Below are 56412 nucleotides of genomic sequence, written 5' to 3' on the forward strand. Positions count from 1 at the left end.
GTACCCTGGACCTCTCTAAACTGAGCGGTCTGGTACTGGATGAAGCAGATGAAATGCTGCGTATGGGCTTCATCGAAGACGTTGAAACCATTATGGCGCAGATCCCGGACGGTCATCAGACCGCGCTGTTCTCTGCAACCATGCCGGAAGCTATCCGTCGCATTACCCGCCGCTTCATGAAAGAGCCGCAGGAAGTGCGTATTCAGTCCAGCGTAACCACTCGCCCGGACATCAGCCAGAGCTACTGGTCTGTGTACGGCATGCGTAAAAACGAAGCGCTGGTACGTTTCCTGGAAGCGGAAGATTTTGATGCGGCGATTATCTTCGTTCGTACCAAAAACGCGACCCTGGAAGTGGCTGAAGCCCTGGAGCGTAGCGGCTACAACAGCGCAGCGCTGAACGGCGATATGAACCAGGCCCTGCGTGAGCAGACTCTGGAGCGTCTGAAAGACGGTCGTCTGGATATCCTGATTGCAACCGACGTGGCAGCACGTGGTCTGGACGTTGAGCGTATCAGCCTGGTTGTTAACTACGACATCCCGATGGATTCCGAGTCTTACGTTCACCGTATCGGCCGTACCGGTCGTGCGGGTCGTGCTGGCCGTGCGCTGCTGTTCGTTGAGAACCGCGAGCGTCGTCTGCTGCGTAACATCGAACGTACCATGAAACTGACCATTCCAGAAGCGGACCTGCCAAACGCAGAGCTGCTGGGCAAACGCCGTCTGGAAAAATTCGCCGCCAAAGTACAGCAGCAGCTGGAAAGCAGCGATCTGGATCAGTACCGCGCGCTGCTGTCGCAGATTCAGCCTGTTGCTGAAGGCGAAGAGCTGGACATGGAAACCCTGGCTGCAGCACTGCTGAAAATGGCTCAGGGCGAACGTAGCCTGATCGTGCCGCCAGATGCGCCGATGCGTCCTAAGCGTGAATTCCGTGACCGTGACGATCGTTTCGAACGTCGTGGCGACCGTAACGATCGTGGCCCACGTGGTGACCGTCCAGAGCGTGGTGGTGAAGACCGTCCACGTCGTGAACGCCGTGACGCGGGTGACATGGAACTGTACCGCATTGAAGTGGGCCGTGATGATGGCGTTGAAGTTCGTCACATCGTTGGCGCGATCGCTAACGAAGGCGACATCAGCAGCCGTTACATTGGTAACATCAAGCTGTTCGCTTCCCACTCTACCATCGAACTGCCAAAAGGCATGCCGGGCGAAGTGCTGCAGCACTTTACGCGTACCCGCATCCTGAACAAGCCGATGAACATGCAGCTGCTGGGCGATGCACAGCCACGTCCTGACCGTGGCGGCGAACGTCGTGGCGGTGGTCGCAGCTTCGGCGGCGAGCGTCGTGAAGGCGGTCGCAGCGAAGGTCGCGGTGGTGAAGGTCGTCGTTTCTCCGGCGAGCGCCGCGAAAGCCGTGGCCCGCGTCGTGAAGAAGGCACCAGCCGTCGTCGTTTCGGTGACGCATAAGCCTTACGCTTCTGACGTAAAGTAAAATATACAGCCCCGATACATGCTATCGGGGCTTTTTTTATTCCCTTTGTACTCTTGTACTGGTACAGTGCGTCACATTAAAATGCAGAACCGCATGATTGACTGGAGAAAAGGCTGTATGGCGACACTAACCACCACCCAAACGTCACCTTCGCTGCTTGGCGGCGTGGTGATCATCGGCGGAACCATTATAGGTGCCGGGATGTTCTCCCTGCCCGTGGTTATGTCCGGTGCGTGGTTCTTCTGGTCGCTGGCTGCGCTGGTCTTTACCTGGTTCTGTATGCTCCATTCCGGGCTGATGATCCTCGAAGCCAACCTGAACTACCGCATTGGCTCCAGCTTCGACACCATCACCAAGGATCTGCTGGGCAAAGGCTGGAACCTGGTTAACGGGCTGTCCATCGCCTTTGTGCTCTATATCCTGACCTACGCGTATATCTCGGCGAGCGGTTCGATTCTGCATCACACCTTCTCTGAGATGTCGCTGAACGTTCCGGCGCGTCTGGCCGGGCTGTGCTTTGCGCTGGGCGTGGCGTTTATCGTCTGGATGAGTACCAAAGCGGTAAGCCGGATGACGGCGATCGTACTGGGTGCGAAGGTCATCACCTTCTTCCTGACCTTCGGCAGCCTGCTGGGGCACGTGACGCCCGCCACGCTGTTTAACGTTGCCGAAGTGAATACCTCCTACACGCCGTACCTGCTGATGACGCTACCGTTCTGTCTGGCGTCGTTCGGCTACCACGGCAACGTGCCGAGCCTGATGAAGTACTACGGCAAAGATCCGCGCACGATTGTGAAGTGTCTGGTCTACGGCACGCTGCTGGCGCTGGGGCTGTATGTGATCTGGCTGCTGGGGACGATGGGCAACATCCCGCGTCCGGAGTTTATCGGCATTGCCCAGAAGGGCGGTAACATTGATGTGCTGGTACAGGCCCTGAGCGGCGTGCTGAACAGCCGCAGCCTGGATCTGTTGCTGGTTATCTTCTCTAACTTCGCAGTGGCGAGCTCTTTCCTCGGCGTAACCTTGGGCCTGTTTGACTACCTGGCGGATCTGTTTGGCTTTGATGATTCTGCGATGGGGCGTTTCAAAACCGCGCTGCTGACCTTCCTGCCGCCGATTGTGGGTGGCCTGCTGTGGCCGAACGGCTTCCTGTACGCCATCGGCTATGCCGGACTGGCGGCAACAATCTGGGCGGCGATTGTGCCAGCGCTGCTGGCACGTAAATCACGTAAACGCTTCGGCAGCCCGAAATTCCGCGTCTGGGGCGGCAAGCCGATGATTGCGCTGATTCTGGTGTTCGGTGCTGGCAATGCGCTGGTCCACGTGCTGTCGAGTTTTAACCTGCTGCCTGTGTATCAATAAACAGAAAGCCCGGTGGCGCTGCGCTTACCGGGCCTACAGGGATCGCGTAGGCCGGATAAGGCGAAGCCGCCATCCGGCAAAAAACTACCCCACTAGCTCCTCTTTCACCTGCATCGCCAGCTCAAACGAATGCAATCGCGCCTGGTGATCGAAAATCTGGCCGTTAACCATAATTTCATCCGCCTGCGTTTCGCGCAGCACCGCCTCCAGCCCGTGACGCACTTTCGCCTTATCGCCTACCAGCGACATGCTCAGCGCCTGCTGAACGCCATACTGCTCTGACGCTGACCACAGCTGATGCATATTCTCCACCGGCGGCGGAAGCTGGCCCGTCTCACCGCGGCGCAGCTTCACAAACGCCTGCTGCATAGAGGTGAACAGGAATTCCGCGTCGCGATTGCTGTCGGCGGCAATTATGTTGATGCACACCATCGCGTACGGCTTCTCCAGACGCTCGGACGGTTTGAAGTGCGTGCGGTAAAGATGCAGCGCCTGATGCAGCATATCCGGCGCGAAGTGCGAGGCAAACGCAAACGGCAGCCCCAGCTGTGCGGCCAGCTGTGCGCTGTAGAGGCTTGAGCCCAACAGCCATACCGGGATCTTCTCACCGTAGCCCGGTACCGGGCGCACGTGCGGGTTCGGATCGCGCGCGTCGAACCAGTCCACCAGCTCTGCCACGTCGCGCGGGAAGTTATCGATATCGCCGCTCATATGGCGGCGCAGGGCGCGCATGGTCGGCTGGTCGCTGCCGGGCGCACGGCCAAGCCCCAAATCGATACGGCCCGGATAGAGGTTATTCAGCGTGCCGAACTGCTCGGCGATCACCAGCGGGGCGTGGTTCGGCAGCATCACGCCGCCGGAGCCCAGGTGCAGAGTGGTGGTATTTGCCGCCAGATAACCAATCAGTACCGAGGTGGCGGCGCTGGCAATGCCCACCATGTTGTGGTGCTCGGCCAGCCAGTAGCGGTGATAGCCACGCTTTTCGGCCAGCTGAGCGAGATCGAGGGAGTGCGAAAAGGCTTCTCTTGCCGAGGAGCCTTGTGGGATCGGCGCCAGATCCAGCACCGAAAACGGAAGGGTTTTGTCAGTCATAACAGCTCACTTTGTCGACGGTCAATCTTTAATACTGCATTAAAAAATGATAACCGTTGTTAACAAAGTGAGCCTTTTTTAGGCCTGCAGTTCCAGCCCGGCCAGACGCTTCCAGTAGCCGTTACAGTCGCTGTTTGCCGTCAGCGGCAGCGGAGCGGCGCCGTTTTCGTTGGCGCGGAAGGCATCCAGCATCGCAAACACGCCGGTATCCAGCGGCGACAAACGCACCATATCCACCAGCCCGTCCATCGACGCCAGCTCGTTGCCGAGGTTATAGACATAGCCGCTCATGGTCTGAATGCCGTTGAGGACAAACACCTGCTGATTCTCCTGCGACAGCATGCTGCGCCCGTTCGGATACTTAATGCAGCAGGTTTCGCACTCGTCTTTCGGACGGTCTTCCGAGCGCGCGGTAAAGCAGCGGGCAGAATAGGCCAGCGGCAGATGCCCATAGCTCAGCACTTCCACTTCAAACTGATTGCGAATGCCCAGCTCGTCGCACTGGTTAAGCAGGTTAGCCAGCCAGTCGCGGGAGAGCTCCACCGGCATGCACCAGCGCGTCATCCCCTGTTTGAGCAGCAGGCGCAGGGTCACGGCGTTATAGCAGTTCAGAGCATGGCCCGCGACAAACGGTAGCTTGCGTTCGGCGCACATATTCACCACGCCGAGATCGCTCGCTTCCAGCAGGAACTCGCCGTTTTCGACATAGCGCTTCAGCTCGCCCAGTTCAGAAGAGGCCTGCACCAGCGCAAGCGTGGAGAGCACCACCTGCTTGCCGCTGCCGGCCAGGCTTTTCGCCATGTCCAGCCAGTCGCCCACTTTGGTGGCGCGGCGCTTGCTGCACACCGCCTCGCCGAGATAAATCACATCGGCGCTGCTCGTGGCGGCCTGTTGGTAAAAATCTTCCAGCGTCTCTTTTGGCCAGTAGTAGAGCACCGGTCCTAATGAATATTTCATGGTTATCTCACTGCCATTTACGGTGATACGCGCCAAGCGTGGTTTGCGCGCCTTCGGACATCGATCCGAGCGTCTCCATCCAGGCCTGCTGCGGAGCATAGTTCTGCGGGTCCGCCATGCAGCGGTCGATGGCCTGACGCCACACTTTCGCCACCTGGCTCACATAGGCCGGGCTGCGCTGACGACCTTCGATTTTCACCGAGGCAATATTGGCCGCCAGCAATTCCGGCAGCAGCTCCAGCGTGTTGAGGCTGGTCGGCTCCTCCAGCGCGTGGTAGCGCTCGCCGTCGACCAGATAGCGGCCTTTACACAGGGTTGGATAACCGGCGTTTTCACCGTCCTGATAGCGGTCAATCAGCACCTCATTCAGGCGGGATTCCAGCCCCTGAGGGGTCTGCTGCCAGCGGACAAAGCGGGCAGGGGAGCAGGCTCCGACGGTATTCGGCGATTCACCGGTTAAATAAGAGGAAAGATAGCAACGGCCTTCGGCCATGATGCACAGGCTGCCAAAGGCAAAAACTTCCAGCGGCACTGGCGTGACGCGCGCGAGTTGCTTAACCTGATGAATAGAGAGCACGCGCGGCAGCACCACGCGAGCCACGTCAAAGTGTTGATGGTAAAAACGCACAGCTTCTTCGTTGGTGGCAGATGCCTGAACAGAGACGTGGCGCTCAATATGGGGATAGCGTTCTGCCGCATACTCAAGCATGGCGAGGTCGGCCAGGATCAGCGCATCGGCACCCAGCTGTGCCGCCATATCCACCGCGCGCTGCCAGCGGGCGTAGCCGTCAGGATGAGCAAAGGTATTGATGGCGATATGCAATTTGCGGCGGTGCTGGTGAACGAAGTTAACGGCTTCCTGAAGCTTTTTCTCCGTAAAGTTGAGGCCAGCAAAATGGCGGGCGTTGGTGTCATCTTTTAGCCCGATATAGACCGCATCGGCCCCATTTTCGATGGCCGCCTTAAGCGCCGGAAGATTTCCGGCAGGGCAGAGCAGCTCCATAATTTATCCTGATGTAGTCGATCGCAAAATTGTTAACGAGCTGGGATTTTAATTAACCCATAGGCGACAATTTTTGATTTAAGGCAGCTAATGGCGTATTGATGACACCAATAATGAGGTACGGCGGACGACGGTTTGTTGATTTACGCCGCTATGTTGCGCTTCGGATATGGCAAAATAGCAGGACTATAGATATCAGGGAGTAAAGCTCGTGCTGGATAAACTGCGTTCACGTCTCGTACAATTTGGTCCATCAATGCTGAGCGTGCCGGTAAAGCTGGCGCCGTTCGCGCTTAAACGTCAGGTGCTGGAGCAGGTCCTGAGCTGGCAGTTCCGCCAGGCGCTGCAGGATGGCGAGCTGGAATTCCTGGAAGGGCGCTGGTTGAGCATTGAGGTGCGTGATATCGGGCTGCGCTGGTTTACCTCCGTTGAGAATGACCAGCTGATCGTTCGCGAAACCGCCGAGGCGGATGTGAGCTTTAGCGCCAACGCCAGCGATCTGCTGATGATCGCCGCGCGTAAGCAGGATCCGGATACGCTCTTCTTCCAGCGCCGTCTGGTGATTGAAGGCGACACGGAGCTCGGTCTGTACGTGAAGAATTTAATGGATGCCATTGAGCTGGAGCAGATGCCGAAAGCGCTGCGCGTGATGTTAATGCAAATGGCAGATTTCGTTGAGGCCGGGCTGAAAACCCCGCCGGACGGTAAACACACTTCAGTAGGTGAGCCATGCTGATTCGAGTCGAAATTGGGATTGATGCGCCGGGGATCGATGCGTTGTTACGCCGCGCCTTTGCGAGCGATGCCGAAGCCCAACTGGTCCACGACCTTCGCGAAGACGGCCTGATTACGCTGGGGCTGGTTGCCACCGATGACGAAGGTCAGGTGGTGGGCTATGTTGCCTTCAGTCCGGTCATCGTTCAGGGCGAAGAGCTGCAGTGGGTAGGCATGGCACCGCTGGCGGTAGATGAAAGCTATCGCGGGCAGGGGGTGGCACGCCAGCTGGTCTATGAAGGGCTGGATTCGCTCAATGAGTTCGGTTATGCGGCCGTTGTCACGCTGGGCGATCCGGCGTTCTATGGCCGTTTAGGCTTTGAGCAGGCCGCGCATTACGATCTGCGCTGCCGCTGGCCGGGTACGGAATCCGCTTTCCAGGTGCACCGTCTGGCGGATGACGCGCTCAACGGCGTCAATGGCCTGGTCGAGTACCACGACCATTTCAATCGCTTTTAATCAGGCTCTCGCGTAGCGCCTCAAAGGAGCCGTCTCCGGTCACGAGGCGCTCTTTCTGGCGCTTCGTCAGCTGCTTGATGCGGTATTCCAGCCTGAGCGCCAGCGATCGGTCACCGACGGGCGCCGAAAAGGCGAGCTGTAATTCCCCTTTCCCCCGCAGCGCCTTTGCCCCTTTTCCCGTTTGATGTTGTAAAAAACGCCGCGCCACATCGGTGGTGATCCCGGTGTAGAGTGCGTTATCGGCGGTTCGGACAAGATAGAGAAACCAGCACACGGTAAACAGATTCAGTATGTTAAGGTGAACGCACCATAGCATGAGAGAGAACGAAAATGGAAACACTGGCCACCATTAACCGCTGGCTGGCGAAGCAGCATGTTGTCACCTGGTGCGTCTATGACGAGGGGGAGATGTGGTGCGCTAACGCGTTTTACTACTACGATCCGGAGCGCGTCGCGTTTTATGTCATGAGCGAAGACAAAACGCGTCATGCGCAGATGACCGGCCTGCAGGCGAAGGTCGCAGGCACGGTGAATGGCCAGCCGAAAACGGTCGCGCTGATCCGCGGCGTGCAGTTCAAAGGGGAGATCCGTCGTCTGGATGGCGAAGAGAGCGACGCGCGCCGTAAGCTCTACACGCGCCGCTTTCCCGTTGCCGCTGCGCTAAAAGCCCCGGTGTGGGAAATCCGCCTCGATGAGCTGAAATTTACCGACAACACCCTGGGCTTTGGCAAGAAGCTGCACTGGTTACGCGCCGAGCAGGCGTAGCGCTTCGCGGTTAAACGCCGGGAGATCGTCCGGAGTACGGCTGGTGATCAGCTGATCTTTGTCGTTGACCACTTCCTGATCGTAAAACTCGGCGCCCGCATTTTTCAGATCGATAACGATCGGTTTCACCGCCGTGAGCTTACGCCCGCGTACAACCTCCGCGCTGATAAGGAGCTGCGGACCGTGACAGATGGCAAAGACCGGTTTGCCGGTAGAGACAAAGTCCCGGGTAAAGGTCACGAAGCGTTCGTCCCCGCGCAGGGAATCCGGGGAATGGCCACCGGGTAACAGCAGGGCGTCGAAATCTGAGGGGCTAACGTTATCGATAGTCTCATCAATGGTTACGGTCGCCTCGCCCTTATGACCTGTCACCGTTTTGCCCGCCTCTTTCTCAATGGTGATGACCTCATGTCCTGCCTTGCGGAACGCCTCTGCAGGCGAGGTGAATTCTGAATCTTCAAACTCGTCGGTAATCAAGACTGCGATTTTCTTGCCCATGCTTCCTCCGTTGTTTTGGCTTCAGACTGATTTTTCTCCGCTTGTGGTAAATACTTACCTGTAACAGACTTCTAAGTGTGGTCGACGACGCTGAGTTCGCAAACGGACAATTCTGTAAAGGGGATACGATGAGTCAGGTATTGATTACCGGGGCTACCGGGTTAGTGGGCGATCATCTGCTGCGGCTGCTGATTCAGGATCGCCGCGTGAACTATATCGCCGCCCCGACGCGTCGACCGCTGGCAGATTTATCTGGCGTCTTTAATCCGCACGATCCTCAGCTGACGGACGCGCTGGCGCAGGTCCAGGATCCTATTGATATCGCCTTTTGCTGTCTGGGCACCACGCGACGGGAGGCGGGCAGCAAAGAGGCATTTATCCACGCCGACTATACGCTGGTGGTGGACACCGCGCTTACGGCGAAAAAGCTGGGGGCCAAACATTTTCTGGTGGTCAGCGCGCTGGGCGCTAATGCCGGATCGCCTTTCTTCTACAACAAGGTGAAGGGCAAGATGGAGGATGCGCTGATTGCGCAGAAATGGGAGCAGCTGACGATTGTGCGCCCTTCGATGCTGATCGGCCACCGGGACGAACGCCGCTTTAACGAGTCGATACTGGCCCCGCTGTTTCGCATCCTTCCCGGCAACTGGAAGGCCATCGAGGCGCGGGACGTCGCGCGGGCGATGTTAAAAGAGGGACTGGCCCCGTCGAAAGCGGGCGTAAACATTATCCCTTCGGCAAAACTGCGTGAAATCGCGCAGGGCGAGGCGTAAACTCCCCCGGCTAATAACCTAATACTCTCCGGGGAATGCTATGACTGGTCAGTCTTCATCTCAGGCGGCAACACCTGTTCAATGGTGGAAGCCCGCACTCTTCTTTCTCGTGGTCATTGTTGGCCTCTGGTACGTGAAATGGCAGCCGTACTACGGCAAAGCCTTCACCGCCGCCGAAACGCACAGCATCGGTAAATCTATTCTCGCTCAGGCTGAGTCCAGCCCGCTGCAGGCGGCGTGGGACTATGCCATGGTCTACTTCCTTGCCGTCTGGAAAGCCGCCGTTTTAGGCGTCATTCTGGGGTCGCTGATTCAGGTGCTTATCCCGCGTAACTGGCTGGTGAAAACCCTGGGCCAGCCGCGCTTTCAGGGCACGCTGCTGGGGACGATTTTCTCCCTGCCGGGCATGATGTGCTCCTGCTGTGCCGCGCCCGTGGCGGCAGGGATGCGCCGCCAGCGCGTGTCAATGGGCGGCGCGCTGGCGTTCTGGATGGGCAACCCGCTGCTCAACCCGGCGACGCTGGTGTTTATGGGCTTTGTCCTGGGCTGGCATTTCGCGTTCATCCGTCTGGTCGCCGGACTGCTGACCGTGCTGGTGGTGGCGACGCTGGTGCAAAAACTGGTGAAGGATACTGCCGAAGAACCCGCAGCCGTTGAGCTGGACGTCAGCGAGCAGCAGGGGGGCTTCTTTGCGCGCTGGGGCAGGGCGCTATGGCAACTTTTCTGGAGCACCATCCCGGTCTATATCCTGGCGGTACTGGTTCTGGGGGCGGCGCGCGTCTGGCTCTTCCCGCATGCGGATGGCGCTATCGACAACACGCTGATGTGGGTCATTGCGATGGCCGTTGCAGGCTGCCTGTTTGTGATCCCAACGGCGGCGGAGATCCCGATTGTTCAGACCATGATGCTGGCCGGCATGGGCACCGCGCCGGCGCTGGCGCTGCTGATTACGCTGCCGGCGATCAGCCTGCCGTCGCTGATTATGCTGCGTAAGTCATTCCCGGCGAAAGCGCTCTGGCTGACCGCAGGGCTGGTGGCGTTGAGCGGGATTATGGTGGGAAGTATTGCGCTTCTGTGAAAAACGCCCGGTGGCGCTACGCTTACCGGGCCTACAAAAAAATCCCCTCAAGTGAGGGGATTTTTTTTATTTAATGTAAGTAAACGCAGTGGTGACGTGCTTCACGCCGCTCACCCGGCTGGCGATATCGGCCGCCGCTTTCCCTTCACGGTCGGTCACCAGACCCAGCAGGAACACTTCGCCGTTTTCCGTCGTCACTTTCACGTTGGAGGATTTCACCTGGTCCGAGCCGAGAAGCTGGGAACGCACTTTGGTGGTGATCCAGGTATCGGAAGAGGCATCACCTAAACCAATTGGCTTGCCCTGACGCACTTCGTTAAACACCTCTGTGGTTCCTTCAACGCCCATTGCGATTTGTTTCGCACGAGAGGCGAGTTCCATATTCGGCGCCTGGCCTGCCAGCAGCACTTTGCCCTGGTAAGCCGTCACGTTAATACGCGCCTCTTTCTTGATCTGTTCGTCTTTCGACAGCGCACTGTTGACGCGCAGCTCCAGCGTACCGTCATCCACCTGTGTCCCCACAGAGCGCGGATCGGTTGCCGCTTTGGTGCCTACCGCGGCGGTACCCACAACGGCCGCAGCGATACATCCCTGAAGCAGTAATGCAGACATAAGGACTGCGAGGGTCGATAAAGCCTTCATAAGAACTCCTTAATCATCCTGGTGAGGGAAAAGCGTGTTATCGATCAAGTCACATAAGCAGTTCACCGTGAGCATATGCATTTCCTGAATACGCGCGCTCCGGTGAGAAGGAATGCGGATTTCCACATCCTGCGGCCCAAGCAGACCCGCCAGCTCACCCCCGTCATAGCCGGTTAAGGCCACGATGGTCATGTCGCGGGTGACGGCGGCTTCAACGGCTTTGACAATATCCCGGCTATTGCCGCGCGTGGAGATGGCCAGCAGCACATCTCCGGCATGACCCAGGGCTCGCACCTGCTTTGCGTAAATTTCGTCATGCAGACGATCGTTAGCAATCGCCGTTAAGACCACATTATCGGTATTAAGTGCAATGGCGGGTAAACTCGGGCGTTCTGTTTCAAAGCGATTGATCATGCTGGCAGCAAAATGCTGTGCGTTGGCGGCTGACGTGCCGTTGCCACAACAGAGGATTTTGTTGCCATTAAGCAGGGATTGCACCAGCGTCATTGCGGCACGCGAGATAGCATCCGGAAGGGCTTCCGCCGCGGCAATCTGAGTCTGGATGCTTTCTGTGAAGCACACTTTAATTCTTTCGAGCACGTTATCCCTTTTAAATCCTAATTATGCGTCTTCGCCAAAAGCGTTTTTAAGCCATTCGATCTCATTTCCGGTGAAGGCTATCACATCGAACCGGCAATCCACAGTATCAAAGCTCCCATTATGGCGGGCAAGCCACAAGTGGGCAGTCTGTAATAATTTATGTTGTTTGGCGAGCGTCACGCTGGCGGCAGCACCGCCAAAACGGGAGGACTGTCGAAAGCGGACTTCTACAAACACGATGACCTGACCGTCTTTCATGATCAGATCAATTTCGCCGCCGCGCCCGCGGACGTTAGCGGCAATAAAGCGCAGTCCTTTGCCTTCAAGCCAGCGACGCGCCTTTAACTCCCACGCATCGCCGGTCTGTTTGCGGCTTAACTGGCCGGGACGATCTGCCCCTGCTGGTATTTGAGCCATGATAACTTCCTGTTGATCACGCAGTCCTGAGTCGCGGTCAGATCGCCGGTGTTGCCGTTAAGCTCAAAGCCCGGCACCTGACGCATCTGGGTAAAGTGGTTCGCCAGCGCCCATGCATCGACACCCATCGCATACAGACGGGCCAGCGAATAATCGTTACGTACGGTACTCAGCGCCTGCTGCATCAGCGCCGGGTTGCTGCCGGCCAGCATCGGGATTTCGCTGTACTGCAGACCGTCCATTTCCAGACGGAAATCCGGCCCTGCGGTGCCCTGCGCGCTGCGGGAGCTGGCGTAGAGCGTTGCGCCGCTCTGGCTGCCGTTACGCATCGCGATCATCGGTTTGATAAAGGCGATCTCCTGCGGCGTGGCAACGATATAGGCCGCATCCACTTTACCGCCACCGCTGATCTGCGCGTCGGTAGGTGGGGCAGGGATCGTCAGGCCGCCAATCGTCACGCCCTGCTGCTGTGGCAGGCTCGCGGTGACAGGACTGCCGTTAAGCGCGATGCCCGCCCCGCCGTTTACGCCCGCGCGCAGTTCAGAGACGGAACCGAATTTCTGCTGCAGCACCACGCCGCCGCCCAGCTTCTGCCACTCATCGGCAAAGGCATTGGCCACGCGATCGCCCAGCGCGCTGCGTGGGATGAGCAGCAGCGGAGCCTGCTTACCCTGCTCGTGAATATGACGCGCCGCATCGCGGGCTTCATCTTCAGGAGAGAGCGCGAAGTAGCAAATATTGGCCCGGTTCTGAACCTGCTCCGGCTGGTTGAGCGCCAGCACGTTCAGCGTGGTATTGCTCTTCATCAGCTCTTCCACGTTGTTTTTCAGCAGCGGACCGACAACGATGCTCGCCCCGTCCTGTTGAACCTGCGCCAGCACCTGATCAAGCGGCTGCGAACTGGTGTCGTAGATTTTCAACTCAGCGCCCGGATTGGCGCTGGTGGTTGCCACGGCCTGCGGCTGCGCGGCAGGTTGGGCCGCGGGTTGCGCAGGCTGCTGTTGAGGTTGCTCTGCTGTTGTGACAGGTGCAGGTGCCGCTTGCGTCTCGGCCGGAGCCGGAGCCTGAGTCGCAGGTGCTGTAGTAGCCGGTGCCGCTGTAGCTGGCGGCGTCGTCGGAGCCGTCACCGGGTTTTGCATCGTGCCCTGCGCCGGCGCTTGCGCCGTGGTCAGGTCGCTGGTCTCTGCGGCAGACGGGCTGACAACATCATTCACGTTAGCCGCCTGAGCCGCCTGCGCAGGAACCGCGCTGCCGGTTACCGGGGTGGTGCCGTTTTTCGCCGCTTCAAAGCCCTGCTGAATGGTACGGCCAAACACCGCCGCCTGGCCGTTGAGCGGCAGCAGCAGAGCGATTTTGCTGGTAGACGCAGGCTTAAAGTTCTGCACGTTCACTAGCTGGGTTGGCAGCATTTTCGCGCCCGGGTTTTGCGGGTAGCGCGTCTGCCAGTCCGTAATACCGGCTTTCAGCATCTTTGGATCGCTGCGGTTGTTAAACCACATCTGCTGCAGATCCAGCCAGCCCTGCAGGACGTTTTCATCGGCGTTGATGACCAGCGCCTGCGCCTGTTCCTGCGTCATCGAAGCCAGCGCTTGCCAGGTGGCATCGATATTTTTCTGCTTATCGGCACCGCCAAGCAGCGGCTCTTGCGCGACGAGCGCGCGGAGCAAGTTCAGCGAAGGGCGTCCCTGCTCAGCGGTAATGCCCGCCTGCCAGAAGCGTGCCTGCTGATTTTTATCCAGCGCGCTCACGTCAATATCCCCGAGGATCTTCTTCGCGGCGGCGTAATCTTTCAGCGCGACTTTCAGCTCGGCAGAGAGCAGGCTCTGCTCACGACGCTGGGCGTCGTTAAGATCTTTTGGCAACTGGTTAAACAGTTCGGCTGCCCGCTGGGTTTTACCCTCTTTCAGCAGTGCACGAATGGCGAGTAATTGCCAGTTGGTCTTGGTATCATTTGAACTCTGCGACATTTGTTGCAGATAAAAGCCAGAATCAGCCTGAGCAGAACCCTGGAGATGGGCGGTGCTCTGGTCAGGTGCCTGGGTGCCACAGCCTGCAAAGATCAGGGCTGCCAGCAGAAGCGGCACGCTGCGCGTGGCTTTTTTTCGAAGAAACGTTAACGGTACCATACTGTATCCAGTGATTTTTTTTACGCAATGCTCAATATTAAATCGGCAATACGGACGAAACAATGAAACAACACGAAACGGCAGATAATTCTCAAGGCCAGCTTTATATTGTACCTACTCCTATCGGGAATTTGTCTGATATTACCCAACGTGCGCTCACCGTACTGCAAGCTGTTGATTTAATTGCTGCTGAAGATACCCGCCACACTGGCCTGCTGCTGCAACATTTCGCGATTAACGCCCGTTTGTTCGCTCTGCACGATCACAATGAGCAACAAAAAGCCGAAACGCTGGTGGCGAAGCTGAAAGAGGGGCAGAACATCGCCCTGGTCTCCGACGCCGGTACGCCGCTGATCAACGATCCGGGCTATCACCTGGTGCGTACCTGTCGCGAAGCCGGTATTCGCGTTGTGCCACTGCCGGGTCCATGCGCTGCCATTGCTGCGCTGAGCGCCGCAGGTCTGCCGTCTGACCGTTTCTGCTATGAAGGTTTCCTGCCTGCCAAATCCAAAGGCCGCCGCGACGTCTTAAAAGACCTGGAAGCGGAACCGCGCACCCTGATTTTCTACGAATCCACGCACCGCCTGCTGGAGAGCCTGGAAGATATGGTGACCGTCTGGGGAGAAGCCCGCTACGTGGTGCTGGCGCGCGAGCTGACCAAAACCTGGGAAACGATCCACGGCGCGCCGGTGGGTGAACTGCTGGCGTGGGTGAAGGAAGACGAAAACCGCCGCAAGGGCGAAATGGTGGTGATTGTCGAAGGGCACAAGGCGGAAGAAGACGCGCTTCCAGCCGATGCGCTGCGTACGCTGGCGCTGCTGCAGGCGGAACTGCCGCTGAAGAAAGCCGCTGCGCTGGCGGCAGAAATTCACGGCGTGAAGAAAAATGCGCTGTATAAGTATGCGCTGGAGCAGCAGGGGGAGTAAGTCCCTGACGCCTGTTTTGCCGGGTGGCGGCTGCGCCTTACCCGGCCTACAGATCTTGATACACCTTTTAGTTAACTGGCATCGCCTCAAACACCAGCGTTTCCAGCGGCTGCAGTGTAATCACCACCGCATTTTTGTACGCCTCCGGTACGGTTGAGTTACGGCCATACACCGCTTTCAGACTAAACTGCGCCGAATTTCCTGTCGGGACTTCGAAATCTTTCGCTAAATCCAGGAAGTAGCTTTGCGGCTTATCCGACGGGTTACGCAAGCCGAGAATCGCTTTGTCCTTGCCCCAGGATGCCCAGCCGTAAACCTGCAGTGCGGTTGGATCACCACCAATCCAGTGCGTATCCACCAGCACGCTGGCGTTATCCCGCGACCACTTCGCCGCCTGCGCCAGGGTATCCCACTTCGCCTTGTTCAGCATTGACGGGGTGATATACAGCTCCTGCAACTGCGTGCCGGTGGCGAAGTAGCTCCAGACCTGGTCGGCAAAATCGCTGTCCGTTTGCACTTTCTCCAGCCCGTAATAGGCGTTTTCCGCGCTGACGATCCCGTGGTACATCAGCGAGTTCAGCGGGAACAGCGGGCCTTTGCGCACAATGGAGCGGTACGTTTCCGCATCGCGGTAGGTCATCCACTGCTGCACCGGCGTGCCGGGGCCGTACAGGTTGATGTCATCGCCCTGGCGCCAGATAGAATCGGCATAGAACAGCCAGGACGGGCTGGCGTTGGTACCTGTCGTCAGGTTGATAAACAGATTCGGGTTGGCGCTGCGCATGTTGTGCAGCAGGGCGATGGAGGCGTCAAAATCCGAGGCATACGGGCTGCCCTGGATGTGCGCGTTGGCATTACCCATCCCGTCCAGCTTGAATGAGGTAATGTGTTCGTTTTTGATTAGCTTAACGATCTGCTCATTGAAGTTCTTAAAGTAGTTCGGCCCTGACAGCGCCAGCTTCCCGTCGACGGTTTCGAACCCATACTCTTTTGCATGCGAGACGCGAACGTCGCGCGGCTTGTTGTAGCCTCCCCACGGTGAGAGCCACAGTCCAACCGAGCTGTGCAGGCTGTCGGCTTTTTCCCGAACCTTGCCAAAACCGTTGCTGAATGCCGGGCCAAATAGCCAGCGCCCGGTAAGGTCGTCCCATCCGTCGTCCAGCAGGAAGGCGTCCAGCGCCACGCCGCGTCCGGTAATAAACTCCTTATTCCACTCGTCCATCCGCCCCAGCACATCCTGCTCGGTGTACGGATTGAAAAAGCCGATATCCATCCAGCTGTTGTAGTGCAGATAAGGCTTGTACGGTCGCGGACGAACGGCATCAATAAACTGGTTCACGCTGCGGCGCAGCTGGCTGATTTCCGGGAAAGTGCCGAACCAGGTGGTAAAGCTGACCGGCGACTCTGGCTGGATCGGCGTTTTCAGTTCTACGTTGAGATTAGTGGTCGCTTCATAGGCGTAAGTGTTAACGATGGGCTTGTCCGGCAAAATAAAGAATGAGTCAGCAACGATCGGCGAGCTGTTAATTGCTCCGTCGACATAGGGGGCCTGAGACTGTTTTTTGGTCGGGAAGAAGGTGATTTTCGCCACGTCTCGCGGCTGGCCGACTGCGGCAATGGTGTAGTCGATGCTGGCGTATTTTCCCTTCACCAGGTTTAGCTTCACCGTCACGTTAAAGTCCGGATGGGTAAAGTCGATGACAATTGCGTTGTCCTGCTTTTCGACGTGCTTGATGGTGAAATCAGCAGTGAGGATTTTTGTCTCATCCGGCAGCGTCAGAAAGAACAGCTCCTGCGGCGTGAGCGGATGGTTAGCCTTATTATCCTTAACCACTACCGTTGAGTTTGCGTCATCAAACGAGAGGGCAATATTGTCGTTATTGAGCGCGTAGTTCGCCGCCGCCGCGCTATGGGAAACGCACAGGGCCAGCACTGAGAGTGCGAAGATTTTTTTCATCAGCGTAAGCTCCTTTTTAATCAGGCTTCAGCCGGAAGCAGCAATCGGTTTGCCGAGCCGCAAACGGCGATCTTGCTCCTGACCACCTCTTTCATGGCGTCCATGCCGACCCGCATATAGAAGCGCGGATCGTTACCCTGCGGGTTTTCGGCAAACCAGGCTTTAACCGCGTCAGAGAAGGCAATTTTCAGTTCGGTGGCCACGTTGACTTTGCACACGCCCAGTTCGATGGTGCGACGCACATCCTCATCCGGCACATCGCTCGCGCCGTGCAGCACCAGCGGCACCGTGACCACTTCGCGAATTTCTGCCAGCCGCTGGAAGTCGATTTTTGGGCGCTTGGTATACAGGCCGTGCGCGGTGCCGATGGCGACGGCAAGGCTGTCGACGCCGGTCAGTTCGACGAAGCGTTTCGCCTCCTGCGGATCGGTAAGGAAAGCGCTTTCGGCGTCCACGCTCATGTCATCTTCCACGCCGCCCAGGCGGCCCAGCTCGGCTTCGACGCTGCAGTCGTTGAGGTGGCAGAAATCGACCACCGACTTCACCAGCTTCACGTTTTGTTCAAACGGATAGTGGCTGCCGTCGATCATCGCGCTGCGCACGCCCGCGTTGACCTTGCGGCGAATATCGTCCAGCGATTCGTGGTGATCGAGGTGCAGCGCCAGCGGCATGTCGTAGGTGTGGGAGTACGCGCTGCACAGGGCGTAGATCTCTTCCAGCGCAATATGCTTAAAGGTGCCCGGCGTGCCCGCGAGGATCACCGGCGATCGCATTTCGCTGCACACTTCGAGGATCGCCTGGATCGTCTCCGCGTTGTGAATGTTGAACGCCGGAACGGCGTAGCCTTTTGCCTGCGCGTCCAGCAGAAGATATTTCGTCGAGATAATACTCATAATCAGATCCTCTTAAGCCTGCCACGGATGAATAACAACGCCCTGCACCACGCGGTTGACCGTCCCGCTGGCGGATGGCGTATCGGGCGTATTGCCTACGCTGAGCGACTGGGTGAGTGCAAAGACCTGGGCATAGATCAGGAAGCAGAACGCCTGTTCCATATCGCTAAACGGACGGGAAGGCGGCAGGAGAATATGCGGCCCCGCTTCAATGGCCGGATCGTTTTCAGCGGCGATGGCGACGACGCGCATAGCCTGGCGATCGCGGCGCAGCTCGGCCAGCAGATCCAGATCGTACTGACGCGTATACGGATGGCTGGAGATGAACACCACCACCAGCGTTTCGTCATCCACCAGAGACTTCGGCCCGTGACGGAAACCGGTGGGGGAATCGTAGAATGCCGCCAGCTTGCCCGCCGTCAGCTCCAGCACCTTCAGCGCCGATTCGCGCGCCGCGCCCTGCAGGCCGCCGCTTCCCAGATAGACGACGCGTTTCCACGCTTCATTGCCAAAGACGCCGTGGCTGAAATCGCCGAGCGAGGTGAGGATCGCCTGACAGCGATCGGCCACGTCGCGGAAGGTGTGACTGTTGATCGTTTCCGGGGCGAATACGGCCAGACAGCTCGCCATCATGGTGGTGATGCTGCTGGTCATCGCGAACCCGCGATCGTGCGTTTCGGCAGGCATCAGCAGGGCATAAGCGTTATCGCTGTCGACGGCGGTCTGGTACAGGCTTCCGGCCTCGTTACAGGTGATCGACAGGTGGTAGCACTCCGGCACGAACTGGTTTGCCAGCTCGACGGCTGCGACGCTTTCCGGGCTGTTGCCGGAGCGGGCAAACGAAACCAGCAGCAGCGGATGCGCAGGGCTGAAGTAGTCCATCGGGTTCGTGACCAGATCGGTTGTCGGGACGGCAGTGAAGTTTTTCCCGGTGTAGCTCGCGAGCCAGGGAGAAACGATATCGCCGATAAAGGCGGACGTGCCCGCGCCGGTCAGGACGATCCGTAGATCGTGCTTGCGCAGCAGCGGCGTCAGGAAGCTGTCGATCGAAGAGCGCAGGCTATCGATATTGTTGAGCGAGCGGATCCAGCTGGCAGGCTGCTGGCGGATCTCTTCCTCGGTCCAGGTGCCGGTTGCGGCGGTAGTAGTTTGTGGCATAACTCAGTCCTTAGTCGTGTGAATTCCACATCAGACGCTGGCAATCGTGTCGCTATCTTTCGTTTCGTTTCACTTGTTCACTTTAGCAGTTAAATAAAATCTATAGAAAAGAAATCGAAACTTCAATGAAAGAAAAGAAATAAAACGAAAAGTGTGATCGTGAAAGGAAAGGGAAAATTTAAGGAAAGGAAAAGAAAGGCCTTACGATCGGGTGCCGTAAGGCCAACAGGAGACACAATGAAAGGGCTAAAGGGGGAGAGCCTGGCCCTGAATCCAGATCTGCTGGAGGTGCAAACCCCCGTCCAGCGCAATGATATTGGCGTGTTTACCCGGGGCTAAGGATCCGAGCTGACCGTCAACGCCCAGCAGCCGGGCAGGGTGTAGCGAGGCCATATGGATAGCGTCTTCGGCGGTTACGCCCGTGTGCTCCACCATATTCCTGACCGCGGCATCCAGCGACAGCGTGCTACCAGCCAGCCCGCCGGAGCCGGTTCGAACCACGCCGTTTTGCATTGAGACCTCTTCACCACAGAGCGTGTACCGTCCGTCCGGCATACCTGCCGCCTGCATGGCATCGGTAATCAGCACCACGCGATCCTGCGCGCAGCAACAGCATAGGCGCATCGCCCCAGGATGGACGTGGTGGCCGTCGGCAATTAGCTCCAGCCACGCCCGTTTGTCCGTCAGCCCTGCACCGACCATGCCGGGCTCTCTGTGGTGCAGCCCCGTCATGCCGTTGTAGCAGTGAACCAGCCCGTCGGCACCCGCATCAAACGCGGCGAGTGTTTGCCGGTACGTGGCAGCGCTGTGGCCCAGCATCACGCGTAAACCGCGCTGTTTAAGATGGTGGATCGCCTGCAGCGCGCCGGGTTTTTCTGGCGCGAGCGCCACTACCCGCAACGTGTTATGCGAGACGTCGATCAGTGCATCCAGCTCCGTGATATTCAGTTCCCGGAATAACTCGGGCGGGTGCGCCCCTTTGTTCTGCGGCGTAAAGTACGGTCCTTCCAGGTAGCTGCCCAGGATCTGCGCCCCGGGGCCGCCCGACTGAGCGCGCCGGGCGATTCGCGCGAGCGCGCCGTGGATAGTCTCCAGCGGCGCGGTCACGGTTGTGGGTAAAAAGGCGCCCACGCCTTCGCGCGCTTTATGCATCGCGAGAATATCCAGCACGTCAGGCGCATCATCCATCACGTCCACGCCCGCGCCGCCGTGGACGTGCGTATCGATATACGCCGGGCAGAGCAGCTCTGCATCGCGCGACGTCACGCCTGCCGGGACAGGCTCAATAGCCGCAATCACGCCGTTTTCAATGCGTAGCTGGTGGTCATCCAGCCAGCCCTGTTCGGTAAGCACCCGCCTCGCGCGCAGCAGCTGGCTCATATCCCTTCCTCGGCAGGGGCTTCCTCGCGACAGCGTCCCAGCTCGTCTACGAGGCTCGTCAGGCCGCGGTGCCCGCACTCCAGTGCCTGCAGACGAAATGCTTCACTGCTTAATCCGTCGCGCTCCAGCACCATCTCCAGCAGCAGCTGCAGGTTGGTGCCGGTGATCACTTCACTGCCCGGCCGTTTCATGGCGAGCGTCGATGCCACGCGAAACGGCGTGCCGCCGAGCAAATCGGTGAGAAACACAACATCGTGCTCTGCATCGAGTTCGCTCACCGCCTGCTCAAGCTGAGCGGTCAGCCGCGCGGTGGTGGACGTTTCAGGAAAATCGATGGCGATAAACTGCGGCTGTTCGCCGAGGATCTGCTTCATCGCCTGCTCAAGCCCGCTGGCAAACCCGCCGTGACCCGTCAAAATAATGCCTAACATCGCAACCTCTTTGCTTTTACAGGAAGTGACAGAATTTACCGACAACGCCCAGCAGCACGGTGATACCAATCAGCCGCAGCGGGCTCCAGCCGCGGCGCACCAGCCAGAACATGGTCAGGGTGTAGACCAGCGGCAGGAACGCGGGCATCAGCTTGTCGATAACGTCGGCCTGCAGTTTGACAACGGCATCACCCGCCTTGATTTCAAGCGTCGTATTGAGGCGGACGTAGGTTGCCACCAGCGCGCCGATCACCGTCATCCCGACGATAGACGCCGCGTGGCCGACCTTTTTGGTGTTGGCTTTAATCAGCGGGATGGCCGCCACACCCATCCGGTAAGCGTAGTGCGCCAGGCCAAAACGCAGGCCGAGGTGCACCACGTTAAACAGCACGATAAAGACCACGGCCCCCAGAATCGACCCTTGCAGCGCCAGGCTGGCGCCGATACCACCGCAGATGGGCAGCAGGGTTAGCCAGAACATGGCATCGCCAATACCGCCGAGCGGCGCGCCGACGGCAATTTTGGTGCTCTGGATGCTGTTCACATCCTGCTTGGAACGCTCCATCGCCAGAATGATGCCGATAACAAAGGTCACCAGGAACGGGTGGGTGTTAAAGAAGCCCATATGACCTTTCATCGCCCGCGCCAGGTCCCGCTTGTTGGTGTGGATCTTTTTCAACGCGGGCAGCAACCCGTATAGCCAGCCGGAGGCCTGCATACGTTCGTAGTTAAACGAGGCCTGCAGCAGCATGGAACGCCAGGCCACGCGGTTAATATCCTTTTTCGTCAGCTCGGCACCGATGCTCTGGTCTTCGTAGACGTTTTCATTCACGCCGGTCAGCAGCGTCTCTTCGCGTTCAGACACGTCCGGCAGGGTGGTTTGGTTAGATGCCATCTTCGAATTCCTCTTTCTGGGCTACTGGAGCCGTCGGCTCAGGTGATTTACGCATCAGGTCGATCAGCGCCATCGCCAGCGCGGCCGCCGCAATCGCCAGCACCGGAAGCTTGAGCCAGGCGGCGGCGACAAAACCGATAATGAAGTAAGGGATGTAGACGTTTTTCATCATGATCTTCAGCAGCACGGCGAAGCCGATGGCTGGCATGATGCCGCCCGCGACGCCGAGGCCGTCAATCAACCGTGCTGGCAGAACATCAATGGCGGTTTTCGCATGTTCCGCACCGAAGTAGATCGGCAGGAACGCGCACAGAAAATAGAAGATGCCGAGCGCCAGCAGCGCAAGATAGTTAACCCGTTCAATACCGTGAGTATCTGCATTGGCCGCCATGCGATCGCAGCGTGACATCACGCCGGACATCACCGAGAAGAGGAACGTAATCCCCATTTGAACCGCAACGGCAAACGGGACGGCGACGCCAACCGCGACTTCTGGCTTCACGCCGGTGCTGATGGCAAATGCGGTACCCACGATGGTGCCGATAATGACGTTAGGCGGCTGGGCACCGGCGAGCGGGGCCAGCCCCATCCAGACCAGCTCTAACGTACCGCCGGTCAAAATGCCGGTGTGCAGATCGCCCAGAATCAGGCCGACCAGCGGCCCGAGCACCACCGGGCGGTGCATGTGCGTTAACCCGTTAAACATATCCAGACCGGCGATAAAGGCGAGTATGCCCAACCCCAGCGCCTGCAACAGACTGATTTCCATTGTGAATCCCTCAGAGCAGTTTAAAGAGGTCCAAAGCAGTTTCTGTTGGAACACCCTGAACGAAGCATTCCACACCGGCTGCTTTCAGGCCGTTGAACGCGGCGATATCGTTCGCGTCGACAGAGACCGTTTTGGCAATTTGTTGTTTGCCACTGGCGTAGTGCATGTTTCCGACGTTGATACGGGTGATGGGCACGCCGCCCTCAACTAGCTTCAGAAAATCGGCGGGTGATTTGCAGACCAGCAGGATTTTCTGGCGGTCAGCGGCGCGGTGAATGTTGTCGATCACTTTTTGCAGCGACCAGAAGCGCACGGCGATCCCTTCCGCTAGCACCATCTCCATCAGGTTCTGTTGAACCGGATCTTCAGCCACCTCATCGTTGGCGACGAGTACCAGGTTTGCCCCCGCAAACCCCACCCACTGCACGCCCACCTGACCGTGGATCAGGCGTTCATCAATGCGGCATAAGACAATGTTTGGCATAGCGCTTTCCTCTTTTTATTATGCGTTTTGCGTTGTTACGCCTTCGCAGGCGGCGTGGTACTGCTGGAGTATGTCCTGAATGTGGTCAATGATGAGTTCCCGTGGCGTTGACTTGAGAGCGCCCTCGCGAACTTTCCCGTACTGCAGCGGCAGGTACTGGCTGATCAGCGGCAGCGGAATGGGCTCGTCTGCCAGGTTACGCACCAGGCGTTCAAAGGCGTCGTCAATCTGACCGTCCGGCCAGTAGTAGCGCACGCGGTCAGAGTAGCTGTAGCCGCGCGCCAGGCGACGCGCGTTGCCGTCACCGTGGTAATGGCTTTGCCAGTATTCCGGGCGGTCGAGCATGACGTTTTCCAGTACGTGACGCAGGCCGGAGCTGGCTTTTGCCGGCAGCAGCTCCTCTTCTATGGCGGCCAGCGAGAACAGCGCTTCGCGCAGGGCGAAGGTCAGGGCAGGACCAACTTTCAGAATCGCAAAGTGATCGTTGACCAGCTTTCGCAGCGCCTGCGGCGTCTGGTAGTCGGTGGAGTGTGCTTCAAACACCAGCGTGTCGTAGGCTTCAACCATTTTGCTCAGGGCAACGGCTTTCTGCGGCTGATAGTCGCAGACGTGCGCATGGTCGAACTCCACGCCAGGCTGGACCACCAGGCCAATAATGCGCGGCCAGATGTTGCTTAAGCCTTCCTTTTCGAACGCGTGGCGGTGCGCTTCAAGCGTGGCGCGGGCCGCGTCTGGCGTGGTGACGGCAAGTTCGGTGAGCGTCTCGTGCGCGCCACCGGGAACCGGCACTTCCGTGCCGATAACGTAGACCAGATCGGATTCACCAAACTGCTCGCAACAGGTCGCTTCGGCAATCTTCGCCAGGCGTGCGGCGCGTCCGGCAACGATCGCGTCGGTCAGGGGAACCGGGTCGTCCGCGCAGGACATGCTGCAGTCGAGGTGGATCTTTTTGAATCCGGCAGAAACATAGCTTTTGATCAGATCGTCGGCATTAGCCATCGCCTGTTGCGCAGGCAGGTTTTGCCAGCGGTTAGGGCCCAGGTGATCGCCGCCGAGGATCAGCTGTGACGTCGGGAAACCGAGCGACTCGGCCAGCTGGCAGACAAACCCGTGAAAATCAGCGGGCGTCATGCCGGTATAGCCACCAAACTGATCCACCTGGTTGGAGGTGGCCTCGATCAACAGCGGGGATCGATGTGAATGAGCGTAACGAATTGCAGCTTCCAGTACCAGCGGATGTGCGGAGCAGACGGCGTAAATCCCGTTTGAATTCCCCCGTTTATGGTGTTCCACCATTTCTGTCAGATGTTTCACTTTCCTCTCCATTTCGGATGGTAATGATATTTATCTTTCGTTTTGTTTCATTTAATCCTGCATCATGGTGATCTAAAAATAAAACGAAAGATAATGGTTTTCCGATCTGTTTCACAAAAGAAACATAATGAAAGGTTTCAGCGCGGTGCCAGCTTGCGTATCGTCACTATGCAGGGCTTGCATTCCCGTAAAGGAAAGGCCTTAATAGGCAAAACGAAATGAAACGAAAGAATATTGATTAAGGAGCTCGTATGAGCAGCACCGATTCATCCGCGGAAAAGCGCATCACCAGCACCAGTGAAAGGCGGGAGCAGATCATTCAGCGGTTGCGGGCGCAGGGAAGCGTACAGGTTAACGATCTGTCTCATCTGTACGGCGTATCGACGGTAACAATCCGCAACGACCTGGCGTTCCTGGAGAAGCAGGGCATTGCCGTTCGCGCTTACGGTGGGGCATTGATTTGCGAAGGCAACATGCCGGGCGCTGAGCCTTCCGTGGAGGATAAAAGCTCGCTGAATACGGCGGTGAAGCGCAGTATCGCGCAGGCTGCTGCCGCGCTGGTCAAACCCGGGCACCGTATTATTCTGGACTCCGGCACCACGACGTTTGAAATCGCCCGCATGCTGCGTCAGCACACGGACGTCATCGCGATGACCAACGGGATGAACGTGGCGAATGCGTTGCTGGAAGCGGAAGGGGTGGAACTGCTGATGACCGGCGGACATTTGCGCCGTCAGTCGCAATCTTTCTACGGTGACCAGGCAGAACAGTCGCTACAGAATTACCATTTTGACCTGCTGTTCCTGGGCGTTGACGCCATCGATCTCGACCGCGGCGTGAGCACGCACAACGAAGACGAAGCCCGTCTGAATCGCAAAATGTGCGAGGTGGCAGAACGCATTATTGTGGTGACGGACTCCAGCAAATTTAACCGCTCGAGCCTGCATAAAATCATTGATACACAACGGATTGATATGATTATTGTCGATGAAGGCATTCCGGCGGAGAGCCTGGAAGGGCTGCGAAAAAGCGGGATTGAGGTGGTGTTGGTTTAAGGTTTTTTACCCTCTCCCCTGGGGGGAGAGGGCTGGGTGACGGGAAGTCACGTCACCGGTGCCGGGTTAAACACCGCCAGCTGATTATGCAATCCCCACTGATCCGAAAAGGTTTTCTTCCGTCCGCTGGCGACATCCAGAATGAAGTGGAACAGTTTCCAGCCCACGTCCTCAATACTCTCTTCTCCGGTGGCGATAGTGCCCGCGTTGATATCCATTAAGTCATACCAGCGGTTTGCCAGCTCGGTGCGGGTCGCCATCTTAATCACCGGCACCGCCATCAGGCCGTACGGCGTGCCGCGCCCGGTGGTAAAGACCTGTACCGTAATGCCGGATGCCACCTGCTGCGTGCCGCAGACAAAATCGCTGGCCGGCGTTGCCGCGTAAATCAGGCCGCGTTTCGTCGGGCGCTGGCCCGGAGAGAGCACTTCTGCAATGGCGCTCTGACCGGATTTGGCAATGGAGCCAAGGGCTTTTTCCACCACGTTCGCCAGGCCGCCTTTTTTGTTCCCCGGAGACGGGTTGGCGCTGCGGTCGGTTTTGCCCATATCGAGATAGCTATCGTACCAGGCCATCTCCTCAAGCAGGCGCTTGCCGACCTCTTCATTAACGGCGCGTGGCGTAAGCAGATGGATGGCGTCACGCACTTCGGTCACCTCGGAGAACATCACCGTGGCGCCGCAGCGAACAAACAGATCGGACGCATAGCCTACCGCCGGGTTGGCCGTCACGCCGGAGAAGGCATCGCTGCCGCCGCATTGGGTGCCCACGACCAGTTCCGAGGCCGGACACGTTTCGCGCTGGCGGAGGTTGAGTTTGTCCAGATGTCGCTCTGCCACCTGCAGAATGTCATCGACCATTGAGCGGAAACCAACGTGGCGTTCGTCCTGCAGGCGCACGATGCTGGCCTCGTCTGCCGGGATGGCTTTGACATCCTCGGTACCCTGCAGCAGGCGTTCTGGCTGCAATTTTTCACAGCCGAGGCCGATGACCATCACCTCGCCGCCAAAGTTCGGGTTGAGGGCGATATTGTGGATGGTCCGGATAGGCACCACGGCAGCGGGCGCGTTAATCGCCACGCCGCAGCCGTAGAGGTGGTTCAGGCCCACCACGCCGTCGACGTTCGGGTATTTTGGCAGCAGATCGCGTTCGATGATTTTCACCACGTAATCCACTACGCCCGCCACGCAGTGCACGCTGGTGGTAATACCGAGCAGATTTTTGGTGCCGACGCTGCCGTCCGCATTGCGGTAGCCTTCGAAGGTATAGCCCTCCAGCGGAGGAAGCGGTTCCGGCACGCGGGTTGCCAGCGGAAGCGTGTTCAGCGGCGGCGCTTCTGGAAGTGCCACCAGCGACTCCTCAACCCAGCTACCCTGTGGTATAGCGCGAACGGCATAGCCGATGACTTCACCGTAACGTACGATTTCGCTATTAGCAGGGATATCCACCAGGGCGACTTTATGTCCCTGTGGAATATGCTCAATCAGTTCCAGCCCGTCCGGGAATCGAGTGCCCGCTTTTAAGCCATTGTCGTTGACAATAATCGCCACATTATCGATGTCGTGTACTTTGATATAAAACGCCGTCGGCGATGCCTGTCGAATTTCAATGTCGGCCATTGTTCACTATTCTCCAGCAAAGTGTCTGATAATAAATTCAGCCAATTTTCTAATGGTAGAAATAAATACGCGGCTTTCAGAAATAAAGCATGTCAGCATAGGGGATATTAAAATGTGATCTCGATCGCTCCCGAACCCGTAATCCTTGATTCTGTGCATTAGCGCCCAGTGCTTTGTGCATATGCAAAAATTTTTATCAAAATATGCCGTAATACCTGAGCATTAAAACAATGTGCGGTCGCGGATGGCGTCTTATACTGAATGACGATTTTATCACGCCAGAATACGTCAGAATAATAAATATCATGCTGGCACGGTGTCTGAATGAATAAATAAAATGACACTGGAAAAGGCTGCGGAATAAAAAGGTAAATACGATGAGTAACGATATCTTCCCGAATAAATTTAAAGCGGCCCTCGCGGCGCACCAGATTCAGATTGGCTGCTGGTCCGCGCTGGCAAACCCAATCAGCACCGAAGTGCTGGGCCTGGCCGGTTTCGACTGGCTGGTGCTGGACGGCGAACATGCGCCGAACGATATCAGCACGTTTATTCCGCAGCTGATGGCGCTGAAAGGCAGCCACAGCGCCCCGGTGGTGCGTGTACCCACCAACGAGCCGGTGATTATCAAGCGTCTGCTGGATATCGGCTTCTACAACTTTCTGATCCCGTTTGTGGAGACGGAAGAACAAGCGGCGCTGGCCGTTGCGTCAACGCGCTACCCCCCGGAAGGGATCCGCGGCGTCTCCGTTTCGCACCGCGCCAATATGTTTGGCACCGTGCCGGACTATTTCGCGCAGTCCAACAGCAACATCACCATTCTGGTTCAGATCGAGAGCCAGCAGGGCGTTGATAACGTCGACGCGATTGCCGCCACAAACGGCGTGGACGGTATCTTCGTCGGCCCAAGCGATCTGGCTGCCGCCTTTGGCCATCTGGGCAATGCCAGCCACCCTGACGTACAGCGCGCGATCCAGCACATCTTTGCCCGCGCCAAAGCACACGGCAAACCGTGCGGCATTCTGGCGCCGGTTGAGGCGGACGCCCGTCGCTATCTGGAGTGGGGAGCCACGTTTGTTGCCGTCGGCAGCGACCTCGGCGTATTCCGCTCGGCCACGCAGAAATTAGCGGACGCTTTTAAAAAATAACCATCATTGAGGATACAGATTATGACGCTGAAAGTGGGTTTTATTGGCCTGGGGATCATGGGTAAACCAATGAGTAAGAACCTCATCAAAGCGGGTTACTCGCTGGTGGTATCCGATCATAATCCACAGGCCGTGGCGGAAGTGATGGCGGCGGGCGCAGAAACGGCCACCACAGCCAAAGCGATTGCCGAGCAGTGCGACGTCATCATCACCATGCTGCCAAACTCACCGCATGTTAAAGAGGTCGCGCTGGGTGAAAACGGCATTATCGATGGCGCGAAGCCGGGCCTGGTGCTGATTGATATGAGCTCTATTGCGCCGCTCGCAAGTCGTGAAATCAGCGAGGCGCTAAAAGCAAAGGGCGTCGATATGCTGGACGCGCCGGTCAGCGGCGGTGAGCCGAAAGCGATAGACGGTACGCTGTCGGTGATGGTCGGCGGTGATAAAGCCGTTTTCGATAGATATTACGACCTGATGAAAGCGATGGCGGGCTCCGTGGTGCATACCGGGGATATCGGGGCGGGTAACGTGACCAAGCTGGCAAACCAAGTGATTGTGGCGCTGAACATTGCCGCCATGTCCGAAGCGCTGACGCTGGCAACCAAAGCGGGCGTCAACCCGGACCTGGTCTATCAGGCCATTCGCGGTGGCCTGGCGGGCAGTACCGTGCTGGAGGCCAAAGCGCCGATGGTCATGGATCGTAATTTCAAACCCGGTTTCCGCATCGACCTGCATATCAAAGATCTGGCCAACGCGCTGGATACGTCACACGGCGTGGGCGCGCAGCTGCCGCTGACCGCGGCGGTCATGGAGATGATGCAGGCGCTGCGTGCCGATGGCCTGGGCACGGCCGATCACAGCGCGATTGCATGCTACTACGAAAAACTGGCGAAGGTGGAAGTGGCGCGTTAATCACGCCTTGCCCATACCTGAGGGTGACAGCGGCGCGCAAACCCTCTATACTGCGCGCCGAAGCTGACCAGACAGTCGCCGCTTCGTCGTCGTCCCTTTCGGGGGAGACGGGCGGAGGGGAGGAAAGTCCGGGCTCCATAGGGCAGGGTGCCAGGTAACGCCTGGGGGGGAAACCCACGACCAGTGCAACAGAGAGCAAACCGCCGATGGCCCGCGCAAGCGGGATCAGGTAAGGGTGAAAGGGTGCGGTAAGAGCGCACCGCGCGGCTGGTAACAGTCCGTGGCACGGTAAACTCCACCCGGAGCAAGGCCAAATAGGGGTTCACATGGTACGGCCCGTACTGAACCCGGGTAGGCTGCTTGAGCCAGTGAGCGATTGCTGGCCTAGATGAATGACTGTCCAACGACAGAACCCGGCTTATCGGTCAGCTTCAACTTCTTAGAAAACCCCGCTTCGGCGGGGTTTTTGCTTTCAGGGGGGGGTAGGCTGGGTAAGCGCAGCGCCACCCGGCACCAGACAAACGACATCAATTCTCATATTTGCGACATTAAGCACATTTCACTGTTTTTACCCCTTCCGTATCGCTCCTGTGTCTGCGGACGATCGTCATCACAAAATTTCACGCTAAAAAAATCGCGATTTTCAGTATTGATAATTTGTTATGATTGTTATCTTAATGATCGCGAAACTTTTCTCGTTTGATATGCATACATTGAAATCAAATACATTTCTCCTGTGAATATGTGACGTATTCCACTCTTTTCCGCCAGCCTGAAAATTCGCGTCGGAAAAATTTGATAAATTGAAAGAATGTTTCAAACAAATAGCGGTTATTTATTGGCCTTTAATTGCCTGAAATATCGCCTTTATTGATTTTTTCCGGATGGTAAAATTTATCCGGGTTATCGCCATAAAATAAATTTATTACCGCTATTTTTGTTGATCAATATCAGCGTAGTAGCATATTTGTATCTATTTATTTCTTTGATAAGTAAGCGTTTTTATGGTTTTTCGCTGTGCGTGATAAAGGGCCTGGAAAGCAAATTGTGAGTAACAGCACATACCCCTTCAAACATTATTGAGTAGAATTCACCCCGTCATAGGGAAATAAGTGCAGAATATTATGAACACTATTATTCTACCGAAAACACAGCACCTCGTGGTATTTCAGGAAGTCATTAAAAGTGGCTCCATAGGTTCTGCAGCAAGACAGCTGGGTCTGACGCAACCCGCCGTCAGCAAAATCATCAGCGATATTGAGTCCTACTTCGGTGTGGAAGTGATGGTGCGTAAAAACACCGGCGTAAAACTCACTGCTGCGGGCCAGGTTCTGCTCTCGTACTCAGAGTCCATCACCCGCGAAATGAAAAACATGGTGAGTGAGATTAACAGCCTGAGTTTCAGCACCGTTATGGACGTCTCCTTTGGTTACCCGTCGCTGATCGGCTTCACCTTCCTGTCCGAAATGATCAAAAAATTTAAGGAAGTGTTCCCGAAAGCACGCGTCTCGATGTATGAAGCCCAGCTCTCCTCTTTCCTTCCGGCCATTCGCGACGGTCGTCTGGATTTCGCTATCGGCACGCTGAGTGATGAAATGCTGCTGCAGGATCTGCACGTCGAACCGCTGTTTGAGTCCGAGTTTGTGCTGGTCGCCAGCAAAACGCGAACGTGCACCGGCCCGACGACACTGGCATCGCTCACGCACGAGCAGTGGGTGATGCCGCAAACCGATATGGGCTACTACAAAGAACTTCTGACCACCCTGCAAGACAATCACATCAGCATCGAAAACATCGTCCAGACCGATTCCGTCGTCACCATTTATAACCTTGTGCTGAATGCCGATTATCTGACGGTTATTCCCCGCGACATGATTGCACCGTTCGGTTCTGACCAGTTTATTGTGCTGCCAGTGGAAGATGAATTACCCGTGGCGCGTTATGCCGCCGTGTGGTCAAAAAATTACAGGATTAAAAAATCGGCGTCAGTATTAGTTGAGCTGGCAAAACAATATTCGTCGATGAATATCGAAAGACGACGATGAATAATTAGTACCCATTTTAAAAACACCCAGAGCGTTAACGTGTTAACGCGCTGATACCCTGACTTTGCCTGAAAAGAATGAATTATTATAACGAGGATATTATGCATATTACCTACGATCTCCCGGTAACGATTGAAGATATTCAGGACGCCAGAAAACGACTGGCAGGAAAAATATATAAAACCGGTATGCCACGTTCGAATTATCTCAGCGAACGTTGTAAGGGCGAAATATTCCTGAAATTTGAGAATATGCAGCGTACCGGCTCGTTTAAGATCCGCGGCGCGTTTAACAAGTTAAGCTCGCTGACCGACGCTGAAAAACGCAAAGGCGTTGTCGCCTGCTCCGCGGGAAACCACGCGCAGGGTGTGTCCCTCTCCTGCGCCATGCTCGGCATCGACGGCAAAGTGGTGATGCCGAAGGGGGCACCGAAATCCAAGGTTGCCGCCACCCGCGACTACTCCGCCGAAGTGGTGCTGCACGGCGAGAACTTCAACGATACCATCGCCAAAGTGAGCGAAATCGTTGAGACGGAAGGGCGTATTTTTATTCCGCCTTACGATGATCCAAAAGTGATTGCCGGGCAGGGCACCATCGGCCTGGAAATTCTCGAAGATTTATACGACGTGGATAACGTCATTGTACCTATCGGCGGCGGCGGATTAATTGCCGGGATTGCGACGGCGATTAAATCCATCAATCCGACCATTAATATTATCGGCGTACAGTCTGAAAACGTGCACGGAATGGCAGCCTCCTGGCAGGCAGGAGAAATAACCAACCATCGCGTTACCGGCACGTTAGCCGACGGCTGCGACGTCTCTCGTCCGGGGAAATTAACCTTCGAAATCGTTCGTGAACTGGTCGATGACATTGTGCTGGTGAGCGAAGACGATATTCGCAACAGCATGATTGCCCTTATTCAGCGAAATAAAGTGGTGACGGAAGGCGCTGGCGCACTGGCTTGTGCTGCGTTATTAAGCGGCAAACTTGACCACTATATTCAGGGCCGCAAAACCGTCTGCATTATTTCCGGCGGCAATATCGACCTCTCCCGTGTTTCCCAAATTACCGGCTTCGTTGACGCATAAAGGTGACCTATGAGCAACACAGAAAGCATTATCGTTGGCCAGACAAAAACGTCCTCCTGGCGTAAGTCTGATACCACCTGGACGCTTGGCCTGTTTGGTACCGCCATTGGCGCAGGCGTGCTGTTCTTCCCCATTCGCGCAGGCTTTGGCGGATTAATCCCTATCCTGCTGATGCTGGTTCTCGCATTCCCGATTGCGTTTTACTGCCACCGCGCGCTGGCGCGTTTGTGTTTGTCCGGCAGCAACGTCTCCGGCAACATCACCGAAACGGTGGAAGAGCATTTCGGTAAAACCGGCGGGGTGGTGATCACGTTCCTCTACTTCTTCGCCATTTGCCCGCTGCTGTGGATTTATGGCGTCACCATTACCAACACCTTTATGACCTTCTGGGAAAACCAGCTCCAGCTGCCCGCGCTGAACCGCGGCGTGGTGGCGCTGTTCCTGCTGCTGCTGATGGCCTTTGTTATCTGGTTTGGTAAAGACCTGATGGTGAAGGTCATGAGCTTCCTGGTGTTCCCGTTTATCGCCAGCCTGGTGCTGATTTCCCTGTCGCTGATCCCTTACTGGAACTCGGCGGTGATCGACCAGGTCAACCTGAGCGATATCGCCTTCACCGGTCATGACGGCATTCTGGTCACCGTGTGGCTGGGTATCTCCATCATGGTCTTCTCCTTCAACTTCTCGCCTATCGTCTCCTCGTTTGTGGTCTCCAAGCGCGAAGAGTACGAGCCAACGTTCGGTAAAGAGTTCACCGAGCAGAAATGTTCCAAAATCATCGGTCGCGCCAGCCTGCTGATGGTGGCTGTGGTGATGTTCTTCGCCTTTAGCTGTCTGTTTACGCTCTCTCCGCAGAACATGGCGGACGCCAAGGCGCAGAATATTCCGGTGCTCTCTTACCTGGCGAACCACTTTGCGTCAATGTCCGGAACTAAATCGACGTTCGCGACGGTACTGGAATACGGTGCCTCCATCATCGCGCTGGTGGCTATCTTCAAATCCTTCTTCGGGCACTACCTGGGCACGCTGGAAGGTCTGAATGGCCTGATCCTCAAGTTCGGCTACAAGGGCGATAAGAAGAAAGTTTCTGTTGGCAAACTGAACACCATCAGCATGGTGTTCATCATGGGCTCCACCTGGGTTGTGGCCTACGCCAACCCGAACATTCTCGACCTTATTGAAGCCATGGGCGCACCAATCATCGCCTCTCTGCTGTGCCTGCTGCCGATGTACGCCATCCGCAAAGCCCCGGCTCTGGCGAAATACAAAGGGCGTACCGAGAACATTTTCGTTACCGCGGTCGGCCTGCTGACCATTCTGAATATCGTTTACAAACTGTTCTAACCCATTGCTCAGGAAGAGCGGAGTCACATGATGATTGAGTTTCCGGTTGTACTGGTAATTAACTGCGGTTCGTCCTCTGTTAAGTTTTCGGTGCTCGACGCCAGCAGCTGCGACGCCCTGATGACGGGCATTGCAGACGGCATCAACACCGAGAAGGCCTTTATTTCCGTGAACGGGGGTGAGCCGGCCAGACTGGCTCACCAGGACTACGAAGGGGCGCTGGCTGCCATCGCCCTGGAGCTGGAGAAGCGTGACCTGATGAGCAGCGTGGCCTTAATTGGCCACCGCATTGCGCACGGCGGCGACCTCTTCAGCGAGTCGACCCTGATTACGGAAGCGGTGATTGAGCAGATCCGCCAGGTCTCTCCGCTGGCGCCGCTGCATAACTACGCTAACCTGAGCGGCGTGGAAGCCGCAGAGCGCTTGTTCCCGGGCGTGCAGCAGGTCGCGGTATTTGATACCAGCTTCCACCAGACGCTGCCGCCGCAGGCGTATCTGTACGGATTGCCGTACCGCTATTTTGAAGAGCTGGGCGTGCGCCGCTACGGCTTCCACGGCACCTCTCACCGCTACGTGGCCGCGCAGGCGCATACGCTTCTCGGGCTGTCCCCCGATGACAGCGGCCTGGTGATTGCCCATCTCGGCAACGGAGCGTCCATCTGCGCGGTGCGCAACGGCGAAAGCGTGGATACTTCCATGGGGATGACCCCCCTGGAAGGGCTGGTAATGGGCACGCGCTGCGGCGACGTGGACTTCGGCGCAGTGGCGTGGATTGCCCAGCAGACCGGGCAGTCGTTCGAGGATCTGGAGCGCGTGGTCAACAAAGAGTCCGGGTTGCTTGGGATTTCCGGCATCTCCTCCGATTTACGCGCGCTGGAGAAAGCCTGGCACGCTGGCAACGAGCGGGCGCAACTGGCTATCCAGACCTTCGTTCACCGTATAGCGCGACACATTGCCGGGCACGCTGCGTCGCTGCACCGCCTCGATGGGGTGGTCTTTACCGGCGGTATTGGCGAAAACTCGACGCTTGTCCGCGCGCTGGTGGCGGAACATCTGAACGTGTTCGGCATCCGCCTCGACGACGCCAAAAATGCCCTGCCGGGCAGCGCGGGTGAGCGCGTGATCTCCACCGAGTCGTCCCGCGTGGCCTGCGCGGTGATCCCTACCAACGAAGAAAAAATGATCGCGCTGGACGCCCTCCGTCTTGGGAAGGTTACCCCGGCTGCGGCTTACGCCTGATAAAGCGAGAAACACATGAAAGTAACAATCGATACGGGCGTCGCGCCCTACAGCGACGCATGGGCCGGGTTTCGCGGTCAAGAATGGAAAAACGCCGTCAACGTCCGCGATTTTATTCAGCATAACTACACCCCTTATGAAGGCGATGAAGCTTTCCTCGCGCAGGCGACGCCAGCAACGACGGCGCTGTGGCAGAAGGTGATGGTTGGCATTCGCCAGGAGAATGCCAACCACGCTCCGGTGGATTTTGACACCAACATTGCCACCACCATTACGGCCCACGGGCCGGGCTATATCGACCAGGATCTGGAGACGATCGTCGGCCTGCAAACCGATAAGCCGCTCAAGCGCGCCCTGCATCCGTACGGCGGGATCAACATGATCCGCAGCTCGTTCGAAGCCTATGGCCGGGAGATGGATCCGCAGTTTGAATATCTCTTTACCGACCTGCGCAAAACCCACAACCAGGGCGTGTTTGACGTCTATTCGCCAGAGATGATGCGCTGCCGTAAGTCCGGCGTGCTGACCGGCTTGCCAGACGGCTACGGGCGCGGACGCATCATTGGCGACTATCGCCGCGTGGCGCTGTACGGGATCGCTTATCTGGTGCGCGAGCGTGAACTCCAGTTTACGGATCTGCAGGGCAGGCTGGAGCGCGGTGAGGATCTGGAGGCGACGATCCGCCTGCGTGAAGAGCTGGCGGAACATAAGCGCGCGCTGCTACAGATCCAGCAGATGGCGGCGAACTATGGCTTCGATATCGCACGCCCGGCGATGAACGCCCAGGAAGCGGTGCAGTGGCTCTATTTTGCCTACCTTGCCGCGGTGAAATCCCAGAACGGCGGGGCGATGTCGCTGGGGCGCACGGCCTCGTTCCTCGATATCTACATTGAACGTGACATGCAGGCAGGAAGGCTGAATGAAGTCCAGGCGCAGGAGCTGATCGACCACTTCATCATGAAGATCCGCATGGTGCGCTTCCTGCGCACGCCGGAGTTCGACACGCTCTTCTCCGGCGATCCGATCTGGGCGACGGAAGTGATCGGCGGCATGGGGCTGGACGGGCGCACGCTGGTGACCAAAAACAGCTTCCGCTATCTGCACACCCTGCACACCATGGGGCCTGCGCCGGAGCCGAACCTGACGATCCTCTGGTCTGAACAACTGCCGATCGCGTTCAAGAAATACGCCGCGCAGGTGTCGATCGTCACCTCTTCGCTGCAGTATGAGAACGACGATCTGATGCGCGCGGACTTCAACAGTGACGACTACGCCATTGCCTGCTGCGTCAGCCCGATGGTGATCGGCAAGCAGATGCAGTTCTTTGGCGCGCGCGCTAACCTCGCCAAAACGCTGCTGTACGCGATCAACGGCGGGGTGGACGAGAAGCTGAAGATCCAGGTCGGTCCTAAAACCGAGCCGCTGCTGGACGACGTGCTGGATTACGACACCGTGATGGCGAGCCTCGATCACTTTATGGACTGGCTGGCGGTGCAGTACATTAGCGCCCTGAATCTCATTCACTACATGCATGATAAGTACAGCTACGAAGCCTCGCTGATGGCGCTGCACGACCGGGACGTCTATCGCACCATGGCCTGCGGCATTGCCGGGCTGTCGGTAGCCGCGGATTCCCTGTCGGCCATTAAATATGCCACGGTGAAGCCGGTGCGCGACCATACCGGACTGGCAGTCGATTTCGTGATTGAAGGGGATTATCCGCAGTACGGCAACAACGACGACCGCGTGGACAGCATTGCCTGCGACCTGGTGGAGCGCTTTATGAAGAAAATTCAGGCGCTGCGGACCTACCGCAACGCGGTGCCAACTCAGTCGATCCTGACCATCACCTCCAACGTGGTTTATGGTCAGAAGACCGGGAACACGCCGGACGGACGACGCGGCGGCACGCCGTTTGCCCCAGGCGCGAACCCAATGCACGGGCGCGACAGAAAAGGGGCGGTGGCCTCGCTAACGTCGGTTGCCAAACTGCCGTTCACCTATGCGAAAGACGGGATTTCCTATACCTTCTCCATCGTGCCGCAGGCGCTTGGCAAGGACGAGCTGGTGCGCAAAACCAACCTGGTGGGGCTACTGGACGGGTATTTCCATCACGAAGCCTCTATTGAGGGAGGGCAGCATCTGAACGTCAACGTCATGAACCGGGAAATGCTCCTCGATGCCATCGCGCACCCGGAGAATTACCCGAACCTGACAATCCGCGTTTCAGGTTATGCGGTGCGGTTTAATGCGCTGACGCGCGAGCAGCAGCAGGATGTAATTTCGCGAACCTTTACCCACTCTATCTAAACGTGAGCTCTCATGCCCCCTCAATGCAGGGGGCCTTTTTTTGTCCGCTAAACATACAAAATTGTTTATATAATTACTCACACATATTCATCCGCTCTTGAAAAACAATACCCCTGCTTTTCCCTATAACAGCATGTAAGGACAGTAAGATGATGAAAATGACCCGTATTGCGCTGGTCGCCGCCTCGCTGGCAGTGTGTAGTTTTACGGCACAGGCCGCGAACGTTGAGGCTGCTCCGTCTCCATCGCAGGATCCGCTGGTGCAGCACCTGAAGCTCAGCAATGAGCAGGTTAAGAAGATTGAAGGTCTGCATAAGCAGCTGGAACAAAATGTCAGCAAGATCCCGATGACGGGCGTGAAGGACGGCGCGCTGATCGACATGTTCCAGGCGGGCAAGTGGGACGAAAGCACGGTGAAAAGCCAGCTTGCTGCCTTTAGCAAAATTGAAGAGCAGACCCGTTATTACCGCGTGAAATATTACTTCGACGTCAGCCAGGTTTTGACGCCGGAACAGCGTAAACAAATTAGAACGGATATGGCTAACGCGCTGGCTAACTGATTTCCTACCCGCGCATGGCGCGGGTTTTTATTTCTTGATCGGCGTCACTTTTAGAAAATTAGCTTTTAATATCCCACTTCAGAAGCAAAATTTCCTCCAGAAGCAGAATATCCTTATTAATGTTGTGACATTTTTCTCCCGCTCTCCGGATATGATCTTCCCACACCAATAACACTCACCTGCAACCATCTGAATCGCAATCGCTGGCGATCGGAAACTAATAAAAACAACTGTTTACCCTACAAAATAAGCGAGTGCCCAATGGATACGGCAACAAACAGCAGTGTGATTGTGAGTGATTCCCCCGCGGCAAGGCGGGCGGGAATGAGTGAAAGCGAGTGGCGGGAGGCGATTAAATTCGACAGCACCGACACGGGCTGGGTCATCATGAGTATCGGGATGGCTATCGGCGCGGGGATAGTTTTTCTCCCCGTGCAGGTCGGATTAATGGGGCTGTGGGTATTTTTGCTCTCATCAATAATCGGCTATCCGGCCATGTATTTATTCCAGCGTCTGTTTATTAATACGCTGGCGGAATCACCGGAGTGCAAAGATTACCCGAGCGTAATTAGCGGTTATTTGGGTAAGAACTGGGGCATCTTATTAGGCGCGCTCTATTTCGTGATGCTGGTGATCTGGATGTTTGTCTATTCTACGGCCATCACCAACGACAGCGCCTCGTATTTGCATACCTTCGGCGTGACCGACGGTTTGTTATCAGATAATCCGTTTTACGGTTTATGCCTGATCTGCATTCTGGTGGCCATTTCGTCGCGCGGTGAAAAGCTGCTGTTTAAAGTCTCAAGCCTGATGGTGCTGACCAAATTATTCGTGGTAGCCGCGCTGGGGCTGTCAATGATTGGGCTCTGGCATCTGGCCAACGTGGGCATGCTGCCGCCGCTGGGACTGTTGATTAAAAACGCCATCATTACGCTGCCCTTTACCTTAACCTCCATTCTGTTTATTCAGACCCTGAGTCCGATGGTGATCTCATACCGTTCACGGGAAAAATCGGTGGAGGTGGCGCGCCACAAAGCGCTGCGGGCGATGAATATTGCCTTTGGCATCCTGTTTGTGACGGTCTTTTTCTACGCCGTCTCCTTCACGCTGGCGATGGGGCACGATGAGGCGGTTAAAGCCTACGAGCAGAACATTTCGGCTCTGGCGATTGCGGCGCAGTTTATCAGCGGTGACGGCGCGGGCTGGGTCAAAATCGTCAGCGTGATCCTCAATATCTTCGCCGTGATGACCGCGTTCTTCGGCGTCTATCTCGGCTTTCGCGAGGCGACGCAGGGTATCGTCATGAACATCCTGCGCCGCAGAATGCCGGCTGAGAAAATCAATGAAAACGCCGTCCAGCGCGGGATTATGCTGTTCGCCATTCTGCTGGCCTGGAGCGCGATAGTCCTGAACGCGCCGGTGCTGAGCTTCACCTCCATTTGCAGCCCCATCTTCGGCATGGTGGGCTGCCTGATACCTGCATGGCTGGTCTACAAGGTGCCAGCCCTGCATAAATATAAAGGCGTATCGCTGGTGATTATCGTCATCACCGGACTGCTGCTTTGTGTTTCTCCTTTCCTCGCATTCTCCTGAGGGTAATTAAGGTCGTAACGATGTCTGAGCAAACTCATCCTTTATGGAATCAATTTATTCGCGCGGTGCAGGAAGAAGTGAAGCCTGCCCTTGGGTGTACCGAACCCGTCTCTCTGGCACTGGCCTGTGCGATGGCCGCAGACCTTCTGTCGGGGGAGGTCACACGGATTGAGGCGTGGGTCTCGCCGAACCTGATGAAAAACGGGCTGGGCGTGACGGTGCCGGGTACCGGTATGGTCGGGTTACCTATTGCGGCGGCGCTGGGCGCGATTGGCGGTAACGCGCACGCCGGACTGGAGGTGTTGAAAGATGCCACCGCCGATGCACTGGTCCGCGCCAAAGCCCTGCTTCAGGCAGGGCAAGTGCAGGTAAAACTGCAGGAGCCCTGTGATGAGATCCTCTATTCCCGCGCCTGCGTTCATGCCGGGGATCTCTCGGCGATGGTGACCATCGCGGGGGGGCATACGCGGGTGGTGGAAGTGGTTTGCCAGGGGGAAACACGCTTTACGCTTGACGATCAACGGTGCCAGACGAATGACGATCCGCTGGCGGTGCTTTCAACTACTACACTGTCGCAGATCCTGGAATTTGTTGAGCAGGTGCCGTTTGAGGCGATCCGCTTTATCCTGCAGGCAGGGCGGCTGAACGATGCGCTCTCCCGCGAAGGGCTCAGCGGGAAGTGGGGGCTGCATATTGGCGCAACGCTTGATAAGCAGCGCGCGCGCGGATGGATGGCGCAGGATCTGGGGTCAGATATTGTAATTCGTACCAGCGCAGCCTCGGATGCCCGCATGGGCGGCGCGACGCTGCCGGCGATGAGCAATTCGGGCTCTGGCAATCAGGGGATCACCGCCACTATGCCGGTGGTGGTCGTGGCTGAACACCTTCAGGCTGACGACGAAAGGCTGGCGCGGGCGCTGATGCTGTCGCATCTGTCGGCGATCTATATTCATTATCAGCTTCCGCGCCTGTCCGCACTGTGTGCGGCGACAACGGCGGCGATGGGCGCTGCGGCGGGCATGGCGTGGCTGATGGGTGGCTGTTACCAGACCATTGCGATGGCGATTGGAAGCATGATCGGTGACGTCAGCGGGATGATCTGCGACGGGGCGTCAAACAGCTGCGCCATGAAGGTCTCAACCAGCGTCAGTAGCGCCTGGAAAGCGGTGATGATGGCGCTGGATGAGTCGGGCGTAACGGGCAACGAGGGGATTGTGGCGCACGATGTGGAGCAGTCAATCGCAAACCTGTGCGCGCTGGCGTGCCGCTCGATGCAGGCCACGGACCGGCAGATTATTGAGATTATGGCGAGTAAGGTGTCGTGAATTAATCCAACCCGTTACCCCTCACCCCGGCCCTCTCCCCAAAGGGGAGAGGGAACGATCGAGCCCCTCGCCCCTTTGGGGAGAGGGGTTGGGGTGAGGGGCAAGTGGCATTCTTTAAACCGGCAAATCAATCAGCAGCGCGCGCAGCGGCGTATCCGCCACCAGGGTGATATTCGCTTCATCACGAATAAATGCCCCGTCGCCGCAGGTGAGCGCTTCTTTCTCTTCCGTATGCGTCACCGCATGCACTGTACCGTGAATAGACTGCAAATAGGCGCGCGGACCATGAAGCTGGAAGCTCGCCTGTTCACCTTTCTTCAGCTCGATATGGTGCAGCCACACCTGCTGACGCAGCTGCAGGCTCCCTTTGCTGCCATCCGGCGATGCAATCAACTGCTGCTTATCGCCCGTTAAATCTAACTTCTGTACCAGCGGATTTTCCCGCTCAGGGCAGGCGTCGAGCCACAGCTGCATGCGGGTCAGCGTTTTGTCTTTGCTGAGGTTATGCTCGCTGTAGCTGATTCCCGGCTGCGTGGAAATTAACAACGCTTCGCCAGCCTTTGCCTGGACATGATTGCCCTCGCTATCGCGGTATTCTGCCTCGCCTTCCAGGATCAGGTTCAGGATATCGACTTTCGGGTACGTACGCGGCTGGAAGGAGGCGCCCGGGGCGAGCACTTCCTGGTTCAACACGCGCAGTGAAGCGTAACCGAGGAGTTTAGGGTCAAAGTAGTGTCCAAAGGAAAAGGTGTAGCGGGCCTGCAGCCAACCGAAATCGGCTTGTCCGCACTGTTTAGCTGTTCTTGTCGTAATCATAAACTTGACCTCTCTTTACACTAAAACAATGGTAAAGGTATGGACGCTGCATTGTTAGCCAGATATTCTGCCTGGTATGTTCAAATTTCCTGAATGAGAACGAGATGGCTAAAGAGAGAGCATTGACGCTTGAGGCGCTTCGCGTCATGGACGCGATTGATCGGCGCGGCAGTTTTGCGGCGGCGGCAGATGAACTGGGGCGCGTTCCGTCTGCGCTGAGCTACACCATGCAGAAGCTGGAGGAAGAGCTGGACGTGGTGCTGTTTGACCGCTCCGGCCATCGAACTAAATTCACCAACGTCGGGCGGATGCTGCTGGAGCGTGGCCGCGTGCTGCTGGAGGCGGCGGACAAGCTCACCACGGACGCCGAAGCGCTGGCGCGCGGCTGGGAAACCCATCTGACGTTAGTTACCGAAGCGCTGGTGCCGTCAGAAGCGCTGTTCCCGCTGGTGGACCGCCTGGCAGCGAAGGCCAATACGCAGCTGTCGATCATCACCGAGGTGCTGGCAGGGGCGTGGGAGCGTCTGGAGACGGGCAGGGCGGATATCGTCATTGCGCCGGACATGCACTTCCGCTCATCGTCAGAAATCAACTCGCGCAAGCTCTACAGCGTGATGAACGTCTACGTTGCCGCCCCCAACCACCCGATTCACCAGGAGCCGGAGCCGCTCTCTGAAGTCACGCGCGTGAAGTATCGCGGCGTGGCGGTCGCGGATACCGCGCGCGAGCGTCCGGTGCTGACGGTGCAGTTACTGGATAAGCAGCCTCGTCTGACGGTGACCTCGCTGGAAGACAAACGGCAGGCGCTGCTGGCAGGTCTGGGCGTGGCGACCATGCCGTACCCGTTTGTGGAAAAAGATATTGCAGAAGGGCGACTGCGGGTCGTGAGCCCGGAGTATACCAGCGAAGTGGATATCATTATGGCGTGGCGTCGCGACAGCATGGGCGAAGCCAAATCATGGTGCCTGCGCGAAATACCCAAACTCTTCGCCCACCACAATAAATGAACGAGTAGGCCCGGTAAGCGTAAGCGCCACCGGGCGTTATTTTACGCGCCGACCTTAGGATCGGGGCCAAAGCGGTTTTCGCCCGGCGTCCCGCTCTGGCAGTTGAAAATCAAAATCACGATCCAGCCCACAATCGGGATCAACAGCAGCAATAGCCACCACGCTGAACGATCGGTGTCGTGCAGTCGACGGAACAGCACCGCCCATGATGGCAGCAGGACCAACAGGCCATAAATGGTGGTCAGCACGCCTTCACCGCCAGCCCGCTCCCAGCCGAGAATTTTATCCACGATGCCCAGCACCATAATCAGGACGAAGTTCACCAGAACGAACATCCAGTACTCTTTGCGGCGGGCGCGGCCACCAAATCCAATGTAGTTGCGCAGTACTTTTAAATACCAGTCCATTTTTCCTTGCCTCAATAGTCGGTCAATCACTTGTTTTTTAAGCAATCAAAGTAAGGATAGATGGAGATTGTGAATTAAAAAAGGGCATCTATTGATGCCCTTGATATTTATCCAAAACGGACGTCGCGCCCGTGAGGTTCATTCAGATCCTGCCACGGCCCAATGGAGATAATGCCCGTCGGGTTGATGGTCTTGTGGCTGCGGAAATAGTGGGTGCGAATATGGTCGAAGTCGACCGTCTCCGCGATGCCCGGCATCTGGTAGATGTCGCGCAGGAAACCATACAGGTTCAGGTAATCGCTGATGCGGTGCTTGTCGCACTTAAAGTGGGTGACATAGACCGGATCAAAGCGAACCAGCGTGGTCCACAGGCGAATGTCCGCTTCCGTCAGGCGATCGCCCGTCAGGTAGCGATGCTTGCCCAGGAGCTGTTCCAGGCGCTCAAGCGATTCAAACACCTTTCCAACCGCTTCGTCATACGCTTCCTGGCTGGTGGCGAAACCGGCCTTATAGACACCGTTGTTGACGTTGTCGTAAATCCAGCTGTTCAGCTCATCAATCTTATCGCGCAATTCAACCGGGTAGTAATCCCCGGCGCGGGCGCCGTGGGCATCAAATGCGGTATTGAACATGCGGATGATTTCCGCAGACTCATTGCTGACAATCGTCTGGTTTTTCTTGTCCCACAGCACCGGCACGGTCACGCGACCGGTGTAATGCGGATCGGCGCGCAGATAGAGCTGGTACAGGAAATCGTGGTGATACAGTTCGTCGCCGGTCGCCGCAGGGAAATCACTGTCAAACGTCCAGCCGTTTTCCAGCATCAACGGGTTGACGACGGAAACCGGAATGAAGGATTCAAGACCTTTAAGCTTGCGCACGATCAGCGTGCGGTGGGCCCACGGACAGGCAAGGGAAACATAAAGATGATAACGGTCTTTCTCAGCCGCGAAGCCGCCTTCACCGCTAGGGCCTGGTGCACCATCGGCGGTCAGCCAGTTACGGAAGGCCGAAACAGAGCGCTTAAAGCGACCTCCGGTGGATTTGGTGTCATACCAGACATCCTGCCAGACGCCGTCTACGAGTTGTCCCATTTTTTCTCCTCCGTCAGATAGCAAAAGCGAGGAGATGTCTCCTCGCTTTGTGTTCATTCAGTATAGCGTGCTTACCATTTCTTATTCAGAACGCGGTCGATGCTGTATGCGCCCGGGCCAGTGACGGCCAGCAGCAGGAAGCCACCCGCGATGGTCAGGTTTTTCATGAACATCAGAGAGTTCACGCCTTCCGCAAAGTTGCTGTGGAAGATGAACGCCGTCAGCACGGTGAAGCCTGCGGTAAACAGCGCGGTGGTGCGGGTCAGGAAGCCGAACAGTACCGCCAGGCCGCCGCCGAACTCAAGAAGAATGGTCAGTGGCAACAGGAACCCCGGAACGCCCATGGCTTCCATATACTGCTGGGTACCCGCATAACCGGTGATTTTTCCCCAACCTGCCACGATGAACAGAATTGGCATCAGAATACGCGCTACCAGTACACCAACATCTTCTAATTTTTTCATTTTACTCTCCAGGAAACCACATCAGCGGCTGAACGTTATTTGTCTGCAATTCCGGGTAGATACCGCGTCGTTGCTGTCGATGGAGAGCATCATAAACGGGGAGGGTGGCAATTGTTAGCAAGGAAAACTGTCAATCTTTTTCAAAGATATTGAGTAAGGGAGGGGGAGAGAATTTTGCCGGGTAAGCGCAGCGCCACCCGGCGAGAAGGCTAGCGTAATTGCTGCTGCCGCAACGTTGCTTTCACCAGACGCCAGGCGCTCCATGCACCAAATCCACGACGCGCCCAGCGGATCAGCATGTTTGGATGACGAACGGACCAGATAGCCATCACGCTGCTGCCGACCAGCGCCCATGAACGCAGGCTCAGGACGGTATTCCAGCCCCGGTCAAACCGTCGCGTCGTGTCAATCCAGTCGCGACGGCTGGCAGACAGGTCCAGCCGTTGCTGCTGGATCTGGCTTAGCAGGTACGCTTTTCGCTTTTGACGTTCGGCTTTACCGCTCACGGCTAGTCATCCTCCAGCAGGGCGCGATCGTTCGCCAGCTCTTGACGCGTATGGCGCAGGAATGTGGACTTGCGCGCTTTACGCAGCGTCCAGATACCGCCGATCAACGCGGCGACCAGCAGAACGACGGTGGTGGCAATCATCGCGTTAAGACGATACTGCGGGTCAATGGCCCAGATGATTAACACCATCAGGCTCATCAGGCCAAACGCGGCGAAGAGCATGGTCAGCCCGAGCATCAGCAGCATCTGGAAGAGGTTCGCTTTCTCCTCTTCCAGCTCGACCACTGCCAGCCGGACGCGCGTTTCGGCAATCCCGACCAGCGTCGTTAAAATACGCTGGCCGATGCCGAGGACGTTGTTAGCAGGCCCTTGTGCGTGACGAGGATCTTCCATATCAACGACGCGTCAGCAGGACACCCAGTACCACACCCACTGCGGCACCAATCCCTACACCCGTCCATGGATTATCACGCACATATTCGTCCGCGCGGGCAGCCGCTTCACGGGTTTGTTTCGCCAGTGCATCACCGGTTTCACCCAGGCGATAACGGCTCTCTTTCAGCGCCTGCTCCGCCTTGCTGTGCAGCTTGCTGACCTCTTCTTTTGACTTGTCAGCAGAGGAGTTCAGCACCTCTTCAAGGGTATCGGCCAGGGATTTCAGTTCAGCGCGCAGATGTTCAGACGTCGTATCTTTTGACATGATTCTCTCTCCTGTTGAGATTTCCGTTAACTCAATAATCGCGAGCTTCCAGCGCTTTCAGGTCGTCCTGCGCTTCTTTCAACTTCTTCTCGCGCTTAGCAATTTTTTCCGCATCCCCTTTCTCTTTCGCTTCCTGCAGGTCGCGACGGCGCTCGGCTATCTCGTCCTTCTGTTCAGCGATTTTCTTCTGGTGGTCGGCACGAAGCTTGCTGTCTGAACAGTTCGCTTTCACTTCGCTCAGCGCTTTTTTGAGACCATCAACACGGTGCTGATTGTTATGCTTTTCGGCATAACCGATCTCACGCTGAATATCCTGTTCTTTCTCCTGACAGAGAGAGTTTGCGAAGGATGCTGTGCTTAAAGAAAAAAGGGCCAGAGCCAGAGTCATGCGGAATTTCATTATCGAAACCTTCCATTGTGTTGCGGCTTGAGCCGCTATCCAAAGTTATGCGGAGTACATCGAGGGGTGCTCCGCGTACTTAAGCATAGTAAGTAAACGGGGGATTCACCAAAGTGAGTGAAAAGATTCGGAATCCTGGAAGTTATCCAAACCGATGCGACGTATCGCGAATCAATGAGAGCCAGGCAGCTGGCTGGCTCTCATCTTCCTGCTGAGCAATGATATACCCGTGCGGCAGCGTACGGTCGAGAACCACTTTCGCGGCGGCACTTTGCGCACGGGAATCAAACTTGATCAGTAAAACATCGTCCTGCGGGGTGATGCTCTTAAAGCGGATCCCGTTCGCATCCAGATGATGCCAGACAGAAAAACCGTCAGGTACGCTGGCACCCTGGTTTACCGGGCGGATGGCCAGCGTCGATTCCTGATGCGAAAGCGCGCTCCAGGCCAGCAGCAGGGCGCTGAGCACCACCAGCGTAATCACGGCAAAGGCAAAACGGCGCAGAGCGAGCGGTGAGATAACCATCGTCAGCCTCTGGCTCCGTATTTCTTTTTCCACAGGACGACCAGGGAGCCGATCAGGCCGAAGACCAACAGAACCACAGGCAGCAGCATCAGGCAGGACATCAGCTGGTCTTCATATTTCATAAAGACCGGCGTTTTACCCAATGCATAGCCCAGCGTCGTCAGAATAAGCACCCATAGCAGACCGCTCATCCAGTTGAAGAACTGGAAGCGCGTGCTGCTCAATCCCGACAGCCCGGCAATGGTGGGCAACAGGGTGCGAACAAAGGCAATAAAGCGGCCAATCAGCAGCGCGGAAAGCCCGTGCTTATGGAAAAGGTGGTGCGCACGCTGATGATAATGTGCAGGCAGGTGCGAGAGCCAGTTCTGGACGATTCGGGTATTGCCCAGCCATCTTCCCTGGATATAGCTCACCCAGCAGCCGAGGCTGGCCGCGACGGTCAGTAATAAAATGGTGTGTGGAAACGCCATCGCCCCTTTGGCACACAGCACGCCGACGAGCACCAGCAAACTATCACCGGGCAGGAAGGCAGCAGGCAGCAAACCGTTCTCAAGGAACAGGATCATAAACAAGACGAAATAGAGCATGCCAATCATGGAAGGGTTGGCCAGCGTTTCAAAATCCTGCGCCCAGAGGGCATGCAGTAGTTGGGTCAAAAGTTCCATTCAGTGTTCCTGGAAATCGGTTAACGTCACGCCTGTTATCCGGGACAAACAGCACGGCGACATTGTTGTGATTTCATTATGGTCGCTCGCGGACACATTGCGGTGTGGCCAACACTGTTCCCTGTTAATTGGCTGGTTAGCAAGCACTAACTTACAAAATAAGGAATTGAATCCAATTGTAACAAAGCCCAACGTTCTGCGTCACAGAATTTGCAGGGGTGAGTTGATTTTGGCGTAAGCCCAGGAAGTGAGCGAGGGGATTTACAAAGGCTGACACTATATATGTTTTGCTTACCCATGTAAGCCGGAAGGCGCAACGTAGCGCCTGCCAGCAGAAAGGTCATCTATTTTGCGGCACTGGATGCCGTATCGAGATGAACAACGGGATTGTCGGCGAAAAGATAGCGGTCAGCGTTAAATTCGAAGTCATCGCTGGTTTCGTTGAACAGCATCTGCTTGGTGTTTTCCAGGTGCTGCCACATCGCCAGCTTAGCGGCATGCGGGTCTTTACGAATCAGAGCCTTAAGGATTTGATCGTGATCGTCACACCAGTTGTCGACGGTACGGGAATCGATATGGTCGTGCAGTTTTTTCCAGTACGGGTTGTGAACGCGCTGAGTCCACATTTTTTCTACGATTGCCGCCAGCGCCGTATTTTGGGTTGCCAGGGCGACCTGAACGTGGAACTGCAGATCCCACTCTGAATCGCGGAAACATTTTTCCTTACGGGCATTCTCCTGGATCTCCATCAACTTCATGATGTCCTGCTTGGTCACCTGCGTCGCCGCAAACTCGGCAATATTGCTTTCGATCAGCTGGCGAGCCTGGAGCAGCTCAAACGGGCCATAGCTGGCGAATTCCAGACTTTCGTCCGCGACGGGAGAGTGTTTCGGCAGATTAGAAATCACGTGAATGCCGGAGCCTTTGCGTACCTCAACGTAACCTTCCACTTCGAGCATGATAATCGCTTCACGCACCACGGTGCGGCTCACGCTTTTTTCATCCGCGATAAAGCGCTCGGCGGGAAGTTTATCACCGACAAGATAGACCCCTTGCTCGATGCGATCTTTCAGCTCGGCAGCAAGTTGTTGATATAAACGACGTGGTTCGGTGATTTCCATATGCGCTCCAGGCAGGGTACGGCAGATGATTTGTTATACCACTTTTGCGTGCCACTCTCCAGATTTTGCCATTAAAAAAGCCGCCCGGAGGCGGCTTCGGTGAAACGCATTTTCGCTAACTCTGCGTCGCCGGTTTCCCGAGGGACTCTTTCGCCAGCTCTTCTGCCGATTTGCTTTTCAACACCGTCCAGATCACTACCGCCCCCAGCAGGTCGAAAATAGCCAGCACGGCGAACAGCGGGCTGAAGCCGATGGTATCCGCCAGCGCGCCGACCACCAGCGCAAACATCGTACTCGCGGTCCAGGCGGCCATCCCGGTCAGGCCGTTGGCGGTGGCCACTTCGTTGCGGCCGAAGACGTCAGACGAGAGCGTAATCAGCGCGCCGGACAGGGACTGGTGCGCAAAGCCACCGATGCACAGCAGGGCAATGGCGACGTACGGGCTGGTGAACAGGCCGATCATACCGGGGCCAATCATCAGCAGCGCGCCCATGGTGACGACCATCTTACGGGAAACAATCAGGTTCACCCCAAACCAGCGCTGGAACAGCGGTGGCAGGTAGCCGCCCACGATACAGCCCAGGTCAGCGAACAGCATTGGCATCCAGGCGAACATCGCGATCTCTTTCAGGTTAAAGCCGTAGACTTTAAACATGAACAGGGGGATCCACGCGTTAAAGGTGCCCCAGGCCGGTTCAGCCAGGAAACGCGGCAGGGCGATACCCCAGAACTGACGGGTGCCCAGGATCTGCCAGACGGTCATTTTTTTGCCGTTGTTGGTCTGATGCTGCGCTTCCTGACCACCAATGATGTATTCGCGTTCTTCTTCGGAGAGCTTTTTCTGATCGCGCGGGTGTTTATAGAAAATCAGCCACGCCATTGCCCAGGCAAAGCTCAGCACGCCAGAGATGATGAACGCCATCTGCCAGCTGTGCATCACAATGGCCCACACCACCAGCGGCGGTGCAATCATTGCCCCGATGGACGAGCCCACGTTGAAGTAGCCGACCGCAATGGAGCGCTCTTTTGCCGGGAACCACTCGGAGCTGGCCTTCAGGCCTGCCGGGATCATTGCGGCTTCTGCCGCACCGACCGCACCACGCGCCAGCGCCAGTCCACCCCAGCTGCCTGCCAGCGCGGTGGCACCGCAGAACACCGCCCAGGCGATGGCGAAGAAGGCATAACCGATTTTGGTACCGAGAATGTCCAGCACATAGCCAGCAACAGGCTGCATGATGGTATACGCCGCGGAATAGGCGGCAATGATGTAGGAGTATTGCTGCGTGGAGATATGCAGCTCTTCCATTAACGTTGGCGCTGCAGCTGCCACGGTGTTACGCGTCAGGTAGCCCAGCACGGTGCCTAACGTCACCAGTGCGATCATATACCAACGTAACCCTTTAATTTTACGCATCTAAAACCTCATCGTTATGTTATGTCCGCGCCAGAGCACGGCAACCTCTCAACCGTTTCCGGGAGCAGTTGTGTAACGGGAGGGGCGTAGCGGGAGCATGTCCCGGAACGGCCCGAACCTTGCCATAAGTAAGCGTGCATAAGTCGGTATCCGTACCGTTAAACCCGATGCCTCTCACACCGGTAATGCATTCCGTCGGCTTAGCGTTTGCGACGGCGAAAAGATAACTTGTCATACAACTTTAAAAGGTGAGTGACATCACAAATGTATGATTCTTTGTAGGGACATTAATCGCTGCGCGCAAAGCCAGTAATGGCGCGGCCTGTAGAAGAGTTTACGCCATTGAGGGTAATTTATTTGTTGGTGTTTATTGATCTCACTCACGAAAAAAGCTTCGGCGGGTGGAAATTGGTGTGATAACTTTGCAGCATATGAACATACGCTTTCTGACGCTCCCGTAATGAGGAAGACGATAATGACGCCGTTTATGACCGAAGATTTTCTGTTGGATACCGAATTTGCTCGCCGCCTGTATCATGACTACGCAAAAGACCAGCCGATTTTCGACTACCACTGCCATTTACCGCCGCAGCAGGTTGCCGAAAATTACCGTTTCAAAAACCTGTATGACATCTGGCTGAAGGGTGACCACTACAAATGGCGTGCCATGCGCACCAACGGCGTCGCTGAGCGCCTGTGCACCGGCGATGCGACCGACCGTGAGAAGTTTGACGCCTGGGCGGCGACCGTTCCGCACACCATCGGCAACCCGCTCTACCACTGGACGCACCTTGAGCTGCGTCGTCCGTTTGGCATCACCGGCAAACTGCTCTCCCCAACGACCGCCGATGAAATCTGGGATCGCTGCAATGCGCTGCTGGCGCAGGATAACTTCTCCGCGCGCGGCATCATGAAGCAGATGAACGTGAAGATGGTGGGCACCACCGACGATCCAATTGACTCCCTGGAGCATCATGCCGTCGTCGCCAAAGACACCTCTTTTGATATCAAAGTGCTCCCAAGCTGGCGCCCGGACAAAGCCTTCAACATTGAGCAGGCCACGTTTAACGACTACATGGCGAAGCTGGCGGAAGTGTCCGATACCGACATTCGCCGTTTCGCTGACCTGCAAACCGCGCTGACCAAACGTCTGGATCACTTCGCGGCGCACGGCTGTAAAGTCTCTGACCACGCGCTGGACGTCGTGCTGTTCGCGGAATCAAACGAGGCCGAGCTGGACAGCATCCTTGCGCGTCGTTTGTCCGGTGAATCGCTTAGCGAGCACGAAGTGGCGCAGTTCAAAACGGCGGTGCTGGTGTTCCTCGGCGCGGAATACGCGCGTCGCGGCTGGGTACAGCAGTACCACATCGGCGCGCTGCGCAATAATAACCAGCGCCAGTTCAAACTGATCGGCGCGGACGTGGGCTTTGACTCCATCAACGACCGTCCGCTGGCGGAAGAGCTGTCCAAACTGCTGAGCAAACAGAATGAACAAAACCTGCTGCCAAAAACCATCCTGTACTGCCTGAACCCGCGCGATAACGAAGTGCTGGGCACCATGGTCGGCAACTTCCAGGGCGAAGGGATGCCGGGCAAGATGCAGTTTGGTTCCGGCTGGTGGTTCAACGATCAGAAAGACGGCATGGAGCGTCAGATGACGCAGCTGGCGCAGCTTGGTCTGTTGAGCCGCTTTGTCGGCATGCTGACCGACAGCCGCAGCTTCCTGTCCTATACCCGTCATGAATATTTCCGCCGCATTCTGTGCCAGATGATTGGCCGCTGGGTGCACGCAGGCGAAGCGCCGGCGGATATCCAGCTGCTGGGCGACATGGTGAGAAACATCTGCTTTAACAATGCGCGTGACTACTTCGGCATTGAACTGAACTAAGGCCGTTTGAGGTTGATATGCAATACATCAAAATCCATTCGCTGGATAACGTGGCCGTCGCGCTGACGGATCTCGCTGAAGGCGACGTGGTGACCGTTGATAACCAGAGCGTCACCCTGCGTCAGGCGATTGCTCGCGGACACAAGTTTGCCGTGAAGCCTCTCGCGAAAGGGGACAACGTCATTAAGTACGGTCTTCCGATTGGGCATGCGCTGGCGGATATCGTGCCGGGTGAACATCTTCATTCCCATAATACCCGCACCAATCTGAGCGATCTGGACGAGTACAGCTATCAACCTGATTTACCTGGGGCACAAGAGCAGGCGGCGGATCGTGACGTGCAGATCTACCGCCGCGCCAGCGGCGACGTGGGGATCCGCAACGAGCTGTGGATCCTCCCGACCGTCGGCTGCGTGAACGGGATTGCGCGTCAGATCCAGACGCGCTTCCTGAAAGAGACCAACAATGCCGAAGGCACCGACGGCGTGCATCTGTTCAGCCACACCTACGGCTGCTCTCAGTTGGGGGATGACCACATTAACACCCGCACCATGCTGCAAAACATGGTGCGTCACCCGAACGCAGGCGCGGTGCTGGTGATTGGCCTGGGCTGCGAGAACAACCAGGTTGATGCCTTCCGCGACACGCTGGGCGAGTTTGACCCTGAGCGCGTGCATTTTATGGTGTGTCAGCACCAGGATGACGAAGTGGAGGTGGGCGTTGAGCAGCTTCACCAGCTGTATAACGTGATGCGCCATGACAAGCGCGAGCCGGGCAAACTGAGCGAGCTGAAGTTTGGGCTGGAGTGCGGCGGGTCTGACGGCCTGTCCGGTATCACCGCCAACCCGATGCTGGGTCGCTTCTCGGACTATGTGATCGCTAACGGCGGCACGACGGTGTTGACCGAGGTGCCGGAGATGTTCGGCGCGGAACGTATTCTGATGAGCCACTGCCGCGACGAGGAGACGTTTGAAAAAACCGTCACCATGGTGAACGACTTCAAACAGTATTTCATTGCCCACAATCAGCCCATTTATGAGAACCCGTCTCCGGGTAACAAAGCGGGTGGGATCACCACGCTGGAAGAGAAATCCCTCGGCTGCACCCAGAAAGCGGGCGCGAGCCAGGTGGTTGACGTTCTGCGTTACGGCGAGCGCCTGAAAACCCACGGTCTGAACCTGCTGAGCGCGCCGGGTAACGATGCTGTCGCCACCAGCGCGCTGGCGGGAGCCGGCTGCCATATGGTGCTGTTCAGCACCGGTCGCGGCACGCCGTACGGCGGTTTTGTGCCGACGGTGAAAATCGCCACTAACAGCGAGCTGGCGGCGAAGAAAAAGCACTGGATCGACTTCGATGCCGGGCAGCTTATCCACGGCAAGGCGATGCCGCAGCTGCTGACGGAATTCGTGGACGCGATTGTGGAATTTGCCAACGGCAGGCAGACCTGCAACGAGAAGAACGATTTCCGCGAGCTGGCGATCTTTAAGAGCGGTGTGACGCTTTAATCGGTGCGGCGTGATGCCCTCACCCTGGCCCTCTCCCACGGGGAGAGGGTACAAACACTAAAAACGGCAACCTCAGGGTTGCCGTTTTGCTGTTAACCTCGTAGGGCGTTCTTCGCTAAACGCGCGTCTTCCGCCTGGCACACGGCGGCGGTGAACATCACGTCGGTGGAGGAGTTAATCGCCGTCTCGCAGGAGTCCTGCAGCACGCCGATGATAAAGCCTACCGCAACCACCTGCATGGCGATCTCATTCGGGATGCCGAACATATTACACGCCAGCGGGATCAGCAGCAGGGAACCGCCCGCCACGCCGGATGCGCCGCAGGCACACAGCGAAGCCACCACGCTTAACAGAAGCGCGGTTGGCAGATCCACCGGAATACCCAGCGTATTGACCGCCGCCAGCGTCAGCACCGTGATGGTGATGGCCGCTCCCGCCATATTGACGGTCGCACCCAGCGGAATGGATACGGAGTAGGTATCGCGGTCCAGATTCAGCTTCTCACACAGGGACATGTTGACCGGAATGTTTGCCGCCGAGCTGCGGGTGAAGAAGGCGGTCACGCCGCTTTCGCGCAGGCACATCAGCACCAGCGGGTACGGGTTACGACGGGTCTGCAGAAACACCAGCAGCGGATTAATCACCAGTGCCACGACGGCCATACAGCCAATCAGCACCAGCAGCAGCTGCGCATAGCCCCACAGCGCGCCGAAACCGGTGGTTGCCAGCGTGGATGCCACGAGGCCAAAAATACCAATCGGCGCAAAGCGGATGACCACCGTCACGATAAAGGTCACGGCGTGAGAAAGGTCGTTAACCAGGTTTTTGGTCGTATCGTTGCTGTGGCGCAGAGCGAAGCCCAGGCCGACGGCCCATACCAGAATCCCGATGTAGTTCGCGTTGATAAGCGCGTGGATCGGGTTGGCAACAATGCTCATCAGCAGGCCGTGCATCACCTCAACAATGCCCGCAGGTGGGGTAATGTCGGTAGCGCCGGTGGTCAGCTGCAGCGTGGACGGGAAGATAAAGCTCACCACCACGGCCGTCAGGGCCGCAGAGAAAGTCCCCAGCAGGTACATCCACAGAATCGGGCGAATATTGGTTTTTTGCCCTTGCTGGTGGTTGGCGATTGAGGCCATCACCAGGGTCAAAACCAGAACCGGCGCGACCGCTTTCAGCGCGCCGACGAACAGCGTGCCGAGCAGGCCAGTGGCCTCGGCGGCAGGTTTTGAGATCAGTGCCAGCGCGACGCCGAGCACCAGTCCAACCAGTATTTGCTTAACAAGGCTGCCGCGCGACAGGCGCGCAAGCAGGCCCGATGAGGTTGTCGTCATGAGTGTTCCTTAAGTGAAATTGCGTTCCATCCCGGATGTGCTCTTAGTCACATTTATGTCCGGATGTAAGTAAATGTTTGCCTGGTCGAGTATAGGGAAAGTGTCTTGGGAGGGAAGCGTAAAATGCTGGATTTTACGTGGTGCGTCATGTTTTTTAACTACTGCGTTACAAATGTGTGTTCACCCTCTCCCTGTGGGAGAGGGCCGGGGTGAGGGCATCACCCCGCACCGAACGTTTTACTCCACCTGCTGCTTCTTATCGTGCTGGCGGTTAACCCAGGTATTGATAATCAGCGTCACGATCAGAATGCCAAACACCACGCCGAGCGAAATGGCGATCGGGATATGGTAGAAATCGACGATCAGCATCTTGATACCGATAAACACCAGGATCACCGACAGACCGTACTTCAGCATCGAGAAGCGCTCCGCCGCGCCCGCCAGCAGGAAGTACATCGCACGCAGGCCGAGAATGGCGAACAGGTTTGAGGTCAGGACGATGAACGGGTCGGTGGTCACCGCGAAGATAGCCGGGATGCTGTCTACGGCGAAAATCACGTCGCTCAGCTCAACCAGAATCAGCACCAGCAGCAGCGGGGTGGCAAACAGCAGGCCATTCTTGCGCACGAAGAAGTGCTCGCTCTCAATCTTGTCGGTCATGCGCAGGTGTCCACGGAGCCACTTCACCAGCGGGCGATCGCCAATCGCAGAGCCGTCCTCTTTCGCCAGCGCCATTTTGACTCCGGTGAACAGCAGGAACGCGCCGAAGACGTACAGCAGCCATTCGAACTGGGTAATCAGCCAGCTGCCAGCGAAGATCATGATGGTACGCAGGATAATCGCGCCCAGCACGCCGTAGACCAGCACGCGGCGCTGCAGGGCCGCAGGCACGGCGAAGTAGCTGAACAGCATCAGCCAGACGAAGACGTTATCCACCGCCAGGGCTTTTTCAATCAGATAACCGGTGAGGAAGGCGAGGGCCTGAGGATCGGCAACCGCGCGGCCTTCGGTCGAGGCCAGATACCACCAGAAGGCGGCACAGAACAGCAGAGAGAGGGTGACCCACACCAGAGACCAGGCCGCAGCCTGTTTGATGCTCATGCCGTGTGCGCCGCGACGCCCCTGCAAAAAGAGGTCGATCGCCAGCATGATGAGCACGACAACCGCGAATCCGCCCCACAACATGGGAGTGCCGACAGAATGCATACTATTTTCCTTACACATAAAAAACAAAAACGGCCATGGTCAGAAGACGATAGCCGTTAGCTTTTTATGCATAGACCTCGCCTTCCGGCAAGGTCTCACTTACAACCACGAGGGTTGCCCGGCGACCGGATGCGGTATTGCACGCATCGTAATGACGATCCACCGGCGAAGAAGTTACTCCCCTTTGCAGGTAACAAAATATGTCAGACCATCGGTTTCGTCAATGGTCTGCACCGTTTCATTACACAGCTTTACGCGATCGCTTCCGCGCTGATGCCGTCTGCCGGGAACACCACGCCGGTCTGGCGGCGGATCTCCGTTTGCAGCTTCGCCGTGGTGCGGCTCACCGCAAGGCCTGGGTGATTCACTTCGTTGTCTTCCACCAGACGGGCGAAGACCTCTGCCTCATAGAGCATAGTGTTAATATGCTGAGGCTGCGTCAGCTCCTGCGCTTTGCCGCCGCGCGGCACAAAGCTCACTTTCTGACACTCTGAGATCTTCTCGATAACCAGCGAGCCCGCCTCGCCCTGAATTTCGCTCGGCAGCACGGAATCGCTCACCTTGGAGTGCTGCAGCGTGACGCTGAAATCACCGTAATCCAGCACTACGAGTCCGTGCGCATCCACGCCGCTCTCCAGCAGGCTGGCGGTGGCCGTTACGCCGTGCGGTTCGCCCCACAGGGCCACGGCAGAGGCCAGACAGTAGAAGCCGATATCCATAATCGAACCGTTAGAGAAGGCCGGGTTAAAGGTATTCGGGTTCTCGCCGTCCAGATAGCGCTGGTAGCGCGACGAGTACTGGCAGTAGTTGATAAAGGCTTTACGCACTTTGCCAATTTTCGGCAGGGACTGCTGCAGCAGCAGGAAATTCGG

56 protein-coding genes and 1 other RNA gene (2 of these 57 only partly in view) are annotated in these 56412 nt (G+C 56.9%); 23 read left to right on the forward strand and 34 right to left on the reverse strand.

Going from position 1 to position 56412, the window contains the following annotated elements:
- Positions 1 to 1469 carry the 3' portion of a DEAD/DEAH family ATP-dependent RNA helicase gene (locus DOU50_RS21870; RefSeq protein ID WP_024906370.1) on the forward strand. The gene continues 427 nt to the left of window position 1, outside the view, so the window shows 1469 of its 1896 coding nt (coding positions 428–1896); the start codon falls outside the window, past its left edge; the stop codon is at positions 1467 to 1469.
- Positions 1470 to 1611: 142 nt separating this feature from the next.
- Positions 1612 to 2856, forward strand: coding sequence for a tryptophan permease (gene mtr, locus DOU50_RS21875; protein WP_032650487.1), 1245 nt, complete (start codon positions 1612 to 1614; stop codon positions 2854 to 2856).
- 84 nt (positions 2857 to 2940) lie between these two features.
- Here mtr and DOU50_RS21880 read toward each other — a convergent pair whose 3' ends face one another.
- From DOU50_RS21880 to ubiU, 3 genes are all read right to left on the reverse strand, one after another.
- Positions 2941 to 3948 carry a luciferase-like monooxygenase gene (locus tag DOU50_RS21880; RefSeq protein WP_148770246.1) on the reverse strand — a complete coding sequence of 336 codons (1008 nt, stop codon included), beginning with the start codon at positions 3946 to 3948 and terminating at the stop codon, positions 2941 to 2943.
- 78 nt (positions 3949 to 4026) lie between these two features.
- On the reverse strand, positions 4027 to 4905 hold the full coding sequence (locus DOU50_RS21885) for a U32 family peptidase (protein WP_090418859.1): 879 nt from the start codon (positions 4903 to 4905) through the stop codon (positions 4027 to 4029).
- Positions 4906 to 4912: 7 nt separating this feature from the next.
- Entirely contained in the window at positions 4913 to 5908 is a 996-nt protein-coding gene (ubiU, locus tag DOU50_RS21890) for a ubiquinone anaerobic biosynthesis protein UbiU (RefSeq protein ID WP_048992077.1), read from the reverse strand.
- Positions 5909 to 6119: 211 nt separating this feature from the next.
- Here ubiU and ubiT point away from each other — a divergent pair, with 211 nt between their 5' ends.
- Together ubiT and DOU50_RS21900 are read left to right on the forward strand one after the other, a co-directional pair.
- Complete coding sequence (ubiT, locus tag DOU50_RS21895; protein ID WP_024906374.1) at positions 6120 to 6644, forward strand: ubiquinone anaerobic biosynthesis accessory factor UbiT; 525 nt, start codon at positions 6120 to 6122, stop codon at positions 6642 to 6644.
- Complete coding sequence (locus DOU50_RS21900) at positions 6638 to 7141, forward strand: GNAT family N-acetyltransferase (protein WP_148770248.1); 504 nt, start codon at positions 6638 to 6640, stop codon at positions 7139 to 7141. The genes ubiT and DOU50_RS21900 overlap by 7 nt, the downstream gene beginning before the upstream one ends.
- Here the strand turns inward: DOU50_RS21900 and DOU50_RS21905 are convergent.
- On the reverse strand, positions 7128 to 7457 hold the full coding sequence (locus DOU50_RS21905) for a GIY-YIG nuclease family protein (protein WP_008501484.1): 330 nt from the start codon (positions 7455 to 7457) through the stop codon (positions 7128 to 7130). The two genes, DOU50_RS21900 and DOU50_RS21905, sit on opposite strands and share 14 nt — an antisense overlap.
- 14 nt (positions 7458 to 7471) lie before the next feature.
- Here DOU50_RS21905 and DOU50_RS21910 point away from each other — a divergent pair, with 14 nt between their 5' ends.
- Positions 7472 to 7906 (forward strand): YhbP family protein, encoded by a 435-nt coding sequence (locus DOU50_RS21910; RefSeq protein ID WP_148770250.1) that lies wholly within the window; start codon positions 7472 to 7474, stop codon positions 7904 to 7906.
- On the opposite strand, the gene DOU50_RS21915 is transcribed toward DOU50_RS21910, so the two are convergent.
- Positions 7886 to 8404 (reverse strand): type 1 glutamine amidotransferase domain-containing protein, encoded by a 519-nt coding sequence (locus tag DOU50_RS21915; RefSeq protein ID WP_023333577.1) that lies wholly within the window; start codon positions 8402 to 8404, stop codon positions 7886 to 7888. The two genes, DOU50_RS21910 and DOU50_RS21915, sit on opposite strands and share 21 nt — an antisense overlap.
- A gap of 128 nt (positions 8405 to 8532) precedes the next feature.
- On the opposite strand from DOU50_RS21915, the gene DOU50_RS21920 reads away from it, so the two are divergent.
- Together DOU50_RS21920 and DOU50_RS21925 are read left to right on the forward strand one after the other, a co-directional pair.
- Entirely contained in the window at positions 8533 to 9177 is a 645-nt protein-coding gene (locus DOU50_RS21920) for an NAD(P)H-binding protein (protein WP_032650365.1), read from the forward strand.
- A 40-nt stretch (positions 9178 to 9217) separates the two neighbouring features.
- The gene (locus tag DOU50_RS21925) at positions 9218 to 10255 is read left to right on the forward strand and encodes a permease (RefSeq protein ID WP_148770252.1); all 1038 of its coding nucleotides are present in this window, start codon (positions 9218 to 9220) and stop codon (positions 10253 to 10255) included.
- 66 nt (positions 10256 to 10321) lie between these two features.
- Here the strand turns inward: DOU50_RS21925 and dolP are convergent, their stop codons facing one another.
- From dolP to DOU50_RS21945, 4 genes are read right to left on the reverse strand one after another with little or no spacing between them, the layout of a single operon-like run.
- Positions 10322 to 10897 carry a division/outer membrane stress-associated lipid-binding lipoprotein gene (dolP, locus tag DOU50_RS21930; protein ID WP_024906379.1) on the reverse strand — a complete coding sequence of 192 codons (576 nt, stop codon included), beginning with the start codon at positions 10895 to 10897 and terminating at the stop codon, positions 10322 to 10324.
- 9 nt (positions 10898 to 10906) lie between these two features.
- Entirely contained in the window at positions 10907 to 11497 is a 591-nt protein-coding gene (diaA, locus tag DOU50_RS21935) for a DnaA initiator-associating protein DiaA (RefSeq protein WP_003861754.1), read from the reverse strand.
- Between the two features lie 21 nt (positions 11498 to 11518).
- Positions 11519 to 11914, reverse strand: coding sequence for a YraN family protein (locus DOU50_RS21940; protein ID WP_021242244.1), 396 nt, complete (start codon positions 11912 to 11914; stop codon positions 11519 to 11521).
- Positions 11872 to 14040 (reverse strand): penicillin-binding protein activator, encoded by a 2169-nt coding sequence (locus DOU50_RS21945; RefSeq protein WP_148770254.1) that lies wholly within the window; start codon positions 14038 to 14040, stop codon positions 11872 to 11874. Before DOU50_RS21945 ends, DOU50_RS21940 begins: the two co-directional genes overlap by 43 nt.
- 62 nt (positions 14041 to 14102) lie before the next feature.
- Between DOU50_RS21945 and rsmI the strand changes: the two genes are divergently transcribed.
- A complete protein-coding gene (rsmI, locus tag DOU50_RS21955) occupies positions 14103 to 14966 on the forward strand; it encodes a 16S rRNA (cytidine(1402)-2'-O)-methyltransferase (RefSeq protein WP_148770256.1) in 864 nt (287 codons plus the stop codon).
- A gap of 67 nt (positions 14967 to 15033) precedes the next feature.
- On the opposite strand, the gene DOU50_RS21960 is transcribed toward rsmI, so the two are convergent.
- The 9 genes from DOU50_RS21960 to kbaZ form a co-directional block, all read right to left on the reverse strand.
- A complete protein-coding gene (locus DOU50_RS21960) occupies positions 15034 to 16923 on the reverse strand; it encodes an enterotoxin (protein WP_148770258.1) in 1890 nt (629 codons plus the stop codon).
- Between the two features lie 20 nt (positions 16924 to 16943).
- Entirely contained in the window at positions 16944 to 17816 is an 873-nt protein-coding gene (kbaY, locus tag DOU50_RS21965; protein ID WP_048992574.1) for a tagatose-bisphosphate aldolase subunit KbaY, read from the reverse strand.
- Positions 17817 to 17828: 12 nt separating this feature from the next.
- Positions 17829 to 18974, reverse strand: a complete 1146-nt coding sequence (locus tag DOU50_RS21970) for an SIS domain-containing protein (protein WP_148770260.1) — start codon at positions 18972 to 18974, stop codon at positions 17829 to 17831.
- Positions 18975 to 19220: 246 nt separating this feature from the next.
- Entirely contained in the window at positions 19221 to 20354 is a 1134-nt protein-coding gene (gene nagA, locus DOU50_RS21975) for an N-acetylglucosamine-6-phosphate deacetylase (protein WP_148770262.1), read from the reverse strand.
- Entirely contained in the window at positions 20351 to 20785 is a 435-nt protein-coding gene (gene agaF, locus DOU50_RS21980) for a PTS galactosamine/N-acetylgalactosamine transporter subunit IIA (RefSeq protein ID WP_148770264.1), read from the reverse strand. The genes nagA and agaF overlap by 4 nt, the downstream gene beginning before the upstream one ends.
- Before the next feature lie 16 nt (positions 20786 to 20801).
- Positions 20802 to 21680 (reverse strand): PTS N-acetylgalactosamine transporter subunit IID, encoded by an 879-nt coding sequence (agaE, locus tag DOU50_RS21985; protein ID WP_061716429.1) that lies wholly within the window; start codon positions 21678 to 21680, stop codon positions 20802 to 20804.
- Positions 21670 to 22449 carry a PTS N-acetylgalactosamine transporter subunit IIC gene (gene agaW, locus DOU50_RS21990; protein ID WP_061716430.1) on the reverse strand — a complete coding sequence of 260 codons (780 nt, stop codon included), beginning with the start codon at positions 22447 to 22449 and terminating at the stop codon, positions 21670 to 21672. Before agaW ends, agaE begins: the two co-directional genes overlap by 11 nt.
- A gap of 10 nt (positions 22450 to 22459) precedes the next feature.
- On the reverse strand, positions 22460 to 22933 hold the full coding sequence (gene agaV / locus DOU50_RS21995) for a PTS N-acetylgalactosamine transporter subunit IIB (RefSeq protein ID WP_023333561.1): 474 nt from the start codon (positions 22931 to 22933) through the stop codon (positions 22460 to 22462).
- 18 nt (positions 22934 to 22951) lie between these two features.
- Positions 22952 to 24247 (reverse strand): tagatose-bisphosphate aldolase subunit KbaZ, encoded by a 1296-nt coding sequence (gene kbaZ / locus DOU50_RS22000; RefSeq protein WP_194266163.1) that lies wholly within the window; start codon positions 24245 to 24247, stop codon positions 22952 to 22954.
- A 251-nt stretch (positions 24248 to 24498) separates the two neighbouring features.
- On the opposite strand from kbaZ, the gene DOU50_RS22005 reads away from it, so the two are divergent.
- Positions 24499 to 25302 carry a DeoR family transcriptional regulator gene (locus DOU50_RS22005; protein ID WP_024906389.1) on the forward strand — a complete coding sequence of 268 codons (804 nt, stop codon included), beginning with the start codon at positions 24499 to 24501 and terminating at the stop codon, positions 25300 to 25302.
- 47 nt (positions 25303 to 25349) lie between these two features.
- On the opposite strand, the gene garD is transcribed toward DOU50_RS22005, so the two are convergent.
- A complete protein-coding gene (gene garD / locus DOU50_RS22010; protein WP_148770268.1) occupies positions 25350 to 26921 on the reverse strand; it encodes a galactarate dehydratase in 1572 nt (523 codons plus the stop codon).
- A 377-nt stretch (positions 26922 to 27298) separates the two neighbouring features.
- On the opposite strand from garD, the gene garL reads away from it, so the two are divergent.
- The 11 genes from garL (at position 27299) to DOU50_RS22065 (ending at position 40485) form a co-directional block, all read left to right on the forward strand.
- Entirely contained in the window at positions 27299 to 28069 is a 771-nt protein-coding gene (garL, locus tag DOU50_RS22015; RefSeq protein ID WP_032650347.1) for a 2-dehydro-3-deoxyglucarate aldolase, read from the forward strand.
- Positions 28070 to 28090: 21 nt separating this feature from the next.
- Positions 28091 to 28981 carry a 2-hydroxy-3-oxopropionate reductase gene (gene garR / locus DOU50_RS22020; RefSeq protein WP_090418824.1) on the forward strand — a complete coding sequence of 297 codons (891 nt, stop codon included), beginning with the start codon at positions 28091 to 28093 and terminating at the stop codon, positions 28979 to 28981.
- 59 nt (positions 28982 to 29040) lie between these two features.
- Positions 29041 to 29418: RNase P RNA component class A (gene rnpB / locus DOU50_RS22025), an RNA gene on the forward strand.
- Positions 29419 to 30105: 687 nt separating this feature from the next.
- Positions 30106 to 31026 (forward strand): transcriptional regulator TdcA, encoded by a 921-nt coding sequence (tdcA, locus tag DOU50_RS22030; protein WP_008501504.1) that lies wholly within the window; start codon positions 30106 to 30108, stop codon positions 31024 to 31026.
- Between the two features lie 101 nt (positions 31027 to 31127).
- Positions 31128 to 32117, forward strand: coding sequence for a bifunctional threonine ammonia-lyase/L-serine ammonia-lyase TdcB (gene tdcB / locus DOU50_RS22035; protein WP_048992630.1), 990 nt, complete (start codon positions 31128 to 31130; stop codon positions 32115 to 32117).
- Between the two features lie 9 nt (positions 32118 to 32126).
- Entirely contained in the window at positions 32127 to 33458 is a 1332-nt protein-coding gene (tdcC, locus tag DOU50_RS22040) for a threonine/serine transporter TdcC (protein ID WP_024906394.1), read from the forward strand.
- A gap of 30 nt (positions 33459 to 33488) precedes the next feature.
- Positions 33489 to 34697 (forward strand): propionate kinase, encoded by a 1209-nt coding sequence (gene tdcD, locus DOU50_RS22045; protein ID WP_090418950.1) that lies wholly within the window; start codon positions 33489 to 33491, stop codon positions 34695 to 34697.
- A 15-nt stretch (positions 34698 to 34712) separates the two neighbouring features.
- The gene (gene pflB, locus DOU50_RS22050) at positions 34713 to 37007 is read left to right on the forward strand and encodes a formate C-acetyltransferase (RefSeq protein WP_148770270.1); all 2295 of its coding nucleotides are present in this window, start codon (positions 34713 to 34715) and stop codon (positions 37005 to 37007) included.
- Positions 37008 to 37156: 149 nt separating this feature from the next.
- Positions 37157 to 37567, forward strand: a complete 411-nt coding sequence (locus DOU50_RS22055) for a Spy/CpxP family protein refolding chaperone (protein WP_061716433.1) — start codon at positions 37157 to 37159, stop codon at positions 37565 to 37567.
- A 261-nt stretch (positions 37568 to 37828) separates the two neighbouring features.
- Positions 37829 to 39160, forward strand: a complete 1332-nt coding sequence (locus DOU50_RS22060) for an amino acid permease (RefSeq protein WP_032650339.1) — start codon at positions 37829 to 37831, stop codon at positions 39158 to 39160.
- 20 nt (positions 39161 to 39180) lie between these two features.
- Positions 39181 to 40485, forward strand: a complete 1305-nt coding sequence (locus DOU50_RS22065; RefSeq protein WP_148770272.1) for a serine dehydratase subunit alpha family protein — start codon at positions 39181 to 39183, stop codon at positions 40483 to 40485.
- A 114-nt stretch (positions 40486 to 40599) separates the two neighbouring features.
- Here DOU50_RS22065 and DOU50_RS22070 read toward each other — a convergent pair whose 3' ends face one another.
- Entirely contained in the window at positions 40600 to 41301 is a 702-nt protein-coding gene (locus tag DOU50_RS22070) for a pirin family protein (RefSeq protein ID WP_023309295.1), read from the reverse strand.
- Between the two features lie 104 nt (positions 41302 to 41405).
- On the opposite strand from DOU50_RS22070, the gene DOU50_RS22075 reads away from it, so the two are divergent.
- Complete coding sequence (locus DOU50_RS22075) at positions 41406 to 42308, forward strand: LysR family transcriptional regulator (protein ID WP_032650335.1); 903 nt, start codon at positions 41406 to 41408, stop codon at positions 42306 to 42308.
- A 41-nt stretch (positions 42309 to 42349) separates the two neighbouring features.
- Here the strand turns inward: DOU50_RS22075 and DOU50_RS22080 are convergent, their stop codons facing one another.
- The 11 genes from DOU50_RS22080 to DOU50_RS22130 all read right to left on the reverse strand — a co-directional run bounded on the left by DOU50_RS22080 (position 42350) and on the right by DOU50_RS22130 (position 49607).
- Positions 42350 to 42715 (reverse strand): DUF805 domain-containing protein, encoded by a 366-nt coding sequence (locus DOU50_RS22080; RefSeq protein ID WP_032650333.1) that lies wholly within the window; start codon positions 42713 to 42715, stop codon positions 42350 to 42352.
- A 107-nt stretch (positions 42716 to 42822) separates the two neighbouring features.
- Complete coding sequence (locus DOU50_RS22085) at positions 42823 to 43809, reverse strand: glutathione S-transferase family protein (protein WP_024906402.1); 987 nt, start codon at positions 43807 to 43809, stop codon at positions 42823 to 42825.
- Positions 43810 to 43880: 71 nt separating this feature from the next.
- Positions 43881 to 44273 carry a DoxX family protein gene (locus DOU50_RS22090; protein ID WP_023309292.1) on the reverse strand — a complete coding sequence of 131 codons (393 nt, stop codon included), beginning with the start codon at positions 44271 to 44273 and terminating at the stop codon, positions 43881 to 43883.
- Between the two features lie 209 nt (positions 44274 to 44482).
- Entirely contained in the window at positions 44483 to 44779 is a 297-nt protein-coding gene (locus DOU50_RS22095; RefSeq protein ID WP_148770274.1) for a YqjK-like family protein, read from the reverse strand.
- 2 nt (positions 44780 to 44781) lie between these two features.
- The gene (locus DOU50_RS22100; protein ID WP_023333540.1) at positions 44782 to 45174 is read right to left on the reverse strand and encodes a phage holin family protein; all 393 of its coding nucleotides are present in this window, start codon (positions 45172 to 45174) and stop codon (positions 44782 to 44784) included.
- 1 nt (position 45175) lies between these two features.
- The gene (locus DOU50_RS22105; RefSeq protein WP_148770276.1) at positions 45176 to 45481 is read right to left on the reverse strand and encodes a DUF883 family protein; all 306 of its coding nucleotides are present in this window, start codon (positions 45479 to 45481) and stop codon (positions 45176 to 45178) included.
- Positions 45482 to 45512: 31 nt separating this feature from the next.
- The gene (locus DOU50_RS22110) at positions 45513 to 45881 is read right to left on the reverse strand and encodes a DUF1090 domain-containing protein (RefSeq protein ID WP_008503142.1); all 369 of its coding nucleotides are present in this window, start codon (positions 45879 to 45881) and stop codon (positions 45513 to 45515) included.
- Between the two features lie 142 nt (positions 45882 to 46023).
- Positions 46024 to 46407, reverse strand: a complete 384-nt coding sequence (mzrA, locus tag DOU50_RS22115; protein WP_148770278.1) for an EnvZ/OmpR regulon moderator MzrA — start codon at positions 46405 to 46407, stop codon at positions 46024 to 46026.
- Between the two features lie 2 nt (positions 46408 to 46409).
- Entirely contained in the window at positions 46410 to 47072 is a 663-nt protein-coding gene (gene yqjA, locus DOU50_RS22120; protein WP_024906405.1) for a DedA family general envelope maintenance protein YqjA, read from the reverse strand.
- A gap of 344 nt (positions 47073 to 47416) precedes the next feature.
- Complete coding sequence (gene exuR, locus DOU50_RS22125) at positions 47417 to 48193, reverse strand: transcriptional regulator ExuR (protein ID WP_023309288.1); 777 nt, start codon at positions 48191 to 48193, stop codon at positions 47417 to 47419.
- 115 nt (positions 48194 to 48308) lie between these two features.
- Positions 48309 to 49607: an MFS transporter gene (locus tag DOU50_RS22130; RefSeq protein ID WP_024906406.1), complete on the reverse strand. Its 1299-nt coding sequence runs from the start codon at positions 49605 to 49607 to the stop codon at positions 48309 to 48311.
- A gap of 475 nt (positions 49608 to 50082) precedes the next feature.
- Here DOU50_RS22130 and uxaC point away from each other — a divergent pair, with 475 nt between their 5' ends.
- Both uxaC and DOU50_RS22145 read left to right on the forward strand, forming a co-directional pair.
- Complete coding sequence (uxaC, locus tag DOU50_RS22140; protein WP_148770280.1) at positions 50083 to 51495, forward strand: glucuronate isomerase; 1413 nt, start codon at positions 50083 to 50085, stop codon at positions 51493 to 51495.
- Between the two features lie 17 nt (positions 51496 to 51512).
- Complete coding sequence (locus tag DOU50_RS22145) at positions 51513 to 53000, forward strand: UxaA family hydrolase (protein ID WP_148770282.1); 1488 nt, start codon at positions 51513 to 51515, stop codon at positions 52998 to 53000.
- A gap of 92 nt (positions 53001 to 53092) precedes the next feature.
- Here the strand turns inward: DOU50_RS22145 and sstT are convergent, their stop codons facing one another.
- The 3 genes from sstT to DOU50_RS22160 form a co-directional block, all read right to left on the reverse strand.
- Positions 53093 to 54334: a serine/threonine transporter SstT gene (gene sstT, locus DOU50_RS22150; RefSeq protein ID WP_148770284.1), complete on the reverse strand. Its 1242-nt coding sequence runs from the start codon at positions 54332 to 54334 to the stop codon at positions 53093 to 53095.
- 237 nt (positions 54335 to 54571) lie between these two features.
- Positions 54572 to 55540: a TerC family protein gene (locus DOU50_RS22155; protein WP_148770286.1), complete on the reverse strand. Its 969-nt coding sequence runs from the start codon at positions 55538 to 55540 to the stop codon at positions 54572 to 54574.
- A gap of 251 nt (positions 55541 to 55791) precedes the next feature.
- On the reverse strand, positions 55792 to 56412 hold the 3' portion of the coding sequence (locus tag DOU50_RS22160) for a Gfo/Idh/MocA family protein (RefSeq protein ID WP_032650326.1). It continues 378 nt past the right edge of the window; the window shows 621 of its 999 coding nt (coding positions 379–999); the start codon falls outside the window, past its right edge; the stop codon is at positions 55792 to 55794.

This window comes from Enterobacter sp. C6 (assembly GCF_008122455.1).
In the GTDB taxonomy this organism is placed as follows: Bacteria; Pseudomonadota; Gammaproteobacteria; order Enterobacterales; family Enterobacteriaceae; genus Enterobacter; species Enterobacter pseudoroggenkampii.

Coding starts and splice junctions, on each gene's coding strand:
- DOU50_RS22080 (WP_032650333.1), bottom strand. CDS start 42,715: ATGGACTGGTATTTAAAAGTACTGCGCAACTACATTGGATTTGGTGGC.
- pflB (WP_148770270.1), top strand. CDS start 34,713: ATGAAAGTAACAATCGATACGGGCGTCGCGCCCTACAGCGACGCATGG.
- DOU50_RS22005 (WP_024906389.1), top strand. CDS start 24,499: ATGAGCAGCACCGATTCATCCGCGGAAAAGCGCATCACCAGCACCAGT.
- mzrA (WP_148770278.1), bottom strand. CDS start 46,407: ATGGTTATCTCACCGCTCGCTCTGCGCCGTTTTGCCTTTGCCGTGATT.
- DOU50_RS22070 (WP_023309295.1), bottom strand. CDS start 41,301: ATGATTACGACAAGAACAGCTAAACAGTGCGGACAAGCCGATTTCGGT.
- DOU50_RS21900 (WP_148770248.1), top strand. CDS start 6,638: ATGCTGATTCGAGTCGAAATTGGGATTGATGCGCCGGGGATCGATGCG.
- garR (WP_090418824.1), top strand. CDS start 28,091: ATGACGCTGAAAGTGGGTTTTATTGGCCTGGGGATCATGGGTAAACCA.
- DOU50_RS21910 (WP_148770250.1), top strand. CDS start 7,472: ATGGAAACACTGGCCACCATTAACCGCTGGCTGGCGAAGCAGCATGTT.
- DOU50_RS22085 (WP_024906402.1), bottom strand. CDS start 43,809: ATGGGACAACTCGTAGACGGCGTCTGGCAGGATGTCTGGTATGACACC.
- DOU50_RS22100 (WP_023333540.1), bottom strand. CDS start 45,174: ATGGAAGATCCTCGTCACGCACAAGGGCCTGCTAACAACGTCCTCGGC.
- exuR (WP_023309288.1), bottom strand. CDS start 48,193: ATGGAAATCACCGAACCACGTCGTTTATATCAACAACTTGCTGCCGAG.
- tdcD (WP_090418950.1), top strand. CDS start 33,489: ATGATTGAGTTTCCGGTTGTACTGGTAATTAACTGCGGTTCGTCCTCT.
- garL (WP_032650347.1), top strand. CDS start 27,299: ATGAGTAACGATATCTTCCCGAATAAATTTAAAGCGGCCCTCGCGGCG.
- agaF (WP_148770264.1), bottom strand. CDS start 20,785: ATGTTAGGCATTATTTTGACGGGTCACGGCGGGTTTGCCAGCGGGCTT.
- DOU50_RS22145 (WP_148770282.1), top strand. CDS start 51,513: ATGCAATACATCAAAATCCATTCGCTGGATAACGTGGCCGTCGCGCTG.
- ubiU (WP_048992077.1), bottom strand. CDS start 5,908: ATGGAGCTGCTCTGCCCTGCCGGAAATCTTCCGGCGCTTAAGGCGGCC.
- sstT (WP_148770284.1), bottom strand. CDS start 54,334: ATGACGACAACCTCATCGGGCCTGCTTGCGCGCCTGTCGCGCGGCAGC.
- agaE (WP_061716429.1), bottom strand. CDS start 21,680: ATGGCATCTAACCAAACCACCCTGCCGGACGTGTCTGAACGCGAAGAG.
- DOU50_RS21940 (WP_021242244.1), bottom strand. CDS start 11,914: ATGGCTCAAATACCAGCAGGGGCAGATCGTCCCGGCCAGTTAAGCCGC.
- DOU50_RS22155 (WP_148770286.1), bottom strand. CDS start 55,540: ATGCATTCTGTCGGCACTCCCATGTTGTGGGGCGGATTCGCGGTTGTC.
- DOU50_RS22075 (WP_032650335.1), top strand. CDS start 41,406: ATGGCTAAAGAGAGAGCATTGACGCTTGAGGCGCTTCGCGTCATGGAC.
- mtr (WP_032650487.1), top strand. CDS start 1,612: ATGGCGACACTAACCACCACCCAAACGTCACCTTCGCTGCTTGGCGGC.
- DOU50_RS22065 (WP_148770272.1), top strand. CDS start 39,181: ATGTCTGAGCAAACTCATCCTTTATGGAATCAATTTATTCGCGCGGTG.
- agaV (WP_023333561.1), bottom strand. CDS start 22,933: ATGCCAAACATTGTCTTATGCCGCATTGATGAACGCCTGATCCACGGT.
- DOU50_RS21880 (WP_148770246.1), bottom strand. CDS start 3,948: ATGACTGACAAAACCCTTCCGTTTTCGGTGCTGGATCTGGCGCCGATC.
- yqjA (WP_024906405.1), bottom strand. CDS start 47,072: ATGGAACTTTTGACCCAACTACTGCATGCCCTCTGGGCGCAGGATTTT.
- DOU50_RS21905 (WP_008501484.1), bottom strand. CDS start 7,457: ATGCTATGGTGCGTTCACCTTAACATACTGAATCTGTTTACCGTGTGC.
- rsmI (WP_148770256.1), top strand. CDS start 14,103: ATGAAACAACACGAAACGGCAGATAATTCTCAAGGCCAGCTTTATATT.
- DOU50_RS22060 (WP_032650339.1), top strand. CDS start 37,829: ATGGATACGGCAACAAACAGCAGTGTGATTGTGAGTGATTCCCCCGCG.
- uxaC (WP_148770280.1), top strand. CDS start 50,083: ATGACGCCGTTTATGACCGAAGATTTTCTGTTGGATACCGAATTTGCT.
- DOU50_RS22055 (WP_061716433.1), top strand. CDS start 37,157: ATGATGAAAATGACCCGTATTGCGCTGGTCGCCGCCTCGCTGGCAGTG.
- tdcC (WP_024906394.1), top strand. CDS start 32,127: ATGAGCAACACAGAAAGCATTATCGTTGGCCAGACAAAAACGTCCTCC.
- tdcB (WP_048992630.1), top strand. CDS start 31,128: ATGCATATTACCTACGATCTCCCGGTAACGATTGAAGATATTCAGGAC.
- DOU50_RS21885 (WP_090418859.1), bottom strand. CDS start 4,905: ATGAAATATTCATTAGGACCGGTGCTCTACTACTGGCCAAAAGAGACG.
- DOU50_RS22130 (WP_024906406.1), bottom strand. CDS start 49,607: ATGCGTAAAATTAAAGGGTTACGTTGGTATATGATCGCACTGGTGACG.
- DOU50_RS21960 (WP_148770258.1), bottom strand. CDS start 16,923: ATGAAAAAAATCTTCGCACTCTCAGTGCTGGCCCTGTGCGTTTCCCAT.
- DOU50_RS22090 (WP_023309292.1), bottom strand. CDS start 44,273: ATGAAAAAATTAGAAGATGTTGGTGTACTGGTAGCGCGTATTCTGATG.
- DOU50_RS21945 (WP_148770254.1), bottom strand. CDS start 14,040: ATGGTACCGTTAACGTTTCTTCGAAAAAAAGCCACGCGCAGCGTGCCG.
- tdcA (WP_008501504.1), top strand. CDS start 30,106: ATGAACACTATTATTCTACCGAAAACACAGCACCTCGTGGTATTTCAG.
- agaW (WP_061716430.1), bottom strand. CDS start 22,449: ATGGAAATCAGTCTGTTGCAGGCGCTGGGGTTGGGCATACTCGCCTTT.
- DOU50_RS22105 (WP_148770276.1), bottom strand. CDS start 45,481: ATGTCAAAAGATACGACGTCTGAACATCTGCGCGCTGAACTGAAATCC.
- DOU50_RS22110 (WP_008503142.1), bottom strand. CDS start 45,881: ATGAAATTCCGCATGACTCTGGCTCTGGCCCTTTTTTCTTTAAGCACA.
- DOU50_RS21970 (WP_148770260.1), bottom strand. CDS start 18,974: ATGCCACAAACTACTACCGCCGCAACCGGCACCTGGACCGAGGAAGAG.
- DOU50_RS21925 (WP_148770252.1), top strand. CDS start 9,218: ATGACTGGTCAGTCTTCATCTCAGGCGGCAACACCTGTTCAATGGTGG.
- DOU50_RS21915 (WP_023333577.1), bottom strand. CDS start 8,404: ATGGGCAAGAAAATCGCAGTCTTGATTACCGACGAGTTTGAAGATTCA.
- kbaY (WP_048992574.1), bottom strand. CDS start 17,816: ATGAGTATTATCTCGACGAAATATCTTCTGCTGGACGCGCAGGCAAAA.
- garD (WP_148770268.1), bottom strand. CDS start 26,921: ATGGCCGACATTGAAATTCGACAGGCATCGCCGACGGCGTTTTATATC.
- DOU50_RS21920 (WP_032650365.1), top strand. CDS start 8,533: ATGAGTCAGGTATTGATTACCGGGGCTACCGGGTTAGTGGGCGATCAT.
- dolP (WP_024906379.1), bottom strand. CDS start 10,897: ATGAAGGCTTTATCGACCCTCGCAGTCCTTATGTCTGCATTACTGCTT.
- nagA (WP_148770262.1), bottom strand. CDS start 20,354: ATGAGCCAGCTGCTGCGCGCGAGGCGGGTGCTTACCGAACAGGGCTGG.